The sequence below is a fragment of the Micromonospora sp. NPDC048843 genome (genome assembly GCF_040649965.1).
Lineage (GTDB): Bacteria > Actinomycetota > Actinomycetes > Mycobacteriales > Micromonosporaceae > Micromonospora > Micromonospora hortensis.
Window position 1 is genome coordinate 1 of record NZ_JBEZGJ010000037.1, and the last position, 47,790, is coordinate 47,790.

The following is a 47,790-nucleotide window of genomic DNA, read 5'->3' on the forward strand; positions in this document are numbered from 1 at the left end:
TACCGGCCCGGACGCAGGCTCCGCCGCAGTTGTTGTGCGGTAGGCCGAGGTCGTACAGCCGCGGTGGGCGTAGTCCGAGTTGACGGGCCCAGGCGAGCAGGTCGTCTTTGCCGAGGTGCGGCGGGTCGAGCAGGGGGAAGTTGGTCGACCAGGGTTTCCAGCCGGCGGCGATGGCGGGGGAGCGGCGCCGGTCGCGGGGTGAGGCGTCGAGTCCGATGTGCAGGGTGGTGGAGTCGGGGTCTGCGTGGGTGTCGAGCCACTGCCGGCAGGGTCGGATTTTCAGTGCGAGCGTGCAGGGGGCGATGCGGCTGTTGCCGAGGTAGCGCACGTCCTGGAAGAGCTGCCAGGGGGTGCGGCCGTCAGCGACGCGTGTGATGGGCACGCCGAGTTGTGCGCTGCTGTCGTTCAGCCAGCGATACAGGTCGGGGTCTTCGGTGAGGACGTCAGCGAAGAGTAAGACCAGTCGGTCGGTGCCGTGTTGGGCGGCGACGCGTTGCGCGGCGGCCCAGCTTGCGATGCCTCCGGAGTATTGGACAACGTGCAGATGGTCGGCAGAGCTGCCCGGTCTTGGGTGGGAGGGTGGGACTTGCGAGGGCATGGCGGTCCGTTCGGGGCGTGGCCTCGGGCCACGTGGGCATTGAGTGCCGGTCGGACGGCGGGTGAGCGCCGAGCCGGGGGAGGCGAGGGGGCGGCGCGTGAGCGCCCCTCGTCGGAGCCGGGGCGCTCGATGCGCCCCGGCTCCGGCACCGCGCGTGAGGTCTAGCGGTGCTGGCCGGAGAGCAACCAGGGGCGGGGCAGGGCTGTCGCGGCCTTGGTGGCCGTGCCGGCCGGGGGCCTGTTATGACCCCCGACCGGCAGGCTTAGGCGGCGAGCGTGCTTTCCACCTCGGAGCCCGAGGGCTCGTCGCTGTCGTCCCGGAGGGCGCGGGTCGGCCCCTCGTCCGGCCCGTCCGCGCTGGTGCTGCTGTCGATGGTGTCGGCGTCGTCTCCGATCAGCAGTTCGTCGGGCTCTGGGGTGGCGACGACGCTGAGGCCGGCGCGCTGCTTCGTGCGGCTGGCGCTGGCGTCGATGATGAGCTGTTCGACCTCGCCGACCTGGAAGCCGTTAGCGACGCACCACTGCAACCACTTGCCGACTGCCGGGTCGGGTGCCCGCCACGAGGATCGGGTGATGCAGCTTTCGTTGGCGGCGGCGATGGCCGCGAGGGAGATGACGGAGTAGCGGCCGTCGCTGACGCCCCGCGCGGGAACGCGCTTGGTGCCGGGCCGCTTGGCCTTGCCGGGCGACAGAAGGTCGTCGAGCATTTTCCGGCCGCCGTTGACCCAGGTCGAGAGGATGTAACCGGAGTCGGCCAGCATCTCCGCGATCAGCTTCGCCGTGCCCTTGGGTGGGGTCTTGGCGGTCAGGAACGTGGCCAACCATTCGCGGCGGACCGTGTTGGCGATCTCCATGGCCTTGTTGTTCCCGATGACCAGCCGCCGTTCCGCCTTCTCCTCCTCGGTCATGGGACCGCTGCGAGTGGAGGTGACAGCGTGGGCGGGAAGGGCATGGCCGTACTTGCGCCAGTCGGCGCAGTAGCTCGTCTCCGACAGTCGGTCGTCGTAGGCGAGGAACAGCCGCACAGCGTGTCCGGGGCAGTTGCTGTGCGCCTCGGCGTCGACGCGGTTGCCTTCCGCGTCGCGCAGGTCGGTAACATCCTTGATCTTGGGGTCGTTGTAGCGAGGGTGTTCGGACAGCAGCGTCACCCCGGCGGTGACGAGGTCGGCGCGGCGGGCCGCCTCTGCGGCGATGGCGGCGCGGGTGCCGCGATAGTGCTCCACTGCGCGGGCGAACGCGAATGGACCTTCTTCGGCCTCCTTGAGCAGGGCTTCGACGCGATCGGGTTCGTCGGCGAATTCGGCGAGTGCGGCGACCTGGGTGAGGTCGAGCCCGAGGGTGTGCGTGCGCGCGGCGGTGCGCTTGTCCAAGGTGGCGAGTTGCCGGCCGGCCTTGATTTGCTCCGGTTGGTAGCCGGTCCGCTCGGCGATGTCCTCGTCGTTCATGCCGTCGAGGGCGAGTTGTTCGATGGCTCTCGCCTGCTGGGTGGCGGTGAGTTCCGTGCGGTGGACCTGCCGGAGCATGCTGATGATCTGCTCGCGGTTCGCGGCCAGGTCCTCGCGCACGATGACCGGGATCCATTCCTGGTTCGCCTCGACGGCGGACCAGTAGCGCTGCTCGCCGTCGATGATCAGATACGGGCCGTCCTCGTCCGGTCCGAGCGGGACGACGATGAGGGGTGAGAGGAGGCCGCGAACGCCGTCCTGGTGCAGGTTCTGCACGATGCCGGGCAGGGCCTGCGCATCATCGCGGGCGTTGCCGGGGTTCGGCTGGATGTTCTTGACCCGGACCATGCAGTGCCGGCCGGGCAGCGCGGGGGCTTCCTGGGCCTCGTCGGCTTCCTCGACGCCCACATCGGTAGCGGTTGCTCCGTCGGCTTCGGTCAGGGGTGCGGCGTCTTGGGGGTCGTTCGGGGCCTCGGTCTCAACCGGTGGGGCGAGCTGCTGTGCGGGTGCGGTTTCCGTAAGCACGGTTCGTGCTCCCTTCGGGCTGTGGGTGTGTTGGTTGTCCGGTCGCGTCTGGGGTTGCCGTCCAGAGCGCGCCGGGGCTTGCGGGATTGTTGTCGGTAGCGGCGGTGGCGGGCTGCGCGCCGAGCGCTGTGGAGTTGCCAAGGAACGGCGTTCGATCGGTCAGGCCGCTGTAGGCAGGGCGGTGAGGTGCGGGCGGCTGGGCGGGGTCGGCATCGTGCAGCCAGCGCATGTGCTGTCATCCCAGCGGTGCGGGCTCGCGCCGTCGCCTGCCGGACACGGCCGACACTGCAGATCGGTGATCTCCGCGCGGTTCAAGCAGATCGGGCATAGACCCCAGTTGGCGGTCGGCGGACCGGAAATGGGGGTGTCGCAGTCAGCGCAACACCGGCCGGCTTGCCGAAGGGCGCAACCGATGATGTCCGCCGTGGCGATCGCACGGTGGGCAGCGGCGGGAAGACTCCTCCACGCGGCAGTCGCCTGTACGCGCTGCCAGTCGTCGTCGCTCAGCGCCGGGCTGGGGAGGCTGGCTGGGTCGTCGGCTTGGGCCTGGAGGTATGCCTCAACCTCGGCGCGGCCGAACAGGGGGCCGGTCCAATGGAAGGTGCGGGCGAGAACGGATACGAGGTGCCGAGCGTCGGGCTCGGGGAGGTTGCGGGGTAGCGACACACCGTGAGGCAGCCCGATGAACATAGGCATGGTTGCTCCATCAAGGGTGGAAGGACATTACGAGGCGGCACGCGTAGGACCCGCGCACGGCTGCGGACCCGAGATCACAAACGAGCCGGCGATGAGCTGGCGCGGCCGGGGCCGGGGGCCGGGTGCCGGCGGAGCGGCACCCGGCGGGGCCGGTCAGACCGTGGCCGCGATCTCCATGGCGCGTACGCCGACGCTCTCCATGTCGAACGCAGCATCGGGGTCGCTGAGCGTCTGCGCCGCGCTGGTGACCGCGTGCAACATCCCTCCGGCGGTGCGGTCCCCGCCGTCGATGAAGTGGTTGAGGATCAGCCGCTGCTCATCCTCGGTGAACCGCAGCCGCTGCCCGACGACCCGAATGGTGGTGTCGGGGTCGGGAATCCGCCGACCCGCCTTCTCTTCAAGCTCCTCGATCTTGCTGCGGACGTAGCGGACGTCGAGGAAGCGGCGCACGGCGTCGCGGGCCTGCTTGCCGATGAGACTGAGGTTTGCCTCGTGGGTGTCGTTGCTCCACCGGATCGTGCCCTCGTCCATCTTCGCGCCCAGATGCACGGAGCGCAGCGCGTCCTTGGTGATGGTGACGCCGTTGTCGCACACCTGGACGACGATGCGCGGGGTTACGGTCATCGCGCCGGAGCCGGTTTCGCTGTTGGTGAAGACGAGCCCGGCGAAGACGGTCGGGTTGTCCGCGCCCGTTGCCCCGGTGAAAGGGCTGCGGTAGTTGCGCAGCAGGGTGGGGGCGAGAGACCTGATGGCCTCGGAGTGGACCCGAACGACCATGCGCCGCTCGCTCAGGTCGCACGCGAGCTCCACCCGCAACCCGGACTCGCGGATGCCGGACAGCACCGACATCAGCACGTCGAGGTGGTCAATGATCTTGTACCCGTCGCTGAGGAAGGCGCGGAGGATTCCGCCGCCGTTGCCGTCGGACAGGCAGCGGGCGAGGTATCGCTTCCCGTGCTGGAGATCAAGCCAGCCGTTGACGTTGGCGTCGTAGAGGTGCAGGGCCTGGGTGCGGGTCTTGCGCAGGTAGGCGGTGGGGATGCCGAGCTTTTCGCCGATTCCAGCGTCGCCGATTTCGGTGGGCAGGTAGAGCCCGTCGGAGGGGGTGACGCCCGTGTCGGTGAGGATCGGCTCTGCGCCCGTGATGCGCAGTTGGCCGGCTTCGGCGCGCAGCATTCCGGTGCCGGCGACGATGTCGAGCTTGTGGCTGTGCTGCGCGTTGAGAATGGCGGTCAGATCTGCCAGGCTGGCGTGCCGGGCGGTCAGGGGAATGGTGCTGAGCGTTCCGCTCACGGTGATTTCCTTCGGTCGGGAATCGTTGGCATTCGGTCGGGGGTTGCCGCCCCTCCCTCATGTATTTAATGATACATGATTAGACGTTTCGTGTCTAGCGGTCGGAACCGTTCTCATGAGAGGGATTTTGGGTAGCGGGGGCATTGCGCTCGGTTGACGTGGCAGCGGGTGGCGAGGGCGTTCGCGGGTGGTCCGGAATGAGCTGCTTCTGCGCCTGCTGCAGCGTTGCGGTTGCCGCCTGTATAGCCTCAAGGACTTCGATGAGCATGGTGTCGTTGGCATCTGCGGCTAGGTCCGCCAATTCGCCGCTGCGCATTTGGCTGAGAGCGAGGTGGCGTAGTACGTCAGCCAGGCTGCTGTGGAGGCTGTAACGCCCGAGCGCCATCAACTGCACTTTCGTGTAGGGCTCGCTTCGCACGACGCACATGCACCAGCAGATGAAGTCAAGGGAGTCGATATGTTGGTCCCAGTTAGTGGGCTCCGTCTCCGGGTAAAGGGCAAGGATCAGGCCCCGGCGAGTGGCCACGTCGTAGGTGTTCTGAATGATCGTTGATCGCCGATAACGCTTAGTGTGGAGTTTTGTACAGTCGGTGCGGTGCGCCTCGGGTTGGCGGCGTGGAAACTGGACGTGCACGAGCTTCATGGGTCATCTTTCTTTTGGGCAAATTCGGCGCGACGGGTTTTCTTGGCCCGTCTATTTAATGATACATGATGTCCAAGGTCCGTGTTATTCGGGTGGTCGTCTTGGGGCGCGTTTCGCGCATCCGTGCGCGAAGTTGAAGATTCTTCCCGGCGGCCTGATCTTCGATCCACCATGTTCGGGGGTGAGTCGCAAGCCCGGGGTGTGGGTTTGCGACTCACCCCCGAACATGGTTGTCCCTTGGGGCAGGCCGCCGGGAAGAATCGACGCTGCCCTGACTCATCCCGGAGCCTGCCTCGCCGGCGAGGCGCCGCGGTTCAGCGGCGGGACGCTGACCCGGCGGGAGGCCATCGGCCGGAGGCCGATTCGAGCCGCAGAGACGACGAGGGCTGCGTCCGGGGCTAGTGGCCGGAAGTAGGGGCGGACGCCGCTGCTTCCGGCCCTGAGGACTGGCTTGCTCCGTACCCCTCGGGGCGCTGAACCTTCCCCGTCCTACTGTTGATCCACGCCTGCGCTCGGCGGCGTTTCCAGTATCGGGTCATCCCCTGTGCGGGGGCCGGCTCTTCGACGTCAAACCGCGGAAGGTAGCCATCCTCGCCGCGGTCCCACGCCGCCCTGCTGAGGCCGACGTAGTAGTCCCAGGTCCCTTGGCTGATGCCGAGGATCTTCCGAAACTCAGTCGCGGAGATCAGTTCTTCTGGATCGCCGACGAGGTCGACGCAGTGAACGCGTGCTTGCCCCGCCTCGACGATCTGCGGCAGGAGGATGTCTCGGACGTTTTCCAGCTCATCGACGGGAAACCATGACTTCTTGTCCTGCTTAACGGGCGCGGGCCAGCCGGAACCCTGCTCTCGCTGCTTCGGCGATGTCTTGAGTCGGACGGTCGCCTCGGACCGGCGGGTCAGCTCGGCTGCGCCAGCAATGTCGGTGTGTGGGCGGCCACCGATGTACCGGATCTCCATGTCTGTTCCTGCCCGCGAGTGGCCAGCGGCTGGAACGGCCGGGGGAACAACGTCCGCGAACGAACGAAGTGGCAACCCCCCGGCCGCGTGAAACAACCAACGCTCCCAACCTCACGCCGCGAACACAGTGTGAGGCCGAAGAGTTTCCGATGGTAGCAGTCGGTCGACGACCGTCACGGGAACGGACCACCGGCGCAGGATGCAGCTCAAGGAGCGGATGGGCGTGACGGACCATGCTGGTGGTTCGCCGACAGGCCTCGCTGGCTGCCGCAGAAGCCGGGGGTGCTGGGGGTCGGAGGGCCTTCGTGCAGGACTGATCGCTTCATTAGAGGGCTGCGGTGGTTCGGGAGGTGAAGTATCGTCGATGGGACGGCGCTGCTCGTTCCCCCGTGCGAGCAGCGCCGCTCTATCGGTCTCGGCTGATTGCGGGCTCATCAGCCCAAGCCGGCGGGGAACTGCTGGTTGTCGGTGGCGTCCTCGCCCACGCGAGAAACCAGAGCGCCACATGAACGGACTGTCTCCGCCTGCGGCCCGGACGTCGCCGCTACCGTCGCCGGCTATGAACCGCATTGCCATTGTTGGCTGTGATGGTGCCGGAAAAACTGCTCTGGCTCACCGTCTCGCTGCCCTGCTCGATCTCCCGGTCATCAACCTCGACGCCATCTACTACGACGAAAACTGGGAGGAAAAAACCAAGGACGAATTCGCCGCCATTCAGCGCGAGCTGGCCGCCGCCGACCGATGGATCGTTGACGGCAATCATGCCTCGACCCTGTATATCCGAGTGAATCGGGCAGACACGGTCATCTTCCTCGACGTGCCCGCCTGGACTTGCCTCTGGGGCATTGTCCAGCGGCGCTGGCGCTACCGCGGCGGCCAGTACCCTGATGGCGTCTACGACCGCGTCACCCTCTCGTTCATTCGATACGTCATCGGCTATCGCAGGAAGATGAGGCCGCGCATCGCCGCCGTCGTTCGCGAGCACGGGCAGCACGCACAGTGCGTGACTCTCACCAGCCGACGGCGGGTCAGACGATTCCTGGGTAGCATCGCCGCCAATTGACCCTGAGCCGCCATGGCGATCGCAGTCTGCAGAACCACAGCCGCGGCCTCGGAGCGCCGCAGTGGTCGGTGGCGGCCCCGCGGGATGTGCCCAGTAGGTCTCGATCGTGGCAGCGCCTGGCCTCCGGCACCTGAAGTGACCACGGTGGCCGACGGCTCGGTAGGTTTCATTCATGCATGCGGCGCAGGGCCGACGCGATCGGCGCGACCGCGGCGGTGCCGGGTGCGGGGCTAGCAAAACCGGCCTGGTGCCGGTATGGGCCGGACCGCGTGCTCGCAATCCCAGGCCCGATCCTTCGGTGGATGGCGGCCGTGAAGGTAAGCGGCGCCAGCGCCAAGCAGCGGTGCTGGCCGCCTATGCCCAGGCTGTGTTCCTCCGTCACCCCTCCATGTCGGCCAGAGTCTTGACGACCAGTTCGGCGATCTGCTCAGGGTGCGCGTACCAGCAGTACAGCCCGAACGAGACAGGCGTCCAACTCGCCCCGCTTGCAGTCGGAAAGAGTAGTTGCCAGCTGGCCTCGCTGCTCAGGGACAGGTGCCGGTCCCCTCCCAACTCCCAGCGGGTCTCTGAATCCAGGACGTGCACTTCGGTGACCTCGATGCCACGGGATCGTAGTTGCTCGATGACCCCCACAACCAGTGTGTCCATGTCGAGCGCAGGACTACGGTCATCCGGCACCGCCACCTTGTGCAAAGGCAGCCTGGCGTCTCGCAGAAGGGCTGCGGCCTTGTCGAGCTCCGCGCGGGCGGGGTCCGGTTCGCTGCCGAGTTCGCCGCGCTGGTGCGCGGCGTCGAGCCATACGCCCAGCCCCTCGGCGACGCCAGCGAGGGCATCGATGTGTTGACCCAGTGCTGCCACCACCGCTTCGACGTCGCGAGTGGTCCGTAGCGCGTACGGCTCGCGCAGCACGTCGCTCAACGTCCCGGACTTCTCCGCCAGGTAGCGAGCACTGGCCACGGCGTACAGCGCGGTAGTGGTGCCCGGCTCGCGGTCGAGCCCTTCTAGGTGCTCGTTGTCATGCTTCTGATCTTGATGGATCTGCTCGTAGTCGTTCTCGACGCTTAGCTCGTACGCGCCGTGGTAGTGAACGGGCACTCCCGCGATGGTTTCGGTTTCGATTTCGCTCATCGTCGCCCCTCCCGCACTCGCCGGCGACCGGCCGGACAGCCAGCAAGGTACGCGCTCGGGACCCTGTCTCGGCGCACCCCCTGCCCGGCGCGTTGCTTACCAGAGCAGGCACCGGCAGACAGCCTTCCGCGCGATGCGCTCAGAAACGGACTACAACCAATCTGCGATCGCAAGGTGTGGCACCAGCGGTGCTCTCGCCGAGGCTGATATGCCTGTCCGTGCAACGTTCCCACGGACTGCGCCGGCATGGAGACCGATCATCGAGGGGACGGCCTACCGTTATGGACATGCATCAAGCGGCGGCGCCTGAGGGCCCGATACGTGACCTGCCCCTGCTACGCGAGCAAGCGGGTGTCCGCGACCGTACGGTCGACGACCACATGTTCCGGGTGGGGAACTCAAGCTTCCGGCTCCAGATATTCGCCGGGAACGGTGTACGCCCAGTCGCGGTGGCGACGCAGACTGACCGCGAGGGCGCGGCTTTGATGAACGGGGCGGAGCGGTTCGTCGCGGCGGTCTGGCAGCGGCACTGCCCGGATGAGCAGGATCCGCCGATCTTCATCGCGCACCAGCTGCTCGATAGCCAGGACCTTGGACTGATGCACTATGGATTCACCGCCGTTGGCCCCCACACGGTGGGTGCGCCGAGGTGGGGGCCGCGGCTGAGCGAGGCAGAGCTGTGCGTGCTTGTCGGTGGTCCGGTCGACGTGTCGCGCGGAGACGGCTACATCGAGCCAGCGCGGCCGCAGGAGGGCCGGATGCGGTACGCAGTCGCCGCAGTGCTCGGCCTTCCTCGACCCGATCTGCACGGCGATCCGCCCTGCATGCCATCCGGGGCGCCGTGGTGGCGGCGTGTCGGCCGCCAAGTGGCACCGAGGCGCCGCGTCCGCGGATGCTGCTCCTATCACGACGGCGACTGGGGTGCTGCTTCCGAGGCCGCGATCCGCGCACTGGCGCGCTTCGAGGCCAGGCCCACGGACGACGACGGCGAGGACGACCAGCTAAACCGCCTGCTTGACGCGTTGCGGACGCTCAGCGACGAGCATCGCCTCGACGAGTGGACGATGGAGGCGGCGGCGAGTCTCTTCACCGATCCGATCCAGCCGCTACGGGGCGAGGGCGGTCCCTACATTAACGGGCGGCACCGCAGTCAGGCCATGCTTGACGCCGGCACACGCCGCACCGTCATCGGCATTTGGGAATACCCCGGCGATGACGCCTGAGCGCACCCGAGGGCGCCTTGCCCGACGGGCTGCCGCTTCTGGAGGCCGGGGACGACTTGGTGTTCGAGGTCGATTACCGGATCTGCCGACGCTGCCGCCTCGGATGGGTCGAGTAGCCACTCTCGCTGCCCCGCTACTAACGGCGCGGCCTCGCAGGCGCCGGCCTGGCGGCGCTGCCGGCCGCGCATCCCGGCTTGGCCTGGCACACTCTGGGCAGCCTGCCGGAAGGCCGCGCGTCTGTGGGCCGCTGCCGGCCAAGACGCGCCCGGCGGTTACCGACCCCGCGGCATGTGCTCGCACGTCGCAGCCGGCTGATCGAATTGCGCCAGCGGTCTTGCCCGGCTCAGTGCTGAGTCACCCTTCGGTGCCGGTCGAGGCGGCCGGGCCGTACCGGCAGACGGGCAATCGGCGAGGCCAACGCCACCCGACCGCTCATCTGACGTCCGGCCATCGAACGCATGTACGATCCGGTGGTGGCGGAGGAGGTAGCGAGGCGGTGGTGGAACGGCGTCTGGGGACGCCTGGCTCGGCGCGATGTTTGGTTGATCCGTCAGACGCGATGGAAGGTGGTAGCTCGTACCGGAGACAGTGAAACCGGGCAAATGCTGCGCTGGACGTACGACTCGAAGGACGAGGCCGCAGCAATGGTCGATCGTCTCTTGCGCGCCCACTCTGCAGGGCGGTGGCGCGAACAGCAGGGTGGCACGCCGCCCTAGAAATCGCCACCGCGAGTCACGTGGCACCTCGTGCAGCACGGTGAGGCGGGCGGCGGCGAGGTCGGGCGCCGCCGCGCCCCACCTGCAGATGTGCCGGTGCTTTTCACCCCGCCTGCCCAGGACGGAAAGTCAACGCAGCGTTGAATAGCTGATCAGCGTCCGGCCGTCGCGTCATACTCGGCGACAATTTCCCGAGGGATCCGGCCTCGATCCGAAATGTCCTTGCCGACCCTCTTGGCCCAGTCCCTGATCGCCTTGTTCTGATCCCGGTTCGCGACTCCGCCCGTACGGCCACCTCGTGAGCTGCCCCCACTCGCCGCGCTGTGGGTGGCTCGCGAGGACCGTGCGACGCCGCTTCGTCCCACCTTTAGGCCGTGGGCCGTGTACGGCGAGAAGGCGTCGCGCAGCTTCGCGGCATTCGCGGCCGATAGGTCGATCTCGTACTGAACGCCGTCGAGGGCGAACTTGATGGTTTCGTCGGCGCTTCCGCCGTCCAAGTCGTCGACCAGCTGATGAATGACTCGCTTAGCCACCGCCACATCCTTCCTAATTCTGCAGTATGTGTACTGAACAGTAACCGCCCGTGCCGCTGCTGCGAAAGTGGGGCCTCGTGTACTGGCAATGTTTGCGGAAGCGCCTGGATGACGGGGAGTGGGCGGTGCCGAGAGGGCGCAGCGCGGCGCCATCGCGGTGACCGTCCATTACGGAGGTGTGCCGTTGCATGTGGAGCAGGAGAGGGATTCCGCCGGTGTCCTGAGCGGAGTCGCCGGCGACGGGCCGGCTCGATGTCTCGGAGGACCTGCCTGGCGGTCACGTGGCGGCGCCGCGCGAAAGCATCCTTGCCACCGCGGCGGAGATAGCCAAGAGGCTGCGGCGAATGGTTCAGGAGTTGGGTCCGACTGCTTCTTTCAGGTCGATGACGGTGATAGGTGGTCTGTCGTCGAGCGCCGAGCCCCGCCTGTTGGGCAGACCCGCAAGGCTCTGCGGCTTCGCAATTCGCGGCAGTGGCCCGGGTTCGGGGTCGAGCGAGTGAACGGCTCCGGGGCGGTGCGCGTCCCACCGTACGTCTCGCATTCTGCCGTCTAAGCTTCGTTGGCGGCCCGCTCGCAAGCTCTGGCTCGTGGAGGCTGTCCCCAACCTCTTAGGAGATCGTGTGAACTCGGACGACATCGTTACCGACAAGGATCGGTGGGGTTACCTGAAGGGCACCCGGTTCGTCGGGCATGACGAATGGGACCAGCGCCGGTCCAAGCACGTCGACCGGCGACGCCTGTTCCTGGAACCGCTGGCAGAAGGGCTGTCCCTTGCTGCCGATGAGAAGGGGCGGATTCTGGACTTCTGGCCGAACCGCTTCTACGAGGGGCCGATGTCGGATGCGATGCGCAACGACGATGACCCGGAGCCGTGGACGTTGACGTACGACCGTTTCACGGCGATGACCATGTCGGTTTTCATGATCGAACTGGTGGAGTCCGGGCTGCTGGCGACGCGGGGTAATGGGGACTCAGTCGACTACCGGCTCTGCCTGCCTGGCGGTGGAGCGTGACCGCCGAGGGGGAGCCGCCCGAGACGCACCCGGTGCACAAGGTTTCGGTCGACATGGGTCATGGGCCTACGTTCGAGGTACAGGCCGTGCCGTTCAACGACCCGAGTGGCGATACTCCGCACGCCAACCTTTGGTTCCGTGTGACTGGTGACGACTACGACATGGCGGTTTCGTGTCGGTCGCTGATCTCCGACGAGGACATGAGTGCGTTGATCGACGCCTTGACGAGTGCCCGCGAGGACGCGCGCCAGCAAGCTGCGCTGTTCGGCTGGACGTTGGCGCCCGAGCAATCAGCCGAGTAGCGCACTCCTTGCCTGAACATGCAGGGCGCCGGCTCGTCGTTGGAGGGAGCCGCTGTCGGGCTGTTTGAGGTTCGGCGTACGGCCAGCATCGCTCATTCTGCATTCTGTCTAGGTGCGGTGGTGGCCGTGACGGCGGTAGGGCGCGGCGGCTCGCGCTCTCGAAATGCGCCTGCTTCGAACGGCCCGCGCAGCTGCACACGGGGGCGGACGACTCAAGACCGAATCGTGCCGACGTGTTCACTCAGGCGGAGTCCCTGACACACCGGCGGAGGCGGGCAGCAGCGCCACGGCCACCATCGACCGCAGTATGGGTCGGGTGACAATGAGCGCCTTCCCCCAGCCCGCGCAGCCCAGTCTCTTCGGCGACGACGGCCCCCTCAGGGACACCCGCGAGCCGGTGCTCATGTCGCTGAATCCTGTTTACTACGACCTGATCTGGGCCGGCGAGAAGACCTACGAATTCCGGCGCCGGTTCCTGACGGGCCAGTCCGTGCGCTGGTACGTCTACCTCACTGGGCCGGTGGGCCGGCTCGGCGCGGTCATCGACCTCGGGCCCGCCGTTGTGGATGCCCCGGAGCAGATCGCCGAGATCGCCGAGCGGACTCGCGCCGGCAACGGCGCCTCGGTCTTTGAGTACGTGCGGGACCTGGACCAAGCATTCGCTATCCCGATCCAGCGTGTCGCGGAGTACCCGGGAATGCCGTTGGAGCAGTTGAGGACAGAGCTGGGTGGGTTTCATCCTCCCCAGGGATACACAAGGCTGCGCAACCATCCCGATCTGCTGAGCATCTGCGAGAAGGTCAGGGCCGACTCAGTGCGCCGCGAGATGACCGTGCCTGGTCACTAGTGACGAGGTTAGCTGCGGTGAACCGCGTTTTCGCTCTGCGAGCGTCGACATTGTCGGCAGATGCCGACGTCGAACTCCGACAGAACTTCGACATTGTGGTCCTGCCATGGACTGCTGCCCCTCTCGATAATGAGCCGACGATTTTGCCCGATCCCGCAGCGACCATCGGCGCACCGGTACTTGCCTAGATGCTCGGATGCTTCGGCGGCCCGCGAGATTGCCACAGGCGGCGCGCCGATCTGCCCCACGACGACGATCTCAGGCCGCTCGTGCCAACCACGGCGTGCCGCGCTCGCAGCCCTCAGCGCCATGGGCGGCCGCGGTAGTGGCGAGCACAGCATTACCATCTACAGCCCCAGGAGAGCAGACGTGCACCCCGTGCGGTGGGCCCTTAGCCACCGGCAGCTCAGACCGGTCGAAACGGTCATTCTCTACCTGCTGGCCAGGGCCGTCGATGAGACCGGCACCTGCCAGGTACTGCCGGCGACCTTGGCCGCCGACACCGAAGTCTCACGACGGCAGGTGTCGACCGTGATCCGCGGCCTGTCTCGTCGTGGCCTGGTGAAATTGGACGCAAGCAGCCATCCCAACATCATCACCCTGCTGATGAGCGACCCGATCGACCTGACTGATGTCGACCATCCCCCACTGCTCGTGTGGTGGGCGCTCACCCGCCGGGGATTGTCACCTGACTACAAAATCATCCTCATGGCGATCGCCGCGGGCGCCGACAAGAATTTCGGCCGTCGCGTCTCGCTGCCTCAGCTGGCTGCCGAAACCAACCTGTCCGCGTCGTGTGTGTACAAGAAGGTCCATCAGATGACCGACCGTGGCCTGCTCAGGATTAAGCCAGGCGGCGGGCCCGGCAACAACATCACCTACGTCCTGAGGGGATACCCAGAATGACCGATCAGAGCATCCCCGCCGACGAACGTCCCGGGGCGCGCCTCGACGTCATTGCCCTGCCAACCATCTCGACATCACCAGACGGATACCGGGGACGTCCAGCAAGGCTCGGTATCCTGCCGACGCGCCTGCCGTCATCCGAGCCCACGCCCGGGGCCGAGAAGATCAACCGGCGAGCGGCTTCGGGTCCGGCGGCTTCCAGACGTACGGCCACCAGCTCGAGCATCTAGGACGACCCCATCTCTCCCACCGCGCTGCCGGCCCGGGCCCGACCAATCGGCACCAAGACAACCAAGCTCACGACTTTTGTTCAATTGCCGTGGCAGCACGACCCCCGGCGGTGGAGCGTGGCGGGGTCTACGCCGACGACAGACCACCGTCCCTTGCGGCATCTGCCGGTCCAGCCGACCGTCATCGCAGAGGTCGAGGTCGACGTGGCCAACAAGCATGGCCGGTGGCGGCACTACAGCTGGTATGCGCGCACCAGAGGGGAGTTGCCGCCTGCTGAGCTGCCGCCGTGGTCACCGAACGGCTCGCCGTGGTCGGCTTACGAGGGCGATTGAACCTCTGTGGAAAAGGGGAGCCGGGGCGCGCCGTACCCGCGCGAGGGCTCGTGGGCCCGGGGTGATCCTGGGCGTTGCCCCGGCTCCCGGCCTACGTCCCGTGTTCCGCTTCGGGTTCGGGTGATGCGGTGAAGGCGCGGTCCTCGTCGTAGGTGCTGCCGGTGCGCAGGCAGTAATGCAAGCTTCCGAGGAGGCGAGCGTAGACCCGTCGCAACGCGGCGGGGTGGTGATCGCCGGCGGCGCGGCGGCGGTCGTAGAGCGCTCGGGCCCCGGGGGAGCGGGTGAGGGTGGCAAAGGCCCATAGGTGGCCGGTTTCGGCGAGGATCGGGTTGGCTTTGCGGCGGTGGCTGACCCTGTGGGAGGTGCCGCTGGCCCAGGTGATCGGGCTTGCCGCGCAGAATGCGCGCAGGTTGCGTGGGGTAGGGAATCGGTGCGGGTCGTCGCCGAGTTCGGCCAGCAGTCGCGCGGCCAGTAGCGGCCCCATTCCCGGGAACGAACGATATATCGGTGTCTGTGGGTGCTGTTCGGCCAGCGCGTCGATGTGTGTCCACAGGGTGTGCGCTGAGGCGATGGTGGCGTCGAGCTGGGTGAGTAGCGCGGCGGCGTGACGTCCCATCGCGTCTTCTACCTCGGCTGGTTGCCGGAGTGCGCGGGCGTGGAACAGTTCGTGGAGGCGGGTCGCCTCGGCGGTGATGAGGCGGGTGCGTCCGGCGGAGGTCAGCAGCGCCTCCAGCCGACGTCTGGTGAGTCGAGTGGCTCGTGTGGGGGTGGGGGCGGCGGTCAGGATGAGGCGGGCTTCCGGTCTGGTCAGCCCTCCGGGTAGGTGCGCCCAGGCGGTCGCCGCAGCTGGGTAGTAGTCGCGTAGCACTGACCGGAGTCGGCGGGCGAGCAGACCGGCGGTGTGTGTCGCCTGTCGGTGCGCGCGGGTCGCCTCTCGCAGGGCGCTGGCTTGCGGCGAGGACGACGGTGCGGGGCGGTGGGCGTCGCCGTCGACCCGCAGAATGTGCGCGAGTAGGCGGGCGTCGCCCCGGTCTGATTTTTTGCGCTGTGGGGCGAGGCGGCTGCGGTAGTTGGCTACCTGGGTCGGGTTGAGCACGACGACGGGTTGGCCGGCCTTGCGGAGGCCGGCGACCATTAGCCCGCGACTGGTCTCTATCCCGACTGGGATCGAACGTCGGCTGCGTTTCACCGCGGTAAGTGCGGCTAGGAGTTGAGTCAGCCCGCTGGCGTCGTCTGTCACGCGCGTGTGGCTGATGAGCTGGCCGTCGGCGTCGACCACGGCCATGTCGTGGTGGCTCTCGCCCCAGTCCAGGCCCGCGTAGTAGTTCATGGTCGTCCCGTTCGAGGGAATGGGTTGTGGTGCTGGTCGGGCGCACGGTCTCGCTTGAGGGCTCGGCGGCCCAGGATCGCAATGGGCATCACCCGACCAGCCGGTGTCCGAAGATCACAGGAATGGACACTAGACCGGCTTGCGGCAAAGATCGAGTCACGCCGGCCGTCTCGGCCTCCGTCCGATCACGGGCGGCATGACCGGTCCGTGCGTCTCAGCAGCCCGCAGCGGGCCAGAAGATCTTTGTGCAGTCTCGGGACCAGGTGAACTGGAGGCCTCGCGGGGCGGGTGGGGAACCGCCTGGGGCTGGTGTACGTCTCACCCTGTGGTGGTTCGTTTTATCCGTAGTGTCCGTCTGGCGGTATGTGCCGCCGAAGGAGGTCGACGATGCCTCGCCGTGTTCCCGCGCTGCTCACTCTGACGCTGCTGGCCCTTCCTGCGGCCTGCGCCTCACCGTCCGCGTCCGCCGTGCCGAGCGTGCCGAACGCTGAGCAGTCGTACTGGCCGGCCCAGGATGCGCTCAGCGACGCCGCCGAAGCTGTGGATGGCGTCGGCGAGCGCTGGCCAGACGTGTACGCGGACGTGAGCCTCGATGTTCCCGCTGGCGTACTGCTGGTGCACCGCATACCTTCTGCCGGCTTCGACGAGGCGGTGCGCCAACTCGGTCTGCACGTCACGGTGCGTTTCGTGGATGCTCAGCATTCCGCCCGGGCACTCGACCGGTGGGTCGAGCAGATCGCTGCCGACATGGATTACTGGCGGCAGCGGGGTGTGGCCGTGTACGAGGTGGGACCGACGATCGGGAAGTGCGTCAACGTTGGCGTCGGTGACCCACAACGCGACGCCGCCGCGGTCACCGCGCACTACCCGGGCGTGCCGCTGTGCGTCGAGCAGGGCGCACCAGCGGTGCCGCTCACCGCCGACTAGCCCCATCCACGATGAAACCGGCTGGCTGGGCAACTGCGGATCCGTACCTCAGTCCGCCTCTCCGCCAGATGGAGGGCCTACGGACAGCGGCGGCCTGCGCGCCGCAGAGTCCACTGACCACCTGGTTCGTCGAGACGTCGTGGCCGACCGGCAAGGCGATAGAGCCGATCGGCCTGCCTGGCGATCGCCGCGCCGCTCGTCAGACAACGGGCGCTGTCGCACTCGCACCCTACGGTGACGGCCATGGATGCAACCGGAGATGAGGGGCCACGCCCGCGGAGCGCGGCACTGATCCGTGAGCATGGCGGAGCGCGGACGCGAACCGTTGACGATCACATGTTCACCGTCGGGCAGTCGTCGATGCGGCTGCAGCTGTTCACCGCGCCAGATCGGCGGCCGGTGGCGATAGCGACTCAGACTGATCGAGAGGGCGCGTCGCTAATGAACCGGGCGGAGCGGTTCGTGGAGGCGGTGTGGCAGCGGCACTGCCCGGGCGAGCCGGAACCGCCGATCTTCATAGCCCATCAGCTGCTGACGGGCAAGGATCTCGGGTTTTGCCACTTCGGGTTCGCCGTGGCGGGACCGTTCGCGGTGGTCAGTCCGCCGAGGTGGGGACCGCGGCTGACCGAGGACGAGCTGGCGCATCTGGTCGGCGGCCCGGTCGATGTGAGACGCGGGGGTGGCTTTGTCGCCTCGGACGCCCCGGTGGAACCACGGATGAGATTTGAGGTCGCGGCCGTGATCGGACTGCCGCGGCCAGACCTGCACGGCGAGCCGGCGTGCATGCCGGCCGGAACGACCTGGTCGTGGCGCCTGGTCCGGCAGGTGATGCCACGCCGCAGACTTCGGAACTGCTGCTGGTACCACAGCGTAGATTGGGCTGCCGCGTCAGATGCGGCCGTCACCGCGTTGGCACGAGCAGACAGCGAAGCGCTCGAGCGCGTGCCCACCGATGATCCTGAGGACGCACGGATGTTCGCTGCCGTAACCACACTGCGCACCCAAAGCCTCGACAGCCGGGTTTTGAAGGCTGCGGAGACGTTGTTCCTCGAACCGATCCAGCCCGAAGTGCCCGGTGCTGTCGTGCCGTACATCAACGGCCGACACCGGGCTGACGCGATGCTCGACGCTGGCGTACGCCACACCGTCATCGGCCGCTGGAGCGACCCAGGCGCCGACCAGTGAGCAGCGGCGCGTACCGCGATGCGGCGATCCGGGATCTCATCGCAGCGGCCGATCAGGTTGCTTGGGTATCCGGGCGCGAGCCGTGGCGCGAGTTCCTGCTCGGGCTGACCCGCGGCCGGTGGCCGCGACGCCACGGCTGGCCGGTCGTCCCCCGCCTGTCCATGCCGTGGCAGGACACCGTCTCCGCGGAGCGGCCCGGCTGGCGGATGCGGGCGGCGAATCTGCGCTACGACGACGGCGACGGCCCCGACCGTGACGAGTTCGCCTTCGCAGTCGACTACCAGCTGTGCCACCGGTGCGAAATCGGCTGGGTAGAGCAGCCCTACACCCTGCCGGCCTATCAACGGCGCGGCCTCGCCGCTGCGGGCCTAGCGGCGCTGCGCGCGGAGAACCCGGGGTTTACCTGGCACACCCTGGGCTGCCACATCGACGGCTCATCCGCGTTCTGGGACAGCGTCGGCATCGGCGTCGCCGGCGGCTACCGGCGCTCCAGCGTGTGCGAGCACGTGACAGCGGGCGGCTGACGGGGACACCTCCCCTCGACCGACAATAAGGTTGGCGCCTCGCTTTGCCGCTTCGGTTGTCTCCGCGCTGCGTCCGCCGTAGACGTCAGCTCCGCCGGCACAGTCAGCTGCAGTGACCTCGCACCGACCCTGGCTGGGTAACCTGCCTGTCGCTCGCAACGGCCAGGAGATGTAGGACGGTCCGGTGGGCGGCGGGGGCGAGAGGCCGCCGGCTCCGTATCCGAGCCTCGGCCCGTTGCAGCAAGGCACCGGTGATGCCGCCGGCATCGGCGTGGCAGGCGCTGGAGCCCTACCGGCTGGAGGTTCCCCTCGGGGCATGGGTGCATGCGTCTGCGCCGGGACCGGGCTGCTGCGACACAACGGAGCGTTCCCGGATCCTCGATCGGCGGTAGGCCGCCCACTCACTGGTCCAGGTCGTAAGGTCGTGCACCCACACCTGGGAGCTCTTCTCGGCTTTGCCTGCCCACTTCGCGGCGTTGCGGATCGCGAAATCGTCTATGGCGTCGCGATCAGTCGCAGCCCACGCCGGAAGTTGCGCCACCCAGCGTTCTGCCTGGCCGGCGGTGTGGCCGCAGCCGATTAGCCACTGGATCAGCAGTGCCAGTTCCACCCAAGGCGCTGCCTTGGTCGCGAACGCCCAGTCGACGATGCGCAGGCCGCTGCTGGTCAGGATCAGGTTGGTCGGGTTGAGGTCAGAGTGCACGAGCCCTTCGCCGACCATCAGCGGATGCGCGAACCCGAGCCGGCCCGCCGGGTCGTACCAGGTGCCGTTCGGCGCGCGGGTGTTCTGTAGGTCCTTGAGCGTCGCGGCGAGGAGGTCGAGATCGGGGCTGGCGGGGGACAGGTCGGGGTGCGGGCCAGCAAGGTGCTCGGTCGCCACCACCAACCAGTCGTCGGTCTCGAAGTGCCAGAGGACCGCCGGCGGGTACCGGTCGATGGCCGTGGTCGCCGCCAGCTCGTGGCGCAGTGATCGGACGCTGAGGTCTCCCGCGGCCGCCTTGATGAAGACCTTCGCGGTTGGTCCGGTGACTGTCGCGGCGATGTCCGCGTGGTCACCGTTGGAGGCCGGGGTGACGTCGAAGGGCTTACCGACCCGTTCGGCGATCGCAGCGGTGATGTTGTCGGGCAGATCGGTCCAGGCACCACGCATTGATCATCTTTCTCCGGTCCGATGCTGGGGTGAGTTGAGCTCTGGGGCAGCCGAACCGTGCCCCGCCGTTTCAAGCGCTAATCCCCAGTGGCCCTCCGCGGACTCCCGTTGGCCGCGTCCGGGCAAATCCGCGCGCCTCAATGTCGGCACTCGGGCCGACGACGCCGGGGCGGCTGTCGATCCGGCCGCGAGCCTCTGAGGCGGTGGCTGTCACCGGTGGTGATGACGCCGGCTTGACGTGTGCCATCGAGGTCAAGCGCCCGGCAGCACAGACGTCTCAGCATCCACATGGCGAGCTGAGCGCGCCGTTCATTGGCCTCGCGTTCGACCTGCTGCCTCCGGAGCAACAGGACGTTCACCCGGTCTCGTTGTCGATTAGACCGAAGCGGCCGTGATGTGGGTCTCGGGTGAAGCGTGCAGCGATATGAGGCTCGGCGATCGGGGGCGGGGTGTTGTCGACGATAACGATCTGAGCGCCTCGGCCCGGACCATCCAGCCAGGAAATGACGTGCTGGTAGAAGCGTTCGACGAGGTGAACGTCCGCAAACTCCTCGTCGTCGGCTGCAGCCTTGCCGCCGAGGTTCTTCTGAGGAGTATCGATGAGCAGGAAGCCGGGATGGTGGGCCCCCGTCTCGTAGCCGACCTCGAATATCGCCAAAACCCAGGCAAGGCTCTGCAGGACCTGACCACCGCTGGAGGCGGAGGTGAATGGTCGCATCCGCGCGGAGGGCACAAGCTTGGCGTCAATGGCCCCGGTGTTGTTGTGCTTGGGGTAGCCGACCTCATTGAGGATCTGCCGGAACCGAGCACTTAGCGCTGTGATCACCGCGTCGCGGTCCGGCCGATCAGACTGGTTTCGGCTCTCCCGGCGCAGTCCGGCGAGCTCACCGGCCATCTGTTCGGCCCGCCGCCGACGCAACTGCAAACTGCGCCACTGCTTCAAAGCGGCTGTGGCGCGGTCGCGGCGTACAAGCACAGCTTGCCTCTGAACGGCGAGGTCTTCGCGAGCGGCGACATATGGGGTGACAGTGCCAGACGCGCCGCGGTCTACCTGGGCGGCCAGTTCGGCCTCTGTGGTAGATGCTTGGTCGCAAGCCTGACGGAGGGTGGGAAGGCTGTCGGCCAGCTCCCGCCAGTAGTCATTGAGTTCCTTGAAGCGGCTACGGGTGCTGGCAAGTTCGGCGCTGATAGCTTCATGAGCACTGCCGTCGCCGGGCAACGATTCGTCGAGCTCGTGGTCGTGGTCGCCCAACTGATGTCCGTCGGCGTTTTGCTCGTCGACAGGTTGAGCGAGACCGGCCACGGCGATTTCCCGCAGCGCTGCGGCTGCGCCGAGGCTTGTCGCCGTGACGGCGGCGGGCAGGGCCTGCTCGCACAAGGTGCAGGTCGAGCCACGCACTGTGGGCGGTGTTGGCAGCGTGTTGAGGCAGGCGGGGCACACCGTCACTGAGAGATGATCGAAAACCGAGCCTGCCTGCTTGAGCAGAGTCAACTTGCGGATGTCGTCGCTGTATTGAGCGCGCAGGCTGGCGTAACGGCTGACTAGCGCCTCCCGGTCGCGCAACCGCTGACGGGCACGCACCGTGGCGTGGGCAGCGCGTTGGTGGCGGTTGCGCAGGCCCGCCGTAGCCTCGGCCGAGGTCGCCTCCTGCTGGTCTAGACGGTGCACCGCATCGCGGATGGCTGCGAGCTGCCCTTCAGCATCCTCGAGAACCTCCTGTAGCTGTTCGCGCGGAGTGGCGTCTTGCTCGCGGATGAACTGTTCGAGCGAAGCCAGCTCGTTGCGTGCGGAGGCGAGGTCATCGTTAAGATTTTTGATCCGGCTAGCCAAATCCGCGCCGTCATTGGCATGGACCCCGAAGACCGCGTCGACGACTTGCAGCAGTTTACGGTTCTTGTCTCGGTTGCCTTCGAAGAGCAGTTGGGCGCTTCCGACGCGCTCGTTGAGTAGCATGCACAGCCACATGAGGTCGCGGAAGCTCAGTACATGAGTCGCAGACTCCTGTTGGGTAGGCGCCACCCGTAACAGGACGTCTTGCAGGTCGACCGTGGACAGCAGCAGCCGTGACAAGCTTGCCGGATCCGACGGAGGGTCGATGGGATGCGGCTGTGGCACGGTGTCGCCCGCGCGGTCGAGAGGCTGGTCGAACACCAGCGCGATCTTCGACTCAATGCCCCGCTCGAAGGTCATCGGGCCGTCTGCTGTGATGGTCTCCAAGACCGCCGCGCGAACCTGTCGCACGATCTCCTCGTGATCGGGGTATGAGGAAGCGCCAAGGGCATACGCGATTAGCTGCAGCACGCTGGTCTTACCGGTGTTAGTCGGTCCGGCAATGACACTCAACGGCCGGAAGCTGCCGTCGTTGGTGCGTAGGTCAACCTCGTATGGGCGGGTGACGCCGGCAAGACGCAGCCGCAGCAGCCGAATGCCCCGATTCAGCTCCTGCGCTGCACTTGACGGGTTACTCATCGCTGGACTCCTCGCGCGTGCTGGTGTGACGGTTCGAGTCAGTGCCGGAGGGCTCGCCGGCTTCTTCGGCTGCCGTGGCTCCGTAGAGGTCGAGGATGAGCGCCGGTTCGCGTAGCCATTGGCGGGCTTGTCGAGCCAGCGCGGTGTCATTGCGGAAGCGCGCCAACCGACGCACGACCAGCCGCACGGCGGTCATGTACTGCTCTGCGTACAGAGCAGTCATCTGCTCAGCCGTCGACAGTCCACGCGGCGTCAGGCACCAACCGCCGGGCTTCAAGGTAGCGAGGTCGTAAGCGACCAGCAGAGCTATGTCGTGCTGAAGACGGCGGCGACGGTTCGCGAAACGCTGGCCGCTAGAGGTATAGGACAGCTGCCGCTCGTCAAATCCGGCCATGTGCAATTGGGCCCGCACCTGCGTTTCGTCTTCACCGATTACCAGGAAGGGATTGGCCGAGAAGAACTCGTAGTAGCCGAGGCGTTCTAAGCCCAAGCCGGTGTCCTCCGGTGAGGCCACGATCCGCATCAGTAGCAGCAACTGAGTCAGCCGGAACAGCACGTGATCTTCAGGTGCCACCGGAAGCCGACCGCCGGATGATTGCGTAGGCAGGCTGTTGGCGGTCATAACTGAACCGCCAACGTGGTAGAGGACGACGGGTCGTTGACCTGGCACTGCTCGGTGTGCTCGGCCGCAACGTGCCGCCAGCTAGCCACCCAACCAGCCCGGCCCGTCTCGACTACCCGGTGCATCATGCCGGTGTGATGGACCGTGCGTGTCGGCAGCGGACCGGGTGACGGCAGCCGGCGCACGTCCTGCATTACGGTAGCGAATAGCGTTCGTGCTGCCGTCTCTGCATCGACGCCTGCCTGGCTGGGCGGCATGCCAACGTATTGTTCCCACAGCTCCCAGACGGTGTAGTCCAGCTCGAGCAGCGCCTGCCGCTCCTCCGGCACTCCGCGGTTGACCACGTCACGGGCTAGCACCTCGGCGTTGAAAAACGCCACCTTCTGCGCGTCGACCTCCAACAGACCAGCCGCGGCCAACTGCTTGACGAACAACGCCCCTTCGTAGGTCTCTTGCACCGGCAAAGCGACGATATCGGCCATCTGCGGCTGCGCGATCCAAACCCGGGCAGGACCGTAGAACTGGTCACACACGTGCGCGGCGTCGGGCGTCATCAGCTTTCCGCGCAGCCGGGGAGCATCCCAGAGGTCGAACACCAGACCAGGGAACTCCTTCGCCCACGCTTTACAGCGCCTATCCCACCACTGCCGCTCCGGCGGGTCGAGATCGCACGGGACGCACAGAGTCCACGACTCAACCGTGTACCCGTTGGCGCTGGCATTTGTCATGGCCGACACCAGCGACTCGCGCACCTGGTCTTTCTGGGACTTGTCGATACCATCGGCGAAGTACTTCGACTGCCAAATATTGACCCTGTCGACCAAGCTCCCTACGAACGTGTCGATGCCCCAATCACCCGGGTTAGGCCGCATCTCAGTCGCGGTAGGGTATTCCACCTGGATCAGCGCGGTCAGCATCCGGTGGAAGTCCACGCGCGCCGCGTCGTCGCTGCCCAGACGGAATCGGTGCTCTCGGAAATCCAACCGGGAGGCGAGAGTCACCGAACGCATCCTTCCTGGCGATCCGTTATCTCGACACGACCGACACGAAACGTAGTCGCTTGAGGTGCCATCTGTAGCGGCAGCGACATGCTCTCACGCGCCGCCACACAGGTCACCCCCCACCAAGGACGAATCGTCCGGCCGTCCGCCTCGGAAAACATGCCTGGGGCGAGCCTCGCAACGGCCATGACGCGCAGACAGTCAGGCATAACCGCCTCCGGCGAGCTCAGGCGACTGGCCGACGCGGCAGGCATCCGCTCGCCCGGGATGAAGCCTTCGTCCCCACACGTCTCTGCCGCGGATCTGCGCGTCCGGAGTTCTGCGGTGCCGAACGCGGATCGGGTGACAGGGGCACGAACCTGCGCCACCTCATCGCTCAGTTTGTGCAGGTCGCGGTCCCGATAGCCGCAGCTTGGATGGGTCGCGGAGCTCTTCGACGGGCGCAGGTATATCTCTAGCCGGGGGCACCAAAAAGAACTGCGCCGCACCTGGCCGCGTGCTGGTGGTGCAGACAACCTACCCACTGCCGCCCAGCCGACAGGGCTGATGGGCGCCTCCGGACGATCACGACCGATGTGAGGACGGCCTTCGCTGGCGTCCTCACATCGGTCGTTCCCGTAGGTGTCGGCGTACCGGCTCCAGCGCAGAGCCAGGAACGGCTTGAGACGCAGCGCCGCATCGGAGTCAGCTAGCCTCCCGCTGATTGGCGGCCGGACACGCGTGGAACAGACTGACGGCCCCGGTAAGTGACGCTGCGTGACACGCGGCCGTCCAACGAAGCGGGGCTCGGCTTCCGGATCTGCCGATGTGCGGGCAGGCACTCGTCCGAGACAGCACTGCCGACTGGACGGTGGTCCGTGCACCGGTACTCACCAACGGACCGCGCACCGGCCGCTACCACACGGGAACCGACCTCCGGCTATCCTTCACCGCCAAGGTCTCCCGCGCCGACCTCGCGGAGTTCATGCTCACCGAACTTCACGACAATGCCTACCTGCATCGAGCCGTGGCCATCACCTCGTGAAAGCCGTCGCCGTCAACCCAGCCGCCGTGCGGGTGGGGGCCGAGTGGGACCGTCAGAGTCAACATTCGTAGCCCGACAGATCGGCGCAGAAGGCACCGCCGAGGCCATGGTGAACCGCGCGTAGGCGATAGAATTCGCTACCCTGGTTTGGTGATCGTGTGGGTGTGCTCCTTTCCCCGGTCAGGTAACACCTTCCTTCGGATCGTCCTCAATCGGCTCTACGGCGTAAGGACATCCGTCGTCTATGACGTCGATGGCGTGGCCGAGCGTCTGGGTTCCGATCTGGTCGGCTTCACCGAACGCCCTGCAGCGATTGAAGCCATGCGTGACTCGACAGAGGTTCACTTCGTCAAGACGCACCGACAGCGCGACGACCAGGTCGATGAAGCGGACAAGGCCGTCTGTCTCGTCCGGGACGGGCGCGATGCGCTCGTCTCGTGGGCGCGCCTGGCCAGCGAGGCAGACGCTGCACGATTCGAGAGCGAGCTGCACGCCATGATTACCCGACGGGGCGAGGTCGGAACCGGCAGTTGGGGACGCAATGTGCTGAGCTGGCTGCTGCCGTCGGCACCTCACCGAGTGGTGCTGAGGTACGAAGAACTTGCTCAGAAGCCGAGAGCTGCTGTGGAACGGGTCATCCACACGTTGACGCCCCAGCTCCGACCCGACGCGGGCGCCCAGATCCCGTCGTTCACCGAGCTGCAACAGGCCGATGACCGCTTTTTCCGTAGAGGGCTCACCAACACCCATCGCGACGAACTGCCCGACGAGCTACACCAGCTCTTCTGGGCCCAACCCGACAACGTGGCCGCGATGCAGCTACTCGGCTACGGGACGAGGGTGGACGGTTCGCAGCGAACGTGAGCGTCGCGCGGAGTCGAGCATCATGGGGCTGAGCGTCCTGGCGGCGATCGCGGGTGGTCAGGTGAGGACTCGAACTCGGGGCCAGCGGTGGGCGGGGCGTTGCCGCGCTAGTCGTTGCGCGGATACGACCTGGCTGACTCGAGTCGGGTTGCGTTGCCAGATGCCGTCGAGAAGGTCATCGAGTCCGTGTGGTGCGCAGACAGCGATGCGCCCGTCGGCGTCGAGACGGATCGCGACGGCGGTGGCGTATTCGGGCCAGGTCGCGACCGCGTCGGCGATGCTTCGCAGCGCGGGGACGGGGTCGCCTCCGAATCGGGCGGGGTACCAGGTGTGCAAGGCGGCCTGGTTCTTCGCCTCCCACGGCGCTCCGGGCCACATCGTCGTCAGGCGTTCGGTGGCGTACTCGTCGTTGGCTCGGGTCAGGTCGGTGGGGTCGAAGAATGCCACGTCGATGTCCCGGGCTCGGGAGAAGTCGAATCCGTGCCCGTAGCGTTGGTCCCACACCAGGTCCCTGAGGACACCAGCGCCGATCCAGGCGTCCGGTAGGCCCGAGTCCCGCACGGTGCGCAGCGCCCGTATCAGCGGCTGACGCGCGCCAACCAGACCGCGTAACTCGTCATCGCGCATGCCCCATTCACCTCCGTCAGGTCCAGGTTGATCGAGGTCGGGTCAGCTGCAGGGGTGCGGCACCCAGTTGGCCGTGGGCAGTCGTGGCTGCGTGCTGGCTTGGACGTCTCCAGGCAGCTCCGCGGCGTCTGGATGCGGCGCGGTGTTGGTGTGCTGCTGGTGGAGGCGGTGTGCGAGGTAGTCGCTCAGCGAGGTTGCGTGTGGCACGTCGGGGTCGGTGGTGGCTCCGGAGGGGGTGTAGTGGGTGTGCCGTAGTGGGGCCACGATCTCGGGTAGGGGCGCGCCGGCTTGCAGCGCGGTGGTGAGCGCTGTGGACAGGGCTTCGGTTAGGCCGGCCAGGGTGGAGCCGTGTTTGCCGACGCGCAGATCGACGTGGGTGAGCTGACCGGACGAGGTGGCCGTGGTGAGGCGACCCGTGGTGCCGTCCAGTACGAAATCGGTCGTGGTGCCGGTGTAGCGGCGGGGTGCCCGCCGCTGCGGGTTGTCATCGTTCATTCTGCGTTCTCCCTGGGTGTGGTGGCGGTGGCCGTGACGGCGGTGGGTAGGCGGGTGCTCCCGCTACTGGAACGACGTCCCGGTAGGCGACGTCCGCTGGGCGGGTTGGCGGCAGGAGGGCTGTTCGGGGTTGTCTTCCATGGCAGGAACGCGGCGCTGGTGAGGGTGAGGGCGGCGGTTGCCGTGAGGGCGGTGCGGGGGCCGGTGGCGGCGGCGAGGATGCCGGCGGCGGCGATGACGATGGGTTGGGTGAGTTTGCTGGTGATGGACCAGGCGGTCAGGACGCGGGACAGGCAGTGCTCGCTGGTGTGGTTCATGCGGTAGGCGGCGAAGGTGGGATTGAACGTTCCCGCCATGAACAGCAGGAGGGTGTCGGCGAGGGTGATGATGATCAGTCCCGGTGTGCCGGGCGGGGCGAGGGGGATGAATCCCATCCAGAGTGTGCGGGCGACGCCGGTGGTGAGCAGGACCCTGCGCAGGCCGTATCGGGTGGTGAGGGGCCCGGCGGTGAGGGAGCCGAGGATGCCGCCGAGGCAGGGCAGTCCGAGGGCCAGGCCGTACTGCCAGGGCGCCAGGTGTAGGTCGCGGAGCATGAACACCGCGATGATGGGCGTGCTGGCCGTGATGGCGCCGCCGAAGATGATGGCGTTGACGAACAGGGCTCGCAGGCCAGGGTGGTGAAGGATGTGCCGCCATCCTTCGATGGCTTCCCGGCCCCGGCTCGGGGCGGGTTGCCGCGTTGGTGGCGGCGGTTCAGGGCTGCGCAGGCGGCGGATCCCGAGCGCGGACATCAAGAAACTCGCGGCGTCGACGGTGATGGACGCGGTAGCGCCGAGCCAGGACACGAGGACACCGCCGATGGGTGAGCCGAGGCTGTTCGCCGTCCACTGGGAGGTCTCGAATCGGCTGTTCGCGGTGACACGTTGATCGACGGTGACCAGGTGCTTCAGGTGTGCGCCGCTGGCAGCGCTGAACACGATGGTGCCGGCGGTCTGCACGACGGCGACGACGCACAGCTGTTCGTACGTCAGGGCGCCCAGCGCGGCGGCGATGGGGACGCTGGTCAGGGCCGCGCAGCGCAGCAGGTCGGCGCCGATCATCACGGGCCGTTTGCGCCGGAACTCGATCCAGGGACCCAGAGGTAAGACGATGACCGCCGAGGCGAGGCCGGAGATCACCGCGAGCAGGGAGATCTGCAGAGTCGATGAGTCCAGCAGCAGGATCGCGACCAGCGGCAGCGCGCCTGCCCCGACGGCGGATCCGAGGTGGCTGACCGAGTAGGCGCCCCACAGTCGGTGGAAGTCGCGGCTCAGCGGGGAGGGTGCCTGTGAGCCGCCCACAGGGCTGCGTTGGACCGGCGCGCCGGCGGTCGTCCGGTTCAAGCCCATCGCATCAGCGCTTGAACGTCGTGGCGTGCCTGGTGCTGTAGCTGTCGCAGGTAGGCGAGCCGGGACGTGGTCGAGTCGCCTGCTGGCAGCACGGTGTGCAGGCGGATCTCTCGGCAGGTCAGCAGGAGCAGGTTGACGTAGTAGGTGGTGATGATGTCGGCGGTTCGGACGCGTTCGGCGATTGCGGCAGTGAGGGTCGGGCTGCCTGCGGCGCCGATGATGTGCAGTAGCGCGAGGTCGTAGCCGGGTAGGTAGCTGCCGGTGTGCTCGAAGTCGATGAGGGCGCAGTGCCCGTGGTCGAGGAGCAGGTTGGCGGGTAGGGGGTCGCCGTGTGCGGTGACCCGATGCGGGCCGAGTTGGTCGACGAGGGTGTGGAGGGCGTGCTGGTCGGCGTCGTCGAGGAGCCGGGCGGCGTGTTCGGCGTCGATCCGGCCGTGGTAGTCGACAAGTTGCGGCAGTGGCGGTGCTGGCGTCCAGGCGGCGAGGGTGTCGAGGGTGTTCAGGACCAGCTGTGCGGTGGCCGGGCTGACGTCGCGAGTCAGGTGGCGTTGGTCGTCCAGGCGCTGTCCAGGTAGCTGCGTCAGGACGGTCAGGTGGGCATCGGCGTACAGGACCTGCGGCACGCGCACGGGGGGCGGCTGATCGGTGAACAGCTCGTACATGCGCAGCTCGTGCTGGCGCCGGCCTACCCAGTACGGGTCGTCGGTGGTCAACAGCTTCACGATCACCGGTTGGCCGTCGCGGCGGCCGGTGGCGACGACGGCCTTGTCGGTACGGTGCACCACCCGGCCGGTACCCACCCCTGCGGCAGCGGCACGGGCGACCAGCGCCGCGAACACGTCATCCGCCCCGTCCGCCACGAGACCGGCACTGCCTGCGCTGGCTGTCGGGGATGAAGTCATGGGACTGCCGGGAGCAGGTCGTCGTCGCGGCCGGTCAACGGCAGGCCGGCGGTGGTGGCGATGCGCTCGATCGCTTGCTCCAGGGTGGTGGTCTCCGGCAGGACGAGTTCGTCGGGCCAGCCGAGGACGTCGCGCGGGGCGTACACGCCGAGCATCGTGTCGGCAGTGAACTCCTGCGCCTCGGGACGGGTCTGGTGTCGGCGCAGAGTCTCCGGCCACGACACGTCGAGGTACACGAACAGGGTTCGGCCTCGGTGCGCGTCGCGCAGCTCGGTGAGCATGCTCCGGTACCGGGTGGTGTGCATGATCCCTTCCAGGATCACGTGGTAGCCGTGATCAAGACAGAAACGGACGTTCTGCGCGATGAGCGTGGGCGCGAGACCACCTGGCCTGTCACGTTCCCTCAGAAGGATCCGCCTAATATGATCTTGGCTGACGAGGGCGCAGCCGCGGCCGTGCCGGCGCCGCAACGCCGTAGCGATGGTGCTCTTCCCGGAGTCGGAGTTCCCCCGAAGGCAGATCAAGATCGGCTCTGTGCTGCTCATCGGTCTGTCTCCGGCCAGGTGATCGCGGTCAGCGTGTGGCGGCGGGGCACGAGCAGCCGCAACCGTTCAGTGTCGGGCAGTCGCGTGCCGGCCGGGTGCACGGTGATGTCCGGGCCGGTGCCGGCCCGGAACTGCTGGTCCCAGGCCACTGTCAGTTCCATCAGATCGTTGGTCAGTCTGGTGGCGTGCGGACCGAAGCCGTGCCCGCCGAACTGCCACGTCGTCGTGTCGTAGCTGCGCATGGTCAGGTAGGCGAGGCTGTCACTGGTCAGCAGGGTGGGGCAGAAGAAACGGTCCTGTGGATCCAGCAGGCCGGCGGTGCGGTCCCGATCGACTCTGAGTACGCCGTACGGGCGAGGTTGACTGGCCAGCCACAGGTGCAGGCTCTCGATGCAGGTGCCCATGCTCATGTTCAGGGTCACCGGGAAGGACACCTCAACCCGTGGCCCATCAAGGGCAGCGCGGAGGGCCTCGGCGTTGGTGATGGTGTCGTCGTCAAGGGTGAGAACGGCGTCGTCGCCGCGCAGCGGTACCCGGCGGGCCGGGTCCCGGCCGTGGCCCTGCATCGCGACGAAGCCGCACTGCACGGACGCTGTCGCGGCCAGGTGGTCACCTGCCGACTGCAGGGTGAGGCAGCGGGTGTTGCCGCGCATCCGCAACGGCACCACCAGCCTGCCGGCTGGTGAGAGCTGGTCGGTCCACGCGGGCGGGAGGTCACTGGCCTCGACCGTGACGAGCACCGCGTCCCACAACCCGTCGGCAGGATGGCCGTGGACGCCATCGGCGTGGACCACCTCGACCTGCGGGTAGCCGGCCCGCGCCAGCGCCTCTCGCGCGTGGGTGACGACCTGCACGTCGATGTCGACGCTGACGACCGTTCCGGCCGGGCCGACGACCTCGGCGATCAGCGCCGCGTTGTACCCGCCTGAGCCGATTTCCAGGACCCGGGCGCCGGGCCTCAGCCCGGCGGTCTCCAGCATGTACGCCTGCAACCACGGCGCGGAGATCGAACTGGTCGCCCTTCCGTCCGAGCCGCGTCGGGTGACGACAACATCATTCGCGTACGCGCTCTCGATGCTGGTGCCGGCCGGAGCGAACAGGTGCCGCGGCACCGCGGTGAACGCCGCCGCCACCTCCGGTCGGGTAATCCAACCCTGACTGCGCAGCTGGTCGACCAACTGCCGGCGAGCGCCCTCCACCGCCAACGTCTCCGTCGTCCTGCCTCTGAGTGCCACGAGGACATCTCCTCCCTCGAACGAATATCAGGTGAGCAGCCGGCCGACCGCGAACGAGCACCGGCCGGCTGGGATGCGGCAAGTTGAGATCAGGAGACGGGCACGCCGTCTTCGAGGTAGCGGGTCGACCCGTCGGCACGGGCCTGAAGGCATTCGCTGACGCGCCGGGCCAGCAACGGCTGCAACCGCTGACGCGCCTGCGGCGGGGTAGACCACGCCCAACCCTTCAACTCGGCGGGCGGCACGACGATCCGCTGCGCCTGAACCGCGTCCAGGACACCGCCGTCGAAGACGAGCATCACACCGTCGGTGCGGCCCTCACGGGCCGGCACCCAGTCCACGACGAGCAGCCGACCCGGCGTCAGGCTCACGCCGAGCTCTTCGCGGCACTCCCGCCCCGCCGCCTGCCACGGCGACTCGCCGGCCTCAACACTGCCTCCGGGAATCTCCCAATCCGTTTGGTACGCCGGCTCCACCAGCAGAACCCGATCCTGCGAATCGGTGATCAACAAACCGGCCGCCATCCGCTTGCGCGGGAGACCAGCGGTGAATTCCTGGGGGTCGGAGGGCATGCGGGCCACCGTAGAACTCCGGGCAGTCGACACGCCCGCAGCGCCGCGCACCGACAATGTCGGCACATCCCGACACCAACTCCAACACCCACCGCCTTGACCGCGTTCGGCGACATCTGATGGTGCTACCTCGCCGCATGGTGCGCCGGCTGCCTGCCGGAACGTGTCACAGCGAGCCATTACGGTGATCGCTCACCGTGAGCGCTCAACCCGGGGGTGGTGGCCGATGGGCGACAGCGACGAGATCAGTGCCGCGCGCCGCGCGCTCGGCCGGCGCCTCGCGCACCTGCGCAAGGCTGCCGGACTCACGCAGCACGGCCTCGCCCCTCTCGTGCGGTACGCCCGCAGCTCCATCGCCAGCATCGAGACCGGTCGGCAGCACCCCGACCGGAGGTTCTGGAACCGCTGCGACACGATCCTGCGAACGGGCGGCGCGCTGACCGCCGAGTACGCCCGCATCATCGAGTTGGTCCTTCACCGTCAACGCGCCCACGCCACGCCGGCCGACACCGCGGCGGCCAGTGGTGACGTGCTGTGGGAGCCAGAGGAATGCATCAGCGCCCGCCGGTCGGCCCTGATAGGCGCCACAGCCGATGACGCCCGGCTGACGCGCCTGGAACTCGAGATCCAGCGGGCGATCACTGATACCGAGCGCGTCGCGCCGAGCACGCTGGTTGCCCGTCTGCGTCCGCTGAGGGCCTGCGTCGACGAGCTAATGGCCGCCATCCAACACCCACCGCAACGGGCTCGGCTCTACACGGCCGCCGCCCACCTGTCCGGACTGCTCGCCACTCTCGCCCTGGACCTGCGGGCCTTCCGGCTCGCGCGCGCGTACGCCGCCGAGGTGTCCGACCTGGCCGTCGCCGCTGAGCAGCCCGACATACTGGCCTGGGCCCACGCCACTCAAAACCTGATCGCCAATCACACCGGCGATCCACAGGAGGCCCTCACAGATGCGGCGGGCGGCCGGAGACAGGTCGGAGAAAGCCCACACCGTATCCGCGTGGTCATCAACGGGCTGCCACGGCATCCGCCCGCGTCGGCGATGGCAACGACGTCGACCGCGCCGTCGGAGGTGCCGTCGCTCTGACAGCAAGCAGCCGACACGCACAGGTCAGTTCACCTTGTCCGAGCAGGCGACCCGGTAAGAAGTGTGCTCGGGCTACTACCGACAACGGAGGCGAGTCGTGGCGATCGACAACTCGGACGTCTTGGCAGCCCTGTCTGCCTACCTCACGTCCTACCCCCACGAAGCCGCGTCGCTGGCGGTGCCGACGCGGCTTCTGTCCGAAGGAGCGAACGTCGCCTCTCGGTCTCGTCTGCCCATGCACGTGACTGTCGGTGCGCTTCTGGTGCGCGGAGGCACTGAAATACTGCTTGTCGATCACCTCGCCTACGGGATCCTGCTCCAACCTGGCGGACACCTCGAACCGACTGATGCCACGCTGATCGGCGCGGCGATGCGGGAGCTAGTGGAGGAGACCGGCGTTGATCCCGCCGGTATTGTCCCGACCTCGCAGGTGCCCGCTTATGTCGAATACGGGCAGGTCCCGGCCCGGCCCGACAGAGGGGAACCTGCACACTTCCATCTCGACTTCGGGTTTCCGTTCGCGACAGCGTTTGCCGATGTAGGTCGGATCCAGGAATCGGAGGTGCGAGATGCCGCGTGGTACCCGCTGACCGAGGCCGAGCGACTTGTCGGCCATCGCATCGCGCGGGCGGTGAGTGCGCCGGCATGACAGGTTGACCAGGCCGGGCGAAGTTTGCTCCAGCCGAACCCGCCGGTGGGCTGACGCACCCGAACCCCTACCGGTCTGCCTTCGCGCCCGGCACGACTCTGCGCGTAGCGTCATCGTGGGCGGAGTCATGGCGGGCCATCGGGGCCACGCGGGCGTCATCCGCTGGTGCCGCAGGCGATTCGTAGGTCCCATCCAGACAGGTCATCCCCGTCGTTGGGCACAAGGTTCGTGTCGAACCACGCGGCCTCCGGGCGTCCCGCCTGCTCCCATTGGCTTAGCCAGGTCCGCAGCGCGGTCAGGGACGGTGAGTTCGCGGCGTCGGCGAGGATGGTGCCGTCGGTCAGGATGACGGCGGCGGTGGTCACGGTGGTGTGCCCGATGCCGCGCATTCCACTGCCCAGGGCGGCGACGGTCCGTCGTGCTCCGCCAGCGATGAGGGAGTAGGCCGTCCATGACAGCCAGTCCAGGGGTGCGCGCACATAGGTCTCGGTATGGCCGGGGTTGAGGAGCAGGTTGAGGGCTGTGCGGGCGCCGGTGTGTTGCGGATCGTCGTGGTCGCGCCAGCCGACGGATATCCATGCCGGCTCGGGCTGGTCGATGTGGTGGTCCACCCAGCGTCCCGGAATGGTCAGGGCGTCGTCAACGGCGGTGGCGGTGCTCTGGGCGTAGCCGCCGAAGGTGACCGTCTCGACACGCGGTTGTCCCGCGGACAGGGTGATGGTGGCGATCAGGGTGGTGGATGGCTGCGCGGCGATGGGCAGACAGGCCACGATCCGCCCGTCCGGGGTGAGTTGATCCACCCACGCCCGGGGGAGCCGTGGGGGCGCGCACCACGCCACGATCCGCTGGTACGGAGCGTGCGGTGAGTAGCCGGACATCCCGTCGGCGACGTGGCAGGTGATCGTGGTGACGCCGCGATGGTGGTGTAGCCGGTCTGCCCAGCCGGCTAGGTGGTCGCTGATGTCGATGCTGGTCACGCGGCCGGTGGTCCCGGCTCGCGCGGCGAGCAACGCGCCGGAGTATCCCGTGCCAGTGCCGATCTCCAGCACGCGGGCGCCTTCGTTGACGTCGAGGGCGATCACGTCGCGTTGGATAGCTTCTGCGGCGGACCGGTGCAGGGTTTCGCCTCGGTGCTCATTATGGGTGTAGTAGCGCTCCGGCACACAGTCGAACACCGGATCGACGGCGGTCACAGGGCTCCCTTCGTGACGCGAGATGGCCTGCCCATGTCACGCACGGCCGATCCGCCTGCGGACATCCGCTTGGCCAGGGAAATGTGCGGCGTGCTTGTTGTGCGATATCAAGCAGTGCGCCTTCCTCATGTGCCCCGGATCGGACAGTGCTATGCGTAAACTGCACAGATCCGCCCGGCTCACTGTCGCCACGCTTGACGGCCGGTGCAACCCAACCGAAAGGGTAAGCACGTGAGGGCCGTCATCGCTGTCGCCGGCATGGGCAGCCGCTTCTTCCCAATCGGCAAAACCATCAACAAATGCATGCTGCCGATCCTCAACCAACCAGTCGTCGCCTACGCAGTCGCTGACTGCGTCGCCGCGGGCGCCCACGAGATCGCGATCGTCACCGCTCCCGGCGAAATCGGCCGCCAGGTGCGTCATTACTTCACCGAAGACCACGACCTGAAGGACTACTTCACCGCGCGCGGCTGGCAGGACAAATACACGCCCCTCGCCGACCTGCACAGCCAAGCCGACTTCACGTTCATCGAACAACCTCGCGACGGCCGGTACGGCACGGCGCTGCCCGCGATCGTCGCCGCTGACTTCATCGCTGGCGACGACTTCCTCTTGGTCGCCGGCGACGATCTCCTGCTCCGCAGCGACGGCGGGTCGGACCTGGCCGATCTCGCCGCTGCCCGGGCCGCCGCCGCAGTGCCGGCCGCGCTCGCCGCCGCCACGGTGCCCGGCGCCGAGGCCCAGCGGTACGGCATTTTGGCTCCGCGAGCATTCGAGGGTCACCAGCTACTCGATCAGCTGCTGGAGAAGCCGGACGACTACGGCGAGCCGACCGCCTACATCAACATCAGCCGCACTCTGCTGCCCGCTGACGCGATGGCCTACTTTCAGAAGCTGACCCCGGCCCCGAATGGCGAGTATCAGGCCACCGACGCCGTCATCGCCTTCGCCCGCGACAACGACGTGCTGATCCACCCCGTCACCGGCGAGTACCACGACTGCGGCAATCCCGCCGGCTGGTTGGCGGCCAACAACGCCGCAGCCCAAACGATCGTGGTCTCTGGGCCGCGCGCCTGATCACGATTCAGCCGACCGCGCCAACACCTGCGATGCCAACTCCGCTACCGGCAGCTCACCATCTAGCACCATCGTGTCAGCCGGCAACAAGCCGACAGCGGCAGCGCAGCGGGTCACCTGCTCCAGCCGCCACGTACGCACCTGCGCATCACGGGCCGGGTCATCCGGCCAGATCGACTGCGCCTCGATTCGAGCCTGTAGGACGCGGAAGGGCACGTCGATGAAGAAATGGTCGATGCCCACGTTGTGGGCGCGCAGCCGGTCGAAAATTTCCTCAAGATACGACGGCACCACCACGGTCATCGGTACCACGAGCGTGCGTCCGTATTCCTCCAGTAGTGCTATCGCGGTGTCCGCCACGCTACGACGCCACACGCGCAGATCCTGGAAATCGCCGCTCGCGGGCAGCGGAACTATCTCGCGGACCATGAACCCCGGCAACTCCGCATCGAACATCAATAGCCGAGGATCCTTCGCAGTCAACTTCTCCGACAGAGTCGTCTTCCCCGCGCCGAACGCACCGTTGATCCAGATCACCCGCAAGTACCGCTCCTCACGCGCCGATGGTGCACGACTCAAAAGCCCAATGAAGATCACCCCGCTGTCCGGCCGCCGAACAGTCTCCGTGAGGCGCTCGGCAGCCTGGGCTGCGGGTGGCGGCCGGTTGGGTGTTTGTCCAGGCCCGATGGTGTTGCCGTTGCTCGTCCTAGCGCTGGCGGTCCGCACCCGGTGGCTGGTCTGGGTCGGGGTCCGATGGTCGGGGCATTTCCGGGCCGCTGGCGCCCATGCGCAACAGAGTCTCGATGCGGGTGACCCGGAAGTGGCGCCCGAGCGCGGTGACGTCGTCGACGGGATTGGTATCGAGGGTGTCGGCGGTTTGTTGGTAGGCGACGGCCTGGTCGTCGGTCAGCCTCAGTAGGCGCGGCTCGATGTGGCGCAGGCCGAAGGCAATCTCGTCGCGGGCCAGCTGCGGTGTGGCCACCGCGCGACTGTAGGGCCGCCACGACCCGCCAACGGATTCGGCGGCGGCGTAGCGGGTCGGCAGGATGACCCCGACTGGGTGGGAGGCGACGGCGGCGACGCTGTCGGCGTATGCGTCGGCGGAGACCTGGGCGCGGGGGTAGTGCGCGGTCGTCAGCTCCACCCGCAGCATCGCCTCACCCAGGCCGGTCGCCGCGTCCGGGTCGATGACGATCTCTGGGGCGAGGAAGCTGTCTTTCTCATCGGCGTCGCGGGGGTCGCGGTCGGTGGGTCGGGGCGGTTCGGGCCCGTCCGGGCCGAACCGCGCGAACGTGTCCACCCGCACGACGCGGTGCATGCGCCCGGCGATCACCACCTCGTTCACCTTCTCCCGGTCCAGGACGCCGAGCACGGTGGTCAACTCCGCAGCCAACGGGGGGTCAGTGGTCTCGTCGAGCTGCTCCATGAGGTGGTGCGCCAGGTCGTCCCGCGCGGCTTGCGGCGTGTCCGACACCACGGCGTATACCTGCCACCGCCCGCCCTCTGCCTGCACGGCGTGGCCGAACAGCGGGGCGCCGATGCGGATCTTCGGGTAGGCCGCGCTTCGCCGTGCCGCGTCGTCCTCGGTGACCGCGCCGACTGGGTCGGTGGGCTGCTGCACCCGAAGGACTACCGGCGGCTGCACTTCGTCGGCACTCATGCCACGGATTGTGTGACGGCTCGATGGCCTGTGTCACGAGGGCGCGCCATCACCGCAGTGGGATCATCGGCACCGCTCGCATCCGTTAGGGCTTGCGGAGTTCTTCGGCGTCCGCTCGGTTCGTGGTGCGAGCCGGCAGGAACACGTGCCGTGGCACCCGAACGCCGCAGCCACGACGGGGTAGGCGATCATGCGGTCCGCGGTGAGCCGATCCACGAGGGCGCCTCAGAATCTTTCGAATCGATCCGAGGTAGCTGACACGGCGGCGAGTGGATCACTCTGCGTTCCGATTTTGTGCTTCTCCGGCTTTCAGCTGCTCACGAGGCAGGCGGGCGGCACCGTCGCGGCGCTCGGACGGTATGCCGGGAGGGTTATACGGCGGCCGGTCGAAACGCCCGCAGCACCCTGCGTCGACATTGTCGGCAAATGCCGACGTCAAACTCCGACAGAACTTCGACATTGTGGTCCTGCCACGGACTGCTGCCCCTCTCGATAATGAGCCGACGATTTCGCCCGATCCCGCAGCGACCATCGGCGCACCAGTACTTGCCTAGATGCTCGGATGCTTCGGCGGCCCGCGAGATTGTCACAGGCGGCGCCTGTCGTCGCCACGGATCATGTCCACATGTCAGTCGACCGGAGGTAGCAACGATGGCTGACAGCGACGAGATCAAGACTGCCCGCCGCGCGCTCGGCCGTCGGCTCGCTGAATTGCGCGGGGCTGGCAATCTCACCCAGCACGACCTGGCGCGACTCGTGCAGTACGGCCGCAGTTCCGTGGCGAGCACCGAGACTGGACACCAGCACCCGGACCGTGCTTTCTGGGCGCACTGCGACACGGCGCTGGAGACCGGTGGCGTGCTCGTGACTGAGTATGACCGCATCGCTGAGCTGGACCGTCAACGACGACGCTCAGCGGCAATCCAGACGGTCAGGAGCACGTCAGTGCCCGTGGCGCCCGATGTTGGCCACGAGTTCCCTGGAGTGAACGGCGGTGCTGTCCCCTGGGAGCCCGAGGACAGCATCAACGCCCGCCGTCTGGCGCTGAAATCCTCCCTCGACGACAACGCCCGTCTCGCCTACCTGGAAGCCGAGGTCCAGCAGGCGATCGCCGACAACGAGCGCGTTACCCCGGTGATCCTTATAGCGCGTCTGCGACCGCTGCGCTCCTACGTCGACCAGCTCATGGCGGGCCGGCAGCACCCACCGCAACGCGCCCGGCTCTACGCCGTCGCCGCTCACCTGTCCGGACTGCTCGGCGCACTTGCCCTCGACCTCGGTGCATTCGGTGCGGCGCACGCCTACGCTGCTGAAGCGTTCGACCTCGCCGAGGCTGCCGAGCAGTCCGACGCGCAAGCCTGGGCACGAGCCACGCAAAGCCTGATCGCCTTCTACGCCGGCGACTACCATGACGCGCTGGCCTACGCCCAGGACGGCCTACGCCGTGGCGGCGCCAGCGGGCACCGCATCCGCCTCACGATCAACGGTCAGGCACGTGCCCTCGCCCGTCTCGGCGACCGGTACGGCGTCGACCGCGCCGTCGACCACGCGTTCACCATGCTGTCCGACTACCCGGCCAGCTCATCGGTCAGCGCTAGCCTCGCCCTCGACCCGTACTGCCCGGCCAGGACCGCGGCCAACGCGGCGACCGCCTACCTGGCGCTGGGCCGTACCGCGGGCGTCACCGATCACCTCACCACCGCGATCACCGCGTTCGACACCGCAGGGTTGGCCGGCCCGCGTGCACTCTGCCGCCTCGACCTGGCCACCGCGCACCTGCACGCCGACAACCCCGACCCCGAGGAAGCAGGCGCACTGGCGGTGGAGGCGCTCACCCTCACCGCGGACCAGCGCTTCGAATCGGTCCACCAACGCGCCCGTCAGTTCCTCGCCACCGCCCATCCCTTTGCCCGGCACCCGCAGCTACGGCACGTCGCCGACCTACTCGCCGACCGCGCACAGGTCGCTGCCACCGGGCAGGCCGCTCTACCATCGCTGTCATGAGCAGCCGGGAACTGGCCAGCCTGCAGCAGCGCTGGACCGCCTACCAGGACCTGCCCGAACTCGCCAACCACTGGTACTGGCGCCCAGGCTGGCGGGCCGACCGCCAGTTCTACACCTGGCACCTCACCTTCGACCACCAGGCTGAACTCCATCACCTCGTCAGCGACGTGCAACGCCAGCTCGCTCTGCCCGGGCTGGACTTGGTGCCGCTCGACGGGCTCCACCTGACCATGCAAGGTCTCGGCTTCACCGACGAGGTCACCAACAGCGACATCGAAGCAGTCGTCGCCGAAACCCGGCGACGCTGCGCCGGCCTGCCGCCGCTGGAACTGTCACTTGGCCCGGTCGACCCCGACGCCGAAGGAATCGGCATGCTCGTCCGTCCCTGGGACCGCGTCGAACACCTCCGCGCCACCATCCGCGATGCCATCGGCGCGGTATGGCAGACCGTGCCGGAGGCCGCAGAAGGATTCCGGCCACACGTGACGATCGCCTACAGCGGCTCTCAAGCGCCGACCGCACCAATCCGCGACCGGCTCAACGCCTTCCGCCACCAGCCACCCGCTGAGGTGATCATCCGACAGGCAACGCTGATCGCGCTGCGCCGAGAACACCGCAGTTACCGGTGGACAACGGTGGCGAGCGCACCCCTTGACGGGTGACGCACTGACCATGCTCCCTTTCAACGAACCTACGGCTCGGCGGTGAGGCCAATACATCTTGTAGGCACCCCTGAGGAGTTGTCGGTGTCTCGGGCGCGGCAGCTCACCCCCGTCTGACCAGGCTCCGGCACCGCCCCCACCACCGTCCCATGGACTTCGCCGTCGCCACGCTCGGCCAGTAACCGGCCACAGGGGATGATGCCGCAGGCGTCAGTAGCGCCCCTTTTGTGAATCTGTTGGCGGACTACCTCCGGGTAGTTGGGCTGCTGAGGGCTCTTCGGGTCAATGAGCTACGACTGGAGGGCGACGACCCGGTGGAGTCAGATCACTGCGTCCGTGCATGTAATCCTGCTCCCCGACCTCGATCACGTTGCATAGCGATTACGGCTCCGGCCAGATCGAGCGCCACGGAAAGCGGATCATTCGCCGTAGCTGGCAGGTAGCCCTGGTCTAACCCGCTCGCCTTCATCAACGGGCGTAACGCCTCTTGGTGTTCAACCACGACAGCCGGGTGATTGATGAGGTCGCGTGCCGCGTTGGCGTCCTCGTCGTGGATCGCATCTGCTACCAGTTGTTTGGTCAGGTTGTCTACAACCTCAATTGGCATGCCCGCCGAGAGCTCCAGGGCCGTCAGTCCGAGGCGGACGCGGAACACTGCGAGCCCGGGGGTTCGCGGTACGGCTGACACTCGATCGATAAGGTCAGCGTGGTCGACGGCGACCGTCCCCAGGGCCAACTCCTGCCAGGTCTTGAGGAGCCCATGCACCGCTTGCTCCCACGGCGCCTCGATCTCGGTGGTCGCGAGGAGAGCCGCTGCTGACGGCCCTTCGTCTTGAAGGAGATGAGCGACGATCGCGGCCTGTCGTCCATCGAGGAGGGTCGGTCCGATCCCGTCGCATCTGCGTACATGGGTCACGGCGTCGTCCCACCGTCCGGCGAGGGTGAGGGCACGGGTTCCGTCGGAGAGTAGCGTGCCGCGCAGCCAACTGATGATCTGACTCAGTTCTTCGGGATCGGCGGGAAGTTGTCGAGGATGTATCTCCAGGCCGTCCAGAAGAGCGGGAGTGCCGCCGACGATGGCCCCGTACAGGTGGGTGAGTAGGCGGTACGCGCCGTCGCCGTCGCCGTCACGAATGCGCAGGCGAGCGAGGTTGACGACTGGTTCGAGAGCGAAGCGGGCCCTGTAGCCGTTCAGCGGGGCTCGGCTGAGGTAGAGGCTGGCGTGGCGGCGGCACCAGGCGCGGGCAAGATTGGGGTCTCCGCAGTCGGAGGCGACGAGGGCCGCCCCGTTGAACACCGTGGACGCCTTGTCCGGGTCGCTTTCGCGGTGTGCCGTCTCGGCGAGCCTGACGAGCCGGTCTACCCGAGCGTCCAGTGGTTTGGCGGGCGGTCGTTTGCGGGCGACGAGAGGGAAGCGGGCCGCGATGGTGGCGGCACGAGACGGAGTCATGGTGTCCTCATCCGCTGCGGAAGGGCCGCATGTGGGCAACGAGGTGCGTTCAGGTCGTACGCGACGGCTCAGCTGCGCTCGTCCGTGGGACACCCCGGGGCGGGACAGAGCACCGCCCCGGGGTGGATGCGGTCAGAAGGAGATCGTGAGGATGGTGTCGGCTCGGCTGATGTCGCCATGGCCGGCGGGCCGGGTGCCTGCGCGTTGCGCGGTGACGGTGGGCTGGCTGGGGCGGTTCGCCTCGTCCCATTGGTCGAGCAGGTTGGTCAGCTCAGCGGCGAGCGTGGTGGCGTCCGGGCCGTGGGCGATCGCGCCGAGTTCGTGGTGACCGTTGCCCGCGTCTTGGAAGGCGAGGTAGGCAATGGTGCCGCCGTGGTAGATGGCGGCACCGGCCCACCGGTAGGCGGGGGTGACCAGTCCGCTGGTGCGGGCGGTATCACCGACGCCGAGGCGGGCGAACGGCCTGTTGGCGTGGACGAGGAGCCACAGGTCGAGGTGGCCGATCGGGTCGGCGTCGCTGACTTGGATGCCGGTCCAGCGTTCGAGCCGGGGGTGGCTCAGAGCCTTTGCGAGCGCGGCGCGGTCGGGCTGGTCGGTGGCGTCGAGTTTGAGGACCACGTCAGCGCCGAGGCGTACGTGGTGGTCGGTGTGTTCGGCGCTGCCGCGCATGGGAACGAATCCGCAGACCAGCGGCGTCGTGGTGCTGACCAACTGGTGGGGGCCGGTGCGGTCGAAGGCGAAGCATCGGGTCAGGCCGCTCTCGTGCACGCGCAGGGGCACGACGATGCAGCCGTGGTCGGCGAGTTGTTCCCACCAGGCGGCGGCAATGTCCCAGGCTCCGGCGGTGACGATGATCCGGTCGTAGGGCGCGTGCTCGGGGTCACCGAGGGCTCCGTCACCGCAGACCACTGCGACGGTGTCGTAGCCGGCGCGGTCGAGTCCGGCGCGGGCGCCGTCGGCGAGGTCCTGGTCGAGTTCGATGGTGACGACCGTGCCGCCGGGGCTGGTCAGCTCGGCGAGCAGGGCGGCGTTGATGCCGGTGGCCGCGCCGATCTCCAGGACGCGGTGGCCGGGTTGTGGGGCGAGTTGTTCGAGCATGTCCGCGACGAGGCTGGGGCTCGACGCTGACGACAAGGCGGCACCGCTGGGGTCCCGTTTGGTAACGATCTGACGGCGGGTGTAGACGGTTTCCAGGTCGACGCCGGGGAGGAACTGCTCGCGGGGCACCGTACGGAATGCGTGCGCGACGGCGGCGGAGCGGATATGGCCTCGCTGTTCGAGCGTGCTGACGAGTTGCTCGCGCAGCGTCGCGGCGCTTAACGTTCCCGGTGCGGTGGGGGAAGTGTTCACTGCGTTGACCCTACTTCCGATCTTGGCGGCGGGTTGATAGCCGGATGGGGTGTCGAACGGGTCGTGGAAGGTGACCGTCACGGCCGCCATCGCGAGCAGCCAGGTGTCAGCGGCGGAGATGCCAAGCCGGTTGAACAGGAACAAAAGGTGGTGGGTCAGCACCTCGCGTAGGTCGCGGGTCAGCGCGCCGTGTCGGTCGAGAAAGCCGAGTTCCCCGCCCGCCTGCTCGTGGGCTTGCGGCCATCGCGGAGCAATGGCCAGAGGGCTTTCGGCCGTGTCGTCGGCTGCGGTGATCAGGCGTTGCACGGCCGCGATGAGCCGGGGGCTCGGCGCGGGGGCGTTCGGCTGGTGCCGGCGCGAGGCGAGGAGCCACCAGACGTCGCCCTGCTCGGAGAACTCCAGTCCGGTGGCGCGCATGAGGCGAGTGGCGAGCAGGACGCCGATTTCACGCCGATGGGTGCCGCCGGCGGCGGCGAGATGGCCGAGGATGTAGCGGCTGTCCGCGTGGAAGAGCGTGTGGGCGATCGTCATTGCCTGGTCCCCGCCGAAGGCGTACGCCTCAGGCCGGTAGACGGGCTCGGTGACACCGCGGATGCTGTCGTCGTCGGTGATGGTGGCGAGGAGGGCGTAGACCTGGGCGAGCCGGTCGCCGGGCAGGAGCCGCAGCCGCCACGTCTCGCTCTTACGGATGAACCAGAAGGCGACGATCGCGCGGTGGTCTTCCGCAGCGGTGAGCTCAGGGGCGAGCCGCGTTGCGGCGAAATCTTCAGCGGTCTGCCAGTCCGAGAAGGTCAGGTAGATCTGGCGCCATCGGCTCACCGGCGCCACGCCTGGTGGCTCGGTGTCGGGTTCGGAATCGAGATCCACGACGCTCTCCTCGTCTAGTTGATCAGCAGGCTGGTGGCCCAGCGGACGTCGGTGCCGTTCGCGACGGTGTGCAGGGTGAGGGCGATTCCGGCGGGGCCTGTGATCAAGCCGGATCGGGCCGGGGTGGTGTCCGTGGCGTGCTGGATCAGCAGGCGCACGATGTGGGGCAGGTGCGTTTGCAGGCTGGTGGTGCGGGCGTCGTCGGCGGCGTACCAGGCCGTAGCGGCAACCCCCGCCCAGCCGTGACACAGCGACGGATCGACGATCCGGCTGAGTTGGAGGGGGTCGGCCAGGCAGCGGGTCAGCGCCTCTTCTGCCGCCTCTTGCCGGGCGGCGTCGTCGAGAGCGATCCCCGCTAGCTGCTGGGCGCGGGCGACTCCAGGGGTGCCGTAGCACCAGGACGGCCGCGCCGGTCCGCCCATGGAGGGCTTCCCGGCGCGCAACTCCGCGACGGTGATCTTCTCCGGCCACCACGGTCCCGCAGGGCTCGTCTGCTGCCAGCAGTCGAGCCACGTGCAGATCCGGCGAATCGCCTCCGCATGCCCCGGCACCCGAATGTCCTGCCGCATCGCCAGGGCCAGGAGGGCCAAAGGGCCGGCGATGCCGTGCGCCATGCCGACGTTGGCATGCCCGCCCTGCTCCGAACCTTCGCGGTCGGCGGGGTCTGCGCTCCACCAACCCGGCGCTAACCGGCCCGCAGCGTCGTCGGTGTGCACCGGCTCGGTGAGTCGGACCAGGTGCGCCAGCACCCGCCGGAGCAGAGGTCCGTCCGGGGCGCGGCGCAGCAGGTGGGCTCCCAGGCCGGTCAGCCCACGTACGAGGTCGAACTCCGACAGCGAGGGCCGGGCACGCGCCCCGAGGCGTGCCGTGGCAGCGGCCAGACGGCGTTCCACCAGGTCATCGAAGGCATGGTCAAGCGCGTCCAGGGCTGCTGGGTGGGAGTGCGGCATGGCCATGGTCAGCGCGTGGGTGACAGCGGGTGCGCCGAACCAGAGTCCGGCTCCGCTGCCGCTGTTCAGCGTGTCGGCGGTCGCGCGCCGCAGCCAGGCATGGACTGGTTCCCACCCGCCGTGTCCTGTCTGCGCTTGCACCCCGTGCAGGAGTGCCACCCCGGCGGCACCCCGGGACAGCGACTGGGCGTACCAGCGGGTACTGCGTGGCCCGTAGTCGTCCGCTGCGAAATCCGGGGGCGGCGGCACGGTCAGGGTGGTGGTGATGCACTCGGCCATCGCCTCAGCCGCCCGGAGCAACGGTGTCCTCAGCGGTGCTCCGGTCATCAGGACGCTCCTACGACGCGAACTCGGCGGCGCACGGCCGCCAGCGCGACATGGCGGGCCAGCCGATACGTGAGCTGCTCGGCGTCTTCGTCGGGACCGAGAGCGCGAACGACATGCAGGTGCATCAGCGACGCGAGCACCGAGGCGGGGGTGACCGGACCGGCGACGGCGGACAGTTCGGCTGCGTACCGGTTCGCAGCCTCGGAGCGTTCCTGCCATGCATGCTGGATGGGCTCGGGAAGTTCGCTCGGGTCGAGGGTGACCGCTTGACGCAGCACGTCCCGCTGGACCGGTGCCTGCCCGGTCTGCTCGGGGCGCGCCACCAGCCACTCACATCCGTCGGTGCGGCTGCCGAGCATCGAGGCGGCCAGGTCGACCATGCTCAGGGCGGTCAGTGCCCGCCGATCGATCCCAGACTCGGGCAGCGCTACCAGCTGCGCCAGGGCTGCGGAGGAGTCGGTGGCGAACAACCTCTCGGCTGCTGCCAGCGCGGTGTCGCAGCCGTAGCGACCGAACTCGGGATGGTAGGTGTCCAGGCTCCAATCGCCGGCAAAACGCTGCTGTCGGAGCCCGGCGACCCACCGCCCGACCCGCACCGCCGCGTCGCCGTAGTCATCGGTGTGCACCCGCAGTCGAAGCTGCGGAGCGGGGCGTTGCAGGCGCACGAACCACCACAGCGGCGGCTCGGGCCAGTCGGCGAACAGCGCTGGCAGCCCATGCATCAAGACCAGCTCTATCGTCGAAGGCTCGACGGCCACCGAAGCGGACAGCAGGCCACTGGCACCCGGTATGACCGGCTCGGGGGGAACGGGCGGAGGCCATGCGCCTCGCGCGGTAACCGCAGCCGGCGCGGCAGCGGGCGCAACCGTCGAGGCGACGGGCACGACGATCTCGTGGGCGCGGCCGGAGAGCCAACCGAAATCCTCCGGCCTCGCTGCGTCCACCACGGTTGCCGGTCCGGCGCTGGCGTCCAGGTGGGCACGCAGCAGGGCACGATCCATGGACTGATCGAGGTGGAGCCGAAGCCGCTGGTCACCCTTGCCGACCTGCACCCATGCCGGCAGGCGCAGCCTTGTCCGCAGCGCCTCCCAAGCGGTCAACCATTCGTCATCGCTTGCGTCCGCACCGGGCAGGGAGGCCGGATCGACGCGCCACCGGGCCGCCACCAGGAGGACGCGGCCGTACTTCAGCGCGGGTCGAAACGGCAGGCAGGACGCCGCACCCCAGTCGAATGGTTTCAGCCGGGCATCCGTGGCTCGCGGCAGCTCCAGGAGAAACCGGCCGAGCAGCGGCATCGTGTGTACGGCGGCGGCGTGCGCCACTGTCGGCTCCACCACGCGCCGCCGTGACATCGACACCAGCACCAGCCGGTCGCGGCCGGCGGTCACACCGAGGTCGTCGAGGCCAATCACGTTCTCGGCCACGGGCCGGTGCTCGGCGAGGCTGATCAGCCACGGGAGTACCTGCCGGGAGTTGAGCACGTTCTGGCTGTGTAGCTTGCGCGGCGGGAAGCTCAGTTGCGCCGGCATGGCGCCGGCCACCGCGACCGGAAGGCGGGCGAACTCCCTGCACATCGACTCCCGATCGGCGTAGGGCAGCCCGTCGAGGAAGCGCCCGCTCGTTGCCATCGCCGAGCGGCCCATTCCGGTCAGCGCGACAGTGAACCCTCCCTGTGTCAGCGTCTCCAGCGAGACCGCGCGGACCTCTGCCGAGACGTCGACGTGAGGGCTGACAGGCCCGGTGACATGGCCAGTGCCGGCAAGCCATTCGACGGCCGTGTCATCGAGAACCACCTCACGAGCACCGTCGATTACCGCCTGCTGAGCCGTCGCGAGGAGGCGCTCGTCACGGCCGGAGAGCAGAGCCGCAGGCGCGCCGGCCACAGTGGCGAAGTGTTCGGGGAAGCCCAACCCGACGAGTGGATCTACCAGCCGATCCAGCGGCACCACCGCCGTCATCCCGTAGCGGTCGACGAACCGGGCACGGTACGCACGCCACTCGGGCCGCCCCGCCGGATCTGGCGTCAGCCGTCGTAGTACCTCCACCGATGCGGTGATCTCGGCGGCGACCTGCTCTGGCAGGGCGACCTGATCCGCGAGCTGAAGGTCCACAGCGAGCGGCTGGGTGGCCGGTGCCACGTTGCGCATGCGGTCGGCGAGCCCACGGAGGTACGTCGTGCTCCCTGCGCTGGTGCCACCGAGACGACCATGCAGCGAGCGCAGCTCGGCCCGAAGGGTTCGCTGTCCCTCAGGATCGCCCTCGAACATCGCATCGAGGGTGTCCAGGACATGCTTGATCAGGTCTGTGCACGTCGATGGTGGTCGGAGAGCGGTGATCAACACGCCGTGGTCCACCAGGCCGGCAACCATCGCATCAGCGGACCCGCGTGGGAAGCTTGAAAACGCAGCAGCGACCGTGTCGACCAGCTCAGCCCACGGCATTGGGGAACGGGCGAGCGACACCGCCAGCCGTACCGCTTCGGTGTTCCTCACCGAGGTCGACTCCGCACTTGCAGAGGCGTGCGGCCGGCGCGCCACGACGATCCGAGGCCCGTTCACGAGCGCCAGGTTGTTCGCCTGCACTGGTAGACGGCGGCGCACGTCGGGCTCAGCTTCAAGGCGCGCGATCAGGGACGCGAGCCAATTCGCGTCCGGCCGTACCCGGATCGCCGGCTGCCCTGCCGGCACCACCGCAGCCACCGTGTCGAACCGCAGGGTCGCTACCCCCGAGAACAACCCGAAGGGCGTCGCACGCCGCTGCGCACGGACCAGGTACCGCGCCAGCGCCAGCGCCATCCGCCACCCTCGGTCCGGAGCAGCGCCGCCTGTGGCGAGCACCGCTTCTACGCGAGCAGCGAACTCAGGGCTGGCGGCCCAGACAGCCTCGGTCAGGCCGACGTTCCGCCACGTCGCTTGCAACCAGTCCCCGATGCCGAAGGCGTCGCTCCGCTCCGGCCAAGGTGCTGGGCCGTCGGGCCATGAGTGAGCGGCAATGCGGATCATCGCGGCATCGACCGACCGAAACATGAATAGTCCTCCTTCCGTCACGCGGTGCGGTGCCCCTCCGGGGACATGGCTGGATGTGGGGGTGCTGGTTCCGGCAGCCGGCAGGACGTTCGCCCGCACCAGGAAGGCGATGCACGAGTCGCAGGGCCGCTCGGCGGGCCCACCAGCGGGATCGCCCGGCTCACGGACCCGG

The 47,790-nt window shown here is 67.9% G+C and carries 41 protein-coding genes and 1 pseudogene; 16 read left to right on the forward strand and 26 right to left on the reverse strand.

Translation table 11 applies throughout. The annotated features are described in order from the left end of the window. The 5 genes and pseudogenes from AB0C20_RS11945 to AB0C20_RS11965 form a co-directional block, all read right to left on the reverse strand. Nucleotides 1–382, reverse strand: a pseudogene (locus AB0C20_RS11945) (hypothetical protein); the annotation flags it as partial. A gap of 478 nt (nucleotides 383–860) precedes the next feature. After that, entirely contained in the window at nucleotides 861–2,567 is a 1,707-nt protein-coding gene (locus AB0C20_RS11950) for a ParB N-terminal domain-containing protein (protein WP_357567898.1), read from the reverse strand. Between the two features lie 849 nt (nucleotides 2,568–3,416). Further along, nucleotides 3,417–4,556 (reverse strand): DUF932 domain-containing protein, encoded by a 1,140-nt coding sequence (locus tag AB0C20_RS11955; protein WP_357567899.1) that lies wholly within the window; start codon nucleotides 4,554–4,556, stop codon nucleotides 3,417–3,419. Nucleotides 4,557–4,650: 94 nt separating this feature from the next. Next, complete coding sequence (locus tag AB0C20_RS11960) at nucleotides 4,651–5,199, reverse strand: hypothetical protein (RefSeq protein ID WP_357567900.1); 549 nt, start codon at nucleotides 5,197–5,199, stop codon at nucleotides 4,651–4,653. Between the two features lie 398 nt (nucleotides 5,200–5,597). Beyond that, nucleotides 5,598–6,158 (reverse strand): hypothetical protein, encoded by a 561-nt coding sequence (locus tag AB0C20_RS11965; protein ID WP_357567901.1) that lies wholly within the window; start codon nucleotides 6,156–6,158, stop codon nucleotides 5,598–5,600. Between the two features lie 559 nt (nucleotides 6,159–6,717). Here AB0C20_RS11965 and AB0C20_RS11970 point away from each other — a divergent pair. Further along, on the forward strand, nucleotides 6,718–7,221 hold the full coding sequence (locus AB0C20_RS11970; protein WP_357567902.1) for a topology modulation protein: 504 nt from the start codon (nucleotides 6,718–6,720) through the stop codon (nucleotides 7,219–7,221). 378 nt (nucleotides 7,222–7,599) lie between these two features. Here the strand turns inward: AB0C20_RS11970 and AB0C20_RS11975 are convergent, their stop codons facing one another. Then, nucleotides 7,600–8,349 carry a hypothetical protein gene (locus AB0C20_RS11975; RefSeq protein WP_357567903.1) on the reverse strand — a complete coding sequence of 250 codons (750 nt, stop codon included), beginning with the start codon at nucleotides 8,347–8,349 and terminating at the stop codon, nucleotides 7,600–7,602. A 449-nt stretch (nucleotides 8,350–8,798) separates the two neighbouring features. Between AB0C20_RS11975 and AB0C20_RS11980 the strand changes: the two genes are divergently transcribed. Beyond that, nucleotides 8,799–9,572 (forward strand): hypothetical protein, encoded by a 774-nt coding sequence (locus AB0C20_RS11980; protein ID WP_357567904.1) that lies wholly within the window; start codon nucleotides 8,799–8,801, stop codon nucleotides 9,570–9,572. An 868-nt stretch (nucleotides 9,573–10,440) separates the two neighbouring features. Here the strand turns inward: AB0C20_RS11980 and AB0C20_RS11985 are convergent. Beyond that, the gene (locus tag AB0C20_RS11985) at nucleotides 10,441–10,821 is read right to left on the reverse strand and encodes an Lsr2 family protein (RefSeq protein ID WP_357567905.1); all 381 of its coding nucleotides are present in this window, start codon (nucleotides 10,819–10,821) and stop codon (nucleotides 10,441–10,443) included. A 587-nt stretch (nucleotides 10,822–11,408) separates the two neighbouring features. On the opposite strand from AB0C20_RS11985, the gene AB0C20_RS11990 reads away from it, so the two are divergent. The 4 genes from AB0C20_RS11990 to AB0C20_RS12005 all read left to right on the forward strand — a co-directional run bounded on the left by AB0C20_RS11990 (nucleotide 11,409) and on the right by AB0C20_RS12005 (nucleotide 13,889). Beyond that, nucleotides 11,409–11,834, forward strand: a complete 426-nt coding sequence (locus AB0C20_RS11990) for a hypothetical protein (RefSeq protein WP_357567906.1) — start codon at nucleotides 11,409–11,411, stop codon at nucleotides 11,832–11,834. Then, nucleotides 11,831–12,136: a hypothetical protein gene (locus tag AB0C20_RS11995; protein WP_357567908.1), complete on the forward strand. Its 306-nt coding sequence runs from the start codon at nucleotides 11,831–11,833 to the stop codon at nucleotides 12,134–12,136. Before AB0C20_RS11990 ends, AB0C20_RS11995 begins: the two co-directional genes overlap by 4 nt. Before the next feature lie 322 nt (nucleotides 12,137–12,458). After that, complete coding sequence (locus AB0C20_RS12000) at nucleotides 12,459–12,983, forward strand: hypothetical protein (RefSeq protein ID WP_357567909.1); 525 nt, start codon at nucleotides 12,459–12,461, stop codon at nucleotides 12,981–12,983. A 369-nt stretch (nucleotides 12,984–13,352) separates the two neighbouring features. Further along, nucleotides 13,353–13,889 (forward strand): helix-turn-helix domain-containing protein, encoded by a 537-nt coding sequence (locus tag AB0C20_RS12005; protein ID WP_357567910.1) that lies wholly within the window; start codon nucleotides 13,353–13,355, stop codon nucleotides 13,887–13,889. Between the two features lie 654 nt (nucleotides 13,890–14,543). On the opposite strand, the gene AB0C20_RS12010 is transcribed toward AB0C20_RS12005, so the two are convergent. Beyond that, nucleotides 14,544–15,782, reverse strand: coding sequence for an IS110 family transposase (locus AB0C20_RS12010; RefSeq protein WP_357567911.1), 1,239 nt, complete (start codon nucleotides 15,780–15,782; stop codon nucleotides 14,544–14,546). 387 nt (nucleotides 15,783–16,169) lie between these two features. On the opposite strand from AB0C20_RS12010, the gene AB0C20_RS12015 reads away from it, so the two are divergent. The 3 genes from AB0C20_RS12015 to AB0C20_RS12025 all read left to right on the forward strand — a co-directional run bounded on the left by AB0C20_RS12015 (nucleotide 16,170) and on the right by AB0C20_RS12025 (nucleotide 18,418). Further along, nucleotides 16,170–16,709, forward strand: a complete 540-nt coding sequence (locus tag AB0C20_RS12015; protein WP_357567913.1) for a hypothetical protein — start codon at nucleotides 16,170–16,172, stop codon at nucleotides 16,707–16,709. A gap of 243 nt (nucleotides 16,710–16,952) precedes the next feature. Further along, a complete protein-coding gene (locus tag AB0C20_RS12020; RefSeq protein WP_357567914.1) occupies nucleotides 16,953–17,894 on the forward strand; it encodes a hypothetical protein in 942 nt (313 codons plus the stop codon). Further along, nucleotides 17,891–18,418, forward strand: a complete 528-nt coding sequence (locus AB0C20_RS12025) for a hypothetical protein (protein ID WP_357567915.1) — start codon at nucleotides 17,891–17,893, stop codon at nucleotides 18,416–18,418. The genes AB0C20_RS12020 and AB0C20_RS12025 overlap by 4 nt, the downstream gene beginning before the upstream one ends. 289 nt (nucleotides 18,419–18,707) lie before the next feature. Here AB0C20_RS12025 and AB0C20_RS12030 read toward each other — a convergent pair whose 3' ends face one another. From AB0C20_RS12030 to AB0C20_RS12045, 4 genes are all read right to left on the reverse strand, one after another. Beyond that, nucleotides 18,708–19,568, reverse strand: coding sequence for a phosphotransferase (locus tag AB0C20_RS12030; RefSeq protein WP_357567917.1), 861 nt, complete (start codon nucleotides 19,566–19,568; stop codon nucleotides 18,708–18,710). A 355-nt stretch (nucleotides 19,569–19,923) separates the two neighbouring features. Continuing rightward, nucleotides 19,924–22,038, reverse strand: a complete 2,115-nt coding sequence (locus tag AB0C20_RS12035) for a DNA recombination protein RecN (RefSeq protein WP_357567918.1) — start codon at nucleotides 22,036–22,038, stop codon at nucleotides 19,924–19,926. After that, a complete protein-coding gene (locus AB0C20_RS12040) occupies nucleotides 22,031–22,660 on the reverse strand; it encodes a hypothetical protein (protein ID WP_357567919.1) in 630 nt (209 codons plus the stop codon). Before AB0C20_RS12040 ends, AB0C20_RS12035 begins: the two co-directional genes overlap by 8 nt. Continuing rightward, nucleotides 22,657–23,661: a hypothetical protein gene (locus AB0C20_RS12045; protein ID WP_357567920.1), complete on the reverse strand. Its 1,005-nt coding sequence runs from the start codon at nucleotides 23,659–23,661 to the stop codon at nucleotides 22,657–22,659. Before AB0C20_RS12045 ends, AB0C20_RS12040 begins: the two co-directional genes overlap by 4 nt. An 805-nt stretch (nucleotides 23,662–24,466) precedes the next feature. Between AB0C20_RS12045 and AB0C20_RS12050 the strand changes: the two genes are divergently transcribed. Continuing rightward, entirely contained in the window at nucleotides 24,467–24,685 is a 219-nt protein-coding gene (locus AB0C20_RS12050) for an NAD(P)H-binding protein (RefSeq protein ID WP_357567922.1), read from the forward strand. A gap of 150 nt (nucleotides 24,686–24,835) precedes the next feature. Then, nucleotides 24,836–25,549 (forward strand): sulfotransferase domain-containing protein, encoded by a 714-nt coding sequence (locus AB0C20_RS12055; RefSeq protein WP_357567923.1) that lies wholly within the window; start codon nucleotides 24,836–24,838, stop codon nucleotides 25,547–25,549. Nucleotides 25,550–25,606: 57 nt separating this feature from the next. On the opposite strand, the gene AB0C20_RS12060 is transcribed toward AB0C20_RS12055, so the two are convergent. The 7 genes from AB0C20_RS12060 to AB0C20_RS12090 form a co-directional block, all read right to left on the reverse strand. After that, nucleotides 25,607–26,176, reverse strand: a complete 570-nt coding sequence (locus AB0C20_RS12060) for a nucleotidyltransferase family protein (RefSeq protein WP_357567925.1) — start codon at nucleotides 26,174–26,176, stop codon at nucleotides 25,607–25,609. A gap of 42 nt (nucleotides 26,177–26,218) precedes the next feature. Further along, nucleotides 26,219–26,671, reverse strand: coding sequence for a hypothetical protein (locus AB0C20_RS12065; RefSeq protein ID WP_357567926.1), 453 nt, complete (start codon nucleotides 26,669–26,671; stop codon nucleotides 26,219–26,221). Then, nucleotides 26,668–28,053: an MFS transporter gene (locus AB0C20_RS12070; RefSeq protein WP_357567927.1), complete on the reverse strand. Its 1,386-nt coding sequence runs from the start codon at nucleotides 28,051–28,053 to the stop codon at nucleotides 26,668–26,670. Before AB0C20_RS12070 ends, AB0C20_RS12065 begins: the two co-directional genes overlap by 4 nt. After that, on the reverse strand, nucleotides 28,050–28,919 hold the full coding sequence (locus AB0C20_RS12075; protein ID WP_357567928.1) for a phosphotransferase: 870 nt from the start codon (nucleotides 28,917–28,919) through the stop codon (nucleotides 28,050–28,052). Before AB0C20_RS12075 ends, AB0C20_RS12070 begins: the two co-directional genes overlap by 4 nt. A gap of 38 nt (nucleotides 28,920–28,957) precedes the next feature. Then, complete coding sequence (locus tag AB0C20_RS12080; protein ID WP_357567929.1) at nucleotides 28,958–29,506, reverse strand: kinase; 549 nt, start codon at nucleotides 29,504–29,506, stop codon at nucleotides 28,958–28,960. Then, nucleotides 29,503–30,741 (reverse strand): methyltransferase, FxLD system, encoded by a 1,239-nt coding sequence (gene fxlM / locus AB0C20_RS12085; protein WP_357567930.1) that lies wholly within the window; start codon nucleotides 30,739–30,741, stop codon nucleotides 29,503–29,505. The genes AB0C20_RS12080 and fxlM (AB0C20_RS12085) overlap by 4 nt, the downstream gene beginning before the upstream one ends. 89 nt (nucleotides 30,742–30,830) lie before the next feature. After that, on the reverse strand, nucleotides 30,831–31,313 hold the full coding sequence (locus AB0C20_RS12090; protein ID WP_357567932.1) for an NUDIX hydrolase: 483 nt from the start codon (nucleotides 31,311–31,313) through the stop codon (nucleotides 30,831–30,833). Between the two features lie 226 nt (nucleotides 31,314–31,539). On the opposite strand from AB0C20_RS12090, the gene AB0C20_RS12095 reads away from it, so the two are divergent. Then, a complete protein-coding gene (locus AB0C20_RS12095; RefSeq protein ID WP_357567933.1) occupies nucleotides 31,540–32,403 on the forward strand; it encodes a helix-turn-helix transcriptional regulator in 864 nt (287 codons plus the stop codon). Nucleotides 32,404–32,500: 97 nt separating this feature from the next. Continuing rightward, complete coding sequence (locus tag AB0C20_RS12100; RefSeq protein WP_357567934.1) at nucleotides 32,501–33,052, forward strand: NUDIX domain-containing protein; 552 nt, start codon at nucleotides 32,501–32,503, stop codon at nucleotides 33,050–33,052. Between the two features lie 155 nt (nucleotides 33,053–33,207). Here AB0C20_RS12100 and AB0C20_RS12105 read toward each other — a convergent pair whose 3' ends face one another. Then, nucleotides 33,208–34,245: a methyltransferase domain-containing protein gene (locus AB0C20_RS12105; RefSeq protein ID WP_357567936.1), complete on the reverse strand. Its 1,038-nt coding sequence runs from the start codon at nucleotides 34,243–34,245 to the stop codon at nucleotides 33,208–33,210. A gap of 231 nt (nucleotides 34,246–34,476) precedes the next feature. Between AB0C20_RS12105 and AB0C20_RS12110 the strand changes: the two genes are divergently transcribed. Then, nucleotides 34,477–35,322 carry a sugar phosphate nucleotidyltransferase gene (locus tag AB0C20_RS12110; RefSeq protein WP_357567937.1) on the forward strand — a complete coding sequence of 282 codons (846 nt, stop codon included), beginning with the start codon at nucleotides 34,477–34,479 and terminating at the stop codon, nucleotides 35,320–35,322. Here the strand turns inward: AB0C20_RS12110 and AB0C20_RS12115 are convergent, their stop codons facing one another. Next, entirely contained in the window at nucleotides 35,323–35,859 is a 537-nt protein-coding gene (locus tag AB0C20_RS12115) for an AAA family ATPase (protein WP_357567948.1), read from the reverse strand. Between the two features lie 169 nt (nucleotides 35,860–36,028). Beyond that, nucleotides 36,029–36,982, reverse strand: coding sequence for a DUF5954 family protein (locus tag AB0C20_RS12120; RefSeq protein WP_357567939.1), 954 nt, complete (start codon nucleotides 36,980–36,982; stop codon nucleotides 36,029–36,031). A gap of 651 nt (nucleotides 36,983–37,633) precedes the next feature. Here AB0C20_RS12120 and AB0C20_RS12125 point away from each other — a divergent pair. Together AB0C20_RS12125 and AB0C20_RS12130 are read left to right on the forward strand one after the other, a co-directional pair. Then, a complete protein-coding gene (locus AB0C20_RS12125) occupies nucleotides 37,634–38,986 on the forward strand; it encodes a helix-turn-helix transcriptional regulator (protein WP_357567940.1) in 1,353 nt (450 codons plus the stop codon). Further along, nucleotides 38,983–39,648: a 2'-5' RNA ligase family protein gene (locus AB0C20_RS12130; RefSeq protein WP_357567942.1), complete on the forward strand. Its 666-nt coding sequence runs from the start codon at nucleotides 38,983–38,985 to the stop codon at nucleotides 39,646–39,648. Before AB0C20_RS12125 ends, AB0C20_RS12130 begins: the two co-directional genes overlap by 4 nt. A 325-nt stretch (nucleotides 39,649–39,973) precedes the next feature. Here the strand turns inward: AB0C20_RS12130 and AB0C20_RS12135 are convergent, their stop codons facing one another. The 4 genes from AB0C20_RS12135 to AB0C20_RS12150 form a co-directional block, all read right to left on the reverse strand. Continuing rightward, on the reverse strand, nucleotides 39,974–41,098 hold the full coding sequence (locus AB0C20_RS12135; protein ID WP_357567943.1) for a hypothetical protein: 1,125 nt from the start codon (nucleotides 41,096–41,098) through the stop codon (nucleotides 39,974–39,976). A 132-nt stretch (nucleotides 41,099–41,230) separates the two neighbouring features. Beyond that, a complete protein-coding gene (gene fxlM, locus AB0C20_RS12140) occupies nucleotides 41,231–43,315 on the reverse strand; it encodes a methyltransferase, FxLD system (protein WP_357567944.1) in 2,085 nt (694 codons plus the stop codon). A 14-nt stretch (nucleotides 43,316–43,329) separates the two neighbouring features. After that, entirely contained in the window at nucleotides 43,330–44,592 is a 1,263-nt protein-coding gene (locus AB0C20_RS12145; protein ID WP_357567945.1) for a lanthionine synthetase C family protein, read from the reverse strand. Continuing rightward, the gene (locus tag AB0C20_RS12150) at nucleotides 44,592–47,618 is read right to left on the reverse strand and encodes a lantibiotic dehydratase (RefSeq protein WP_357567947.1); all 3,027 of its coding nucleotides are present in this window, start codon (nucleotides 47,616–47,618) and stop codon (nucleotides 44,592–44,594) included. The genes AB0C20_RS12145 and AB0C20_RS12150 overlap by 1 nt, the downstream gene beginning before the upstream one ends. Between the last annotated feature and the right edge of the window lie 172 nt (nucleotides 47,619–47,790).

Bases quoted from the DNA above. Each gene is read 5' to 3' on its own strand.
- AB0C20_RS12120 (WP_357567939.1), bottom strand. From the start codon at position 36,982: ATGAGTGCCGACGAAGTGCAGCCGCCGGTAGTCCTTCGGGTGCAGCAG.
- AB0C20_RS12135 (WP_357567943.1), bottom strand. From the start codon at position 41,098: ATGACTCCGTCTCGTGCCGCCACCATCGCGGCCCGCTTCCCTCTCGTC.
- AB0C20_RS12030 (WP_357567917.1), bottom strand. From the start codon at position 19,568: ATGCGTGGTGCCTGGACCGATCTGCCCGACAACATCACCGCTGCGATC.
- AB0C20_RS12010 (WP_357567911.1), bottom strand. From the start codon at position 15,782: ATGAACTACTACGCGGGCCTGGACTGGGGCGAGAGCCACCACGACATG.
- AB0C20_RS12145 (WP_357567945.1), bottom strand. From the start codon at position 44,592: ATGACCGGAGCACCGCTGAGGACACCGTTGCTCCGGGCGGCTGAGGCG.
- AB0C20_RS11965 (WP_357567901.1), bottom strand. From the start codon at position 6,158: ATGGAGATCCGGTACATCGGTGGCCGCCCACACACCGACATTGCTGGC.
- AB0C20_RS12050 (WP_357567922.1), top strand. From the start codon at position 24,467: ATGTGCGGGCAGGCACTCGTCCGAGACAGCACTGCCGACTGGACGGTG.
- AB0C20_RS12080 (WP_357567929.1), bottom strand. From the start codon at position 29,506: ATGAGCAGCACAGAGCCGATCTTGATCTGCCTTCGGGGGAACTCCGAC.
- AB0C20_RS12060 (WP_357567925.1), bottom strand. From the start codon at position 26,176: ATGCGCGATGACGAGTTACGCGGTCTGGTTGGCGCGCGTCAGCCGCTG.
- AB0C20_RS12150 (WP_357567947.1), bottom strand. From the start codon at position 47,618: ATGTTTCGGTCGGTCGATGCCGCGATGATCCGCATTGCCGCTCACTCA.
- AB0C20_RS12035 (WP_357567918.1), bottom strand. From the start codon at position 22,038: ATGAGTAACCCGTCAAGTGCAGCGCAGGAGCTGAATCGGGGCATTCGG.
- AB0C20_RS12065 (WP_357567926.1), bottom strand. From the start codon at position 26,671: ATGAACGATGACAACCCGCAGCGGCGGGCACCCCGCCGCTACACCGGC.
- AB0C20_RS11970 (WP_357567902.1), top strand. From the start codon at position 6,718: ATGAACCGCATTGCCATTGTTGGCTGTGATGGTGCCGGAAAAACTGCT.
- AB0C20_RS12095 (WP_357567933.1), top strand. From the start codon at position 31,540: ATGGGCGACAGCGACGAGATCAGTGCCGCGCGCCGCGCGCTCGGCCGG.
- AB0C20_RS11960 (WP_357567900.1), bottom strand. From the start codon at position 5,199: ATGAAGCTCGTGCACGTCCAGTTTCCACGCCGCCAACCCGAGGCGCAC.
- AB0C20_RS12020 (WP_357567914.1), top strand. From the start codon at position 16,953: ATGGATGCAACCGGAGATGAGGGGCCACGCCCGCGGAGCGCGGCACTG.
- AB0C20_RS11975 (WP_357567903.1), bottom strand. From the start codon at position 8,349: ATGAGCGAAATCGAAACCGAAACCATCGCGGGAGTGCCCGTTCACTAC.
- AB0C20_RS12040 (WP_357567919.1), bottom strand. From the start codon at position 22,660: ATGACCGCCAACAGCCTGCCTACGCAATCATCCGGCGGTCGGCTTCCG.
- AB0C20_RS12090 (WP_357567932.1), bottom strand. From the start codon at position 31,313: ATGCCCTCCGACCCCCAGGAATTCACCGCTGGTCTCCCGCGCAAGCGG.
- AB0C20_RS12015 (WP_357567913.1), top strand. From the start codon at position 16,170: ATGCCTCGCCGTGTTCCCGCGCTGCTCACTCTGACGCTGCTGGCCCTT.
- AB0C20_RS12000 (WP_357567909.1), top strand. From the start codon at position 12,459: ATGAGCGCCTTCCCCCAGCCCGCGCAGCCCAGTCTCTTCGGCGACGAC.
- AB0C20_RS12130 (WP_357567942.1), top strand. From the start codon at position 38,983: ATGAGCAGCCGGGAACTGGCCAGCCTGCAGCAGCGCTGGACCGCCTAC.
- AB0C20_RS12125 (WP_357567940.1), top strand. From the start codon at position 37,634: ATGGCTGACAGCGACGAGATCAAGACTGCCCGCCGCGCGCTCGGCCGT.